42 protein-coding genes, 3 tRNA genes, 3 rRNA genes, 1 pseudogene and 1 other annotated feature (2 of these 50 cut by a window edge) are annotated in these 57671 nt (G+C 45.3%); of the genes and pseudogenes, 26 read left to right on the forward strand and 23 right to left on the reverse strand.

Features of this window, described 5'->3' with window-relative positions; translation table 11 throughout:
- Together murQ and FIV04_RS02565 are read right to left on the reverse strand one after the other, a co-directional pair.
- A protein-coding gene (murQ, locus tag FIV04_RS02560; RefSeq protein ID WP_150871016.1) for an N-acetylmuramic acid 6-phosphate etherase crosses the window boundary here: on the reverse strand, positions 1–838 show its 5' portion. It extends 89 nt beyond the left edge of the window; 838 of the gene's 927 nt are visible here — the first part of the coding sequence; the start codon lies at positions 836–838; the stop codon falls past the left edge of the window.
- 31 nt (positions 839–869) lie between these two features.
- On the reverse strand, positions 870–1985 hold the full coding sequence (locus tag FIV04_RS02565; protein WP_152468178.1) for an anhydro-N-acetylmuramic acid kinase: 1116 nt from the start codon (positions 1983–1985) through the stop codon (positions 870–872).
- Between the two features lie 99 nt (positions 1986–2084).
- On the opposite strand from FIV04_RS02565, the gene nagZ reads away from it, so the two are divergent.
- The 3 genes from nagZ to tyrA all read left to right on the forward strand — a co-directional run bounded on the left by nagZ (position 2085) and on the right by tyrA (position 5565).
- Positions 2085–3077 (forward strand): beta-N-acetylhexosaminidase, encoded by a 993-nt coding sequence (gene nagZ, locus FIV04_RS02570; protein ID WP_152468179.1) that lies wholly within the window; start codon positions 2085–2087, stop codon positions 3075–3077.
- A gap of 244 nt (positions 3078–3321) precedes the next feature.
- Positions 3322–4395 carry a 3-deoxy-7-phosphoheptulonate synthase gene (locus tag FIV04_RS02575; protein ID WP_150895798.1) on the forward strand — a complete coding sequence of 358 codons (1074 nt, stop codon included), beginning with the start codon at positions 3322–3324 and terminating at the stop codon, positions 4393–4395.
- 42 nt (positions 4396–4437) lie between these two features.
- On the forward strand, positions 4438–5565 hold the full coding sequence (tyrA, locus tag FIV04_RS02580; protein ID WP_150871027.1) for a bifunctional chorismate mutase/prephenate dehydrogenase: 1128 nt from the start codon (positions 4438–4440) through the stop codon (positions 5563–5565).
- A 157-nt stretch (positions 5566–5722) separates the two neighbouring features.
- Here tyrA and FIV04_RS02585 read toward each other — a convergent pair whose 3' ends face one another.
- The 3 genes from FIV04_RS02585 to ettA all read right to left on the reverse strand — a co-directional run bounded on the left by FIV04_RS02585 (position 5723) and on the right by ettA (position 8929).
- Positions 5723–6760, reverse strand: coding sequence for a M23 family metallopeptidase (locus tag FIV04_RS02585; protein ID WP_152468180.1), 1038 nt, complete (start codon positions 6758–6760; stop codon positions 5723–5725).
- Between the two features lie 38 nt (positions 6761–6798).
- Complete coding sequence (locus FIV04_RS02590) at positions 6799–7176, reverse strand: PilZ domain-containing protein (protein WP_032553196.1); 378 nt, start codon at positions 7174–7176, stop codon at positions 6799–6801.
- Between the two features lie 85 nt (positions 7177–7261).
- The gene (ettA, locus tag FIV04_RS02595) at positions 7262–8929 is read right to left on the reverse strand and encodes an energy-dependent translational throttle protein EttA (RefSeq protein ID WP_032553197.1); all 1668 of its coding nucleotides are present in this window, start codon (positions 8927–8929) and stop codon (positions 7262–7264) included.
- 264 nt (positions 8930–9193) lie between these two features.
- Between ettA and sltY the strand changes: the two genes are divergently transcribed.
- Both sltY and trpR read left to right on the forward strand, forming a co-directional pair.
- On the forward strand, positions 9194–11143 hold the full coding sequence (gene sltY / locus FIV04_RS02600; RefSeq protein WP_152468181.1) for a murein transglycosylase: 1950 nt from the start codon (positions 9194–9196) through the stop codon (positions 11141–11143).
- A gap of 141 nt (positions 11144–11284) precedes the next feature.
- Entirely contained in the window at positions 11285–11578 is a 294-nt protein-coding gene (gene trpR, locus FIV04_RS02605; RefSeq protein WP_216651666.1) for a trp operon repressor, read from the forward strand.
- 104 nt (positions 11579–11682) lie between these two features.
- On the opposite strand, the gene yjjX is transcribed toward trpR, so the two are convergent.
- From yjjX to FIV04_RS02640, 7 genes and pseudogenes are all read right to left on the reverse strand, one after another.
- Positions 11683–12207, reverse strand: coding sequence for an inosine/xanthosine triphosphatase (yjjX, locus tag FIV04_RS02610; protein WP_152468183.1), 525 nt, complete (start codon positions 12205–12207; stop codon positions 11683–11685).
- Positions 12170–14573: pseudogene (locus FIV04_RS02615) on the reverse strand (EAL domain-containing protein). The gene yjjX and the pseudogene FIV04_RS02615 overlap by 38 nt, the downstream one beginning before the upstream one ends.
- A 188-nt stretch (positions 14574–14761) precedes the next feature.
- On the reverse strand, positions 14762–15838 hold the full coding sequence (locus FIV04_RS02620) for a PotD/PotF family extracellular solute-binding protein (RefSeq protein ID WP_152468185.1): 1077 nt from the start codon (positions 15836–15838) through the stop codon (positions 14762–14764).
- Positions 15839–15963: 125 nt separating this feature from the next.
- Positions 15964–17139, reverse strand: coding sequence for a prephenate dehydratase (pheA, locus tag FIV04_RS02625; protein WP_032553201.1), 1176 nt, complete (start codon positions 17137–17139; stop codon positions 15964–15966).
- Between the two features lie 12 nt (positions 17140–17151).
- Positions 17152–17273 (reverse strand) — a sequence feature (Phe leader region).
- Between the two features lie 111 nt (positions 17274–17384).
- Positions 17385–17720 (reverse strand): ribosome-associated translation inhibitor RaiA, encoded by a 336-nt coding sequence (gene raiA, locus FIV04_RS02630; RefSeq protein ID WP_032553202.1) that lies wholly within the window; start codon positions 17718–17720, stop codon positions 17385–17387.
- 424 nt (positions 17721–18144) lie between these two features.
- On the reverse strand, positions 18145–19566 hold the full coding sequence (locus FIV04_RS02635; RefSeq protein ID WP_253895366.1) for a lytic transglycosylase F: 1422 nt from the start codon (positions 19564–19566) through the stop codon (positions 18145–18147).
- Positions 19567–19707: 141 nt separating this feature from the next.
- Entirely contained in the window at positions 19708–20436 is a 729-nt protein-coding gene (locus FIV04_RS02640; RefSeq protein ID WP_032553203.1) for an outer membrane protein assembly factor BamD, read from the reverse strand.
- 138 nt (positions 20437–20574) lie between these two features.
- Here FIV04_RS02640 and rluD point away from each other — a divergent pair, with 138 nt between their 5' ends.
- From rluD to FIV04_RS02700, 11 genes are all read left to right on the forward strand, one after another.
- Entirely contained in the window at positions 20575–21549 is a 975-nt protein-coding gene (rluD, locus tag FIV04_RS02645; protein WP_152468186.1) for a 23S rRNA pseudouridine(1911/1915/1917) synthase RluD, read from the forward strand.
- Positions 21550–21551: 2 nt separating this feature from the next.
- Complete coding sequence (pgeF, locus tag FIV04_RS02650; protein WP_172974218.1) at positions 21552–22292, forward strand: peptidoglycan editing factor PgeF; 741 nt, start codon at positions 21552–21554, stop codon at positions 22290–22292.
- Between the two features lie 116 nt (positions 22293–22408).
- Positions 22409–24982 (forward strand): ATP-dependent chaperone ClpB, encoded by a 2574-nt coding sequence (gene clpB / locus FIV04_RS02655; RefSeq protein ID WP_032553208.1) that lies wholly within the window; start codon positions 22409–22411, stop codon positions 24980–24982.
- Positions 24983–25580: 598 nt separating this feature from the next.
- Positions 25581–27131: ribosomal RNA gene (locus tag FIV04_RS02665) — 16S ribosomal RNA — on the forward strand.
- A 78-nt stretch (positions 27132–27209) separates the two neighbouring features.
- A tRNA-Ala gene (locus FIV04_RS02670) sits at positions 27210–27285 on the forward strand.
- Positions 27286–27587: 302 nt separating this feature from the next.
- A 23S ribosomal RNA gene (locus tag FIV04_RS02675) occupies positions 27588–30479 on the forward strand.
- A 94-nt stretch (positions 30480–30573) separates the two neighbouring features.
- Positions 30574–30689, forward strand: a 5S ribosomal RNA gene (rrf, locus tag FIV04_RS02680).
- Together the 16S, 23S and 5S rRNA genes with 3 tRNA genes alongside form the textbook arrangement of a ribosomal RNA operon.
- Before the next feature lie 45 nt (positions 30690–30734).
- A tRNA-Asp gene (locus FIV04_RS02685) sits at positions 30735–30811 on the forward strand.
- 36 nt (positions 30812–30847) lie between these two features.
- A tRNA-Trp gene (locus FIV04_RS02690) sits at positions 30848–30924 on the forward strand.
- 711 nt (positions 30925–31635) lie between these two features.
- Positions 31636–32436: a penicillin-insensitive murein endopeptidase gene (gene mepA / locus FIV04_RS02695; protein WP_253895394.1), complete on the forward strand. Its 801-nt coding sequence runs from the start codon at positions 31636–31638 to the stop codon at positions 32434–32436.
- A 260-nt stretch (positions 32437–32696) separates the two neighbouring features.
- Positions 32697–33005, forward strand: a complete 309-nt coding sequence (locus tag FIV04_RS02700; RefSeq protein ID WP_152468188.1) for a hypothetical protein — start codon at positions 32697–32699, stop codon at positions 33003–33005.
- Between the two features lie 40 nt (positions 33006–33045).
- Here FIV04_RS02700 and FIV04_RS02705 read toward each other — a convergent pair whose 3' ends face one another.
- From FIV04_RS02705 to rdgC, 3 genes are all read right to left on the reverse strand, one after another.
- Positions 33046–33300, reverse strand: a complete 255-nt coding sequence (locus tag FIV04_RS02705) for a YfhL family 4Fe-4S dicluster ferredoxin (protein ID WP_032551266.1) — start codon at positions 33298–33300, stop codon at positions 33046–33048.
- A gap of 28 nt (positions 33301–33328) precedes the next feature.
- On the reverse strand, positions 33329–34732 hold the full coding sequence (gene yegQ / locus FIV04_RS02710) for a tRNA 5-hydroxyuridine modification protein YegQ (protein WP_152468189.1): 1404 nt from the start codon (positions 34730–34732) through the stop codon (positions 33329–33331).
- 441 nt (positions 34733–35173) lie between these two features.
- Positions 35174–36088 (reverse strand): recombination-associated protein RdgC, encoded by a 915-nt coding sequence (rdgC, locus tag FIV04_RS02715; protein WP_152468190.1) that lies wholly within the window; start codon positions 36086–36088, stop codon positions 35174–35176.
- A 195-nt stretch (positions 36089–36283) separates the two neighbouring features.
- Between rdgC and phoB the strand changes: the two genes are divergently transcribed.
- The 3 genes from phoB to FIV04_RS02730 are packed head-to-tail and all read left to right on the forward strand — an operon-like array spanning position 36284 to position 39281.
- Positions 36284–36973, forward strand: a complete 690-nt coding sequence (gene phoB, locus FIV04_RS02720) for a phosphate regulon transcriptional regulator PhoB (protein WP_032551271.1) — start codon at positions 36284–36286, stop codon at positions 36971–36973.
- 35 nt (positions 36974–37008) lie between these two features.
- Positions 37009–38304 carry a phosphate regulon sensor histidine kinase PhoR gene (gene phoR, locus FIV04_RS02725; RefSeq protein WP_152468191.1) on the forward strand — a complete coding sequence of 432 codons (1296 nt, stop codon included), beginning with the start codon at positions 37009–37011 and terminating at the stop codon, positions 38302–38304.
- A gap of 56 nt (positions 38305–38360) precedes the next feature.
- On the forward strand, positions 38361–39281 hold the full coding sequence (locus tag FIV04_RS02730) for a PstS family phosphate ABC transporter substrate-binding protein (protein ID WP_253895395.1): 921 nt from the start codon (positions 38361–38363) through the stop codon (positions 39279–39281).
- Positions 39282–39325: 44 nt separating this feature from the next.
- Here FIV04_RS02730 and ppx read toward each other — a convergent pair whose 3' ends face one another.
- Both ppx and ppk1 read right to left on the reverse strand, forming a co-directional pair.
- The gene (gene ppx / locus FIV04_RS02735) at positions 39326–40804 is read right to left on the reverse strand and encodes an exopolyphosphatase (protein ID WP_253895396.1); all 1479 of its coding nucleotides are present in this window, start codon (positions 40802–40804) and stop codon (positions 39326–39328) included.
- A gap of 115 nt (positions 40805–40919) precedes the next feature.
- The gene (gene ppk1, locus FIV04_RS02740) at positions 40920–43019 is read right to left on the reverse strand and encodes a polyphosphate kinase 1 (RefSeq protein WP_032551275.1); all 2100 of its coding nucleotides are present in this window, start codon (positions 43017–43019) and stop codon (positions 40920–40922) included.
- 205 nt (positions 43020–43224) lie between these two features.
- Between ppk1 and FIV04_RS02745 the strand changes: the two genes are divergently transcribed.
- Genes FIV04_RS02745 through phoU form a run of 4 tightly spaced genes read left to right on the forward strand, consistent with a single transcriptional unit; the run spans position 43225 to position 48728 of the window.
- Positions 43225–45441: an ABC transporter permease subunit gene (locus FIV04_RS02745; RefSeq protein ID WP_152468194.1), complete on the forward strand. Its 2217-nt coding sequence runs from the start codon at positions 43225–43227 to the stop codon at positions 45439–45441.
- A 24-nt stretch (positions 45442–45465) separates the two neighbouring features.
- Positions 45466–47166: a phosphate ABC transporter permease PstA gene (pstA, locus tag FIV04_RS02750; RefSeq protein ID WP_152468195.1), complete on the forward strand. Its 1701-nt coding sequence runs from the start codon at positions 45466–45468 to the stop codon at positions 47164–47166.
- The gene (pstB, locus tag FIV04_RS02755; protein WP_032551279.1) at positions 47167–47985 is read left to right on the forward strand and encodes a phosphate ABC transporter ATP-binding protein PstB; all 819 of its coding nucleotides are present in this window, start codon (positions 47167–47169) and stop codon (positions 47983–47985) included. It begins immediately after the preceding gene.
- A gap of 44 nt (positions 47986–48029) precedes the next feature.
- A complete protein-coding gene (gene phoU / locus FIV04_RS02760; RefSeq protein WP_032551280.1) occupies positions 48030–48728 on the forward strand; it encodes a phosphate signaling complex protein PhoU in 699 nt (232 codons plus the stop codon).
- Positions 48729–48750: 22 nt separating this feature from the next.
- Here the strand turns inward: phoU and FIV04_RS02765 are convergent, their stop codons facing one another.
- The 5 genes from FIV04_RS02765 to FIV04_RS02785 all read right to left on the reverse strand — a co-directional run bounded on the left by FIV04_RS02765 (position 48751) and on the right by FIV04_RS02785 (position 52957).
- Positions 48751–49245, reverse strand: a complete 495-nt coding sequence (locus FIV04_RS02765; RefSeq protein ID WP_152468196.1) for a hypothetical protein — start codon at positions 49243–49245, stop codon at positions 48751–48753.
- Between the two features lie 82 nt (positions 49246–49327).
- On the reverse strand, positions 49328–50128 hold the full coding sequence (locus FIV04_RS02770; protein WP_152468197.1) for a YadA C-terminal domain-containing protein: 801 nt from the start codon (positions 50126–50128) through the stop codon (positions 49328–49330).
- A 135-nt stretch (positions 50129–50263) separates the two neighbouring features.
- Entirely contained in the window at positions 50264–51193 is a 930-nt protein-coding gene (locus tag FIV04_RS02775; RefSeq protein WP_152468198.1) for a LysR family transcriptional regulator, read from the reverse strand.
- Positions 51194–51283: 90 nt separating this feature from the next.
- The gene (locus FIV04_RS02780; RefSeq protein WP_152468199.1) at positions 51284–52033 is read right to left on the reverse strand and encodes a copper homeostasis protein CutC; all 750 of its coding nucleotides are present in this window, start codon (positions 52031–52033) and stop codon (positions 51284–51286) included.
- Between the two features lie 315 nt (positions 52034–52348).
- Positions 52349–52957 carry a peroxiredoxin C gene (locus FIV04_RS02785; RefSeq protein ID WP_017053745.1) on the reverse strand — a complete coding sequence of 203 codons (609 nt, stop codon included), beginning with the start codon at positions 52955–52957 and terminating at the stop codon, positions 52349–52351.
- Between the two features lie 221 nt (positions 52958–53178).
- Here FIV04_RS02785 and FIV04_RS02790 point away from each other — a divergent pair, with 221 nt between their 5' ends.
- On the forward strand, positions 53179–54084 hold the full coding sequence (locus tag FIV04_RS02790) for a hydrogen peroxide-inducible genes activator (RefSeq protein ID WP_032551286.1): 906 nt from the start codon (positions 53179–53181) through the stop codon (positions 54082–54084).
- Positions 54085–55154: 1070 nt separating this feature from the next.
- Here the strand turns inward: FIV04_RS02790 and FIV04_RS02795 are convergent.
- Positions 55155–55598, reverse strand: coding sequence for a CBS domain-containing protein (locus tag FIV04_RS02795; RefSeq protein WP_150871089.1), 444 nt, complete (start codon positions 55596–55598; stop codon positions 55155–55157).
- 278 nt (positions 55599–55876) lie between these two features.
- Between FIV04_RS02795 and queA the strand changes: the two genes are divergently transcribed.
- Positions 55877–56929 carry a tRNA preQ1(34) S-adenosylmethionine ribosyltransferase-isomerase QueA gene (queA, locus tag FIV04_RS02800; RefSeq protein ID WP_152468200.1) on the forward strand — a complete coding sequence of 351 codons (1053 nt, stop codon included), beginning with the start codon at positions 55877–55879 and terminating at the stop codon, positions 56927–56929.
- Positions 56930–57108: 179 nt separating this feature from the next.
- A protein-coding gene (tgt, locus tag FIV04_RS02805) for a tRNA guanosine(34) transglycosylase Tgt (RefSeq protein ID WP_032551290.1) crosses the window boundary here: on the forward strand, positions 57109–57671 show its beginning. It continues 574 nt past the right edge of the window; the window shows 563 of its 1137 coding nt (coding positions 1–563); its start codon is at positions 57109–57111; its stop codon lies beyond the right edge, outside the window.

Consider the following 57671-nt stretch of genomic DNA (forward strand, 5'->3'; position numbering starts at 1 on the left):
TGAGTATCATTAAAATTGCCAGTTTCACGTCGTAGCTGGTCTTCTCAAGCGTTTCTCTTGCTACCTCTTTGTCGCAATCCGTGGCTTGCATAACAATACGGGCAGCGCGCGCCACTAGTTTCTCATTGGTGGCTTTAACATCCACCATTAGGTTTTGATAGCTTTTGCCAATGCGGATCATACTGGCAGTGGTCAGCATGTTGAGCACCAGTTTTTGAGCAGTGCCTGATTTGAGACGGGTCGAGCCAGTGAGCGCTTCAGGGCCCACCACTGGGCTGATAGGAATTTTAGCCAACTGAGCGATAGGTGAATCAGGGTTACAAGAGAGTGACACCGTGGTCGCGCCAATCTCATTGGCGTATTTGAGCGCACCAATCACATACGGAGTGCGACCGCTCGCTGCAATGCCAACGACGACATCTTTGGCATTAAAGTGAATGGCTTTAAGATCCTCAACACCGAGAGTGAGTGAGTCTTCAGCTCCCTCTTTCGCTTTTAATATCGCTTCTGGGCCTCCTGCAATTAGTCCGATAACGAGCTGGTCGGAAACACCAAATGTCGGCGGGCACTCTGAAGCGTCGAGTACGCCGAGTCGGCCACTGGTGCCAGCGCCCATATAGATAAGGCGACCGCCATTACGAAAGGCGTCGGCGATATGGTCAACTGCGTTGGCTATCTGTGGTAGCTCACTTTCGATGGCGAGTGGTACCTGTTTGTCTTGTTGGTTGATTTTCTCTACTACTTCCAGAGAGGAGAGCAGATCAATGTCCATGGTTTCAGGGTTTCTACCCTCAGAGACTAAGTGTGATAGTGCTGAAATAAGAGCGTCGTTACTCATAAATATCCTTAAATCTAATCTCTATTGATGGTCAGTTTGCGCGGTACAGCACGCCAAGAGAAGCGCTTTGTGAAGCTCCTGTCACCTCGGGAAGGTTGCTTGGTAGCTTATGTACGTAACGTTGAGCCAGCCATGCAAATGCCATGGCTTCCATGTAATCGGCATCGACTCCTTTAGCGGAAGTCGAACTCACTTGCCAGTCAGGAAGCAGCTTCGCAAGGCGCTCCATCAAAAGTGGGTTTCTGACACCTCCACCACATACATATAAAGCAGGGGATGAGCCAGATTGATGTTTCACGACTTCATTAGCTATGGTGGTGGCGCTGTACTCACAAAGCGTGCGCTGTACATCGGGTTCCGATATTTCTGGTAATGCCTTTAATTTATTTTCCATCCACGGCAGATTGAACAGCTCTCGCCCTGTGCTTTTTGGTGGTAGCTCGGCAAGGTAGGCTTCTTCAAGCAGTAAATTCAGTAGCGCCGAATTTACTTGGCCACTGCGAGCAAACTCGCCATCTTGGTCGTACTTTTTACCGCAGTGTTTGTTTATCCAAGCATCCATCAACATGTTGCCCGGGCCTGTGTCATAACCCAGCGTTGGTTTGTCTGGTTGAAGTACTGAAATATTCGATATGCCACCAATGTTCAGTACCACTACGCTGCTCTCTTTGGCCTCAAATATGGTTCGATGAAATGCAGGTACCAAAGGGGCTCCTTGCCCACCCAACGCCATGTCTTTGCGACGAAAATCAGCTACAACATCAATATTGGTTTTAGTCGCAATGATATTGGCATCACCTAACTGCATAGTAAATGGGTGATTCCCACTAGGCTGGTGAAATACGGTTTGGCCATGGTTGCCAATTGCGGTGATTTGAGAGGCGCAGATATCATGCTTTGATAGCAGCTGTAGAACCGCATCTGCAAATAAATGACCAAGCTGGTGGTCAAGCTCGCCTATCGCGATCAGGTTGGTCTGCTGGCCGATACAGACATCGAGTAGTTGTTTTTTTGTCTCTTCGGGCATAGGGAATTCGTCGTGGGCAATCAACCTAATTTGCTGGTCGTCGATACTGACCAAAGCGGTGTCGATACCGTCCATACTGGTCCCAGACATAACCCCGATGTATAGCTCTTTATGATCCATTCCTAAACTCTTCTGACCGTGAATTAAAAACATTGTAATGCAAATTCAAACGGAATAACCTCGTGAAGATTATCAATTTTGGCTTAGTAAGGGATAAATATGGGACCGTTGTGGGTAGATGTTGAAGGCTACGAGCTCACTGCTGAAGATAGAGAAATTCTTGAGCACCCAACCGTGGGTGGGTTGATCTTTTTTGCTCGTAACTATCATGACAGCAAGCAGCTAGCGGCACTAACCAGAGAGATCCGCAAAGCGGCTAAACGACCTATTCTCATAGGTGTCGATCAAGAAGGCGGCCGAGTACAACGCTTTCGTGATGGTTTCTCAATTATTCCTGCGGCGCAAGAGTTCGCCAAACACAACAACGGTGAACAATTGGCTGAGCAAGCTGGTTGGTTGATGGCAGCAGAATTAGTGGCTCATGATATCGATTTGAGCTTCGCGCCAGTATTGGACAAAGGTCATCAATGCAAAGCAATTGGCAATCGTGCCTTCGGTGAGGACATCGATACTATTGTTCGTCACAGTAGCGCCTTTATCCGTGGGATGAAAAGCGTCGGAATGGCTACGACGGGCAAACACTTCCCAGGCCATGGCGGTGTGATTGCAGACTCTCACCTAGAGACGCCTTATGATCCAAGAGAAGATATCTTTGAAACTGACATGGCGATCTTTAAGGCTCAAATTGAGGCGGGCATTTTGGATGCGATGATGCCTGCACATGTGGTTTTTTCTCACTATGATGATAAACCAGCCAGCGGTTCACACTATTGGCTACAAGAGGTGTTGAGAAAACAACTTGGATTTCAAGGGTTAGTTTTCTCTGATGATTTGACGATGGAAGGTGCGGCGATCATGGGTGGTCCGGCACAAAGAGCGCAAGCTGCCTTGGATGCTGGATGTAACATGGTGTTGATGTGTAATAAGCGAGATGCACAAATAGAGGCTTTAGATAACCTAGAGATACAAAGTGTTCCCCTTGCACACTCTTTATTGAAAAAACACACCTTCGACCTTTCAACGCTACAGTCAGATGTTCGATGGAAAGAGGCTTCTGAGCAGATGAAGCGTGTTTTAGATAACGGGCAATAAATAGACACTTTTTAAGTTTTGCTAAGGCGATATGAGAAATATCGCCTTTTTTGTATCTATAAAGACTGATTTCTAACCCTTTTCTTGTTTTCTTTCCATAAATCCCGGGTGTAAATTTATTTTTACATTAAATGTTTTTTATTATTTACACTTGCAATCGTTTCTATAGCTGTTATTTTAGTTTTCAAAGATTGTTAGCCCATATTGGTTGCTTGGGTGTAAAGAAAAGAATACAGGTTGAGTTATGCAGAAAAGTGAATTAAGCAATGTCAATATCATCGACGAACAGGTACTGATTACTCCGGACGAGTTAAAAGCAAAATTACCTCTGAGTGATAATGCTCGTCGTTTTATTCAAGAGTCTCGTCAAACTATCGCCAACATCATCCACAAGAAAGATCACCGTATGCTAGTGGTGTGTGGTCCTTGTTCGATTCATGATGTTGAAGCTGCTAAAGAGTACGCAAAACGCCTGAAAGCACTTTCTGAAGAGCTAAGTGATCAACTGTACATCGTAATGCGCGTGTACTTCGAAAAACCGCGTACAACCGTTGGTTGGAAAGGTCTAATCAATGACCCGCATCTAGACGGCACATTTGATATCGAGCATGGTCTTCACGTTGGTCGTGAACTGCTGGTTGAATTGGCAGAGATGGAAATCCCACTAGCGACTGAAGCTCTTGACCCAATCAGCCCACAATACCTAGCAGACACATTTAGCTGGGCGGCGATCGGTGCTCGTACGACTGAGTCTCAAACTCACCGTGAGATGGCAAGTGGTCTATCTATGCCAATCGGCTTCAAAAACGGTACTGATGGCAACCTAGGTACTGCGATTAACGCGATGCAAGCGGCTTCTTCAAGCCACCGTTTCATGGGTATCAGCCGTGAAGGTCAAGTTGCGCTACTTACAACTCAAGGTAACCCAAATGGCCATGTGATCCTTCGTGGTGGTAAGCAGACTAACTACGATTCTGTTTCGGTGCATGAGTGTGAAGAAGAGCTATCAAAAGCAGGTCTAGGTGCTGCACTTATGGTTGATTGTAGCCACGCTAACTCTCGCAAAGACTTCCGTCGTCAACCGCTGGTTGCTGAAGACGTAATCCACCAGATTCGTGAAGGTAACAAATCAATTATTGGTTTGATGATTGAAAGTCACCTTAACGAGGGCAACCAATCTTCTGACATTCCTCTCGATCAGATGAAATACGGCGTTTCAATTACCGACGCGTGTATCAATTGGGATTCAACTGAGGCACTATTGAAGCGTGCACACACGGAACTAGTCCCATTCTTGGAAAATCGTCTAAAAGGCTAGTGCCAGCATAAATCGAGGCTTAAGGATTAGAAAGGAAGAAGAATGGCCGTTGAACTGAACGAATTACGCGACCAAATTGACGTTGTCGATAAACAGATGTTAGAGCTTCTTGCCCAGCGCTTGGCGCTGGTTGAGAAAGTAGGTGAGGTGAAAAGCGAGCACGGTTTACCGATTTATGTGCCTGAGCGTGAGGCAGCGATGCTTGCATCTCGCCGTGCAGAGGCTGAAAAATTAGGTGTGCCACCACAGCTTATTGAAGACATTCTGCGTCGTACTATGCGTGAGTCGTACGCAAGTGAAAAGGATTCGGGCTTTAAGTGTCTGAACCCTGAACTGCGTTCAGTTGTTGTTATCGGTGGTAACGGCCAGCTGGGTGGTCTATTTGGGCGTATGTTCAAGCTATCTGGCTACGATGTAAAAGTTCTAGGTAGTAAAGACTGGGACAAGGCTGATGAGTTGCTGAAAGATGCTGGTCTTGTTGTGGTTACTGTTCCAATCCATCTGACAGAAGGCGTGATTGATAAGCTGGGCAACTTGCCAAGTGACTGTATTCTGTGTGACTTAACATCGATCAAGTCTAAGCCATTGCAACGCATGTTAGCGGTTCACCAAGGCCCTGTCGTTGGTCTACACCCAATGTTCGGCCCGGATGTGCCAAGCCTTGCGAAGCAGGTGATTGTTTACAGTGATGGCCGCGGTCAAGAAAGCTACCAATGGTTGTTAGAGCAATTCGCTATCTGGGGTGCAAGCCTATGCAGCATGGATGCTCAAGAACACGATCACGGTATGACGTTAATCCAAGCGCTGCGCCACTTTACTTCATTTGCTTACGGCCTACACCTAAGTAAAGAGAACCCGAATATTGATCGCCTGCTTCAATTGAGTTCACCAATCTACCGTCTTGAAATTGCGATGGTTGGTCGTCTGTTTGCCCAAGACCCGAACCTGTACGGGGATATTATTCTCTCTTCAGACGAGAACATCGCAATGATTCGCCGCTTCCACCACTGCTTTGGTGAAGCCCTGAAGATTCTGGAAGGCAAAGATAAAGCTCAATTCGTGGAAAGCTTTAACGAAGTGAGCGAGTGGTTTGGTGATTACTCTCAGCAGTTCTTGCAAGAGAGCCAAAGTCTTCTTAAGCAAGCACATGACTCGATTCATCGTGGCTAGCCTGCGCTGGAGTTAGCTCAAATAATATTGAGTCAAGAATAGATAGAAAAAGAGCCACCTAATTTAGGCGGCTCTTTTTTATTTAACTATCATTGATTTAAAAGTAATTGGCCTATTGTAGGTAAAAAGATCATCATAGGCTAAAAGCTGTTAAGCCTTAGTTGGTTGCGAGTGTTGCCTTTGCCTTGGTCTCATCACTCGATACGGTTTCAATCGACGAGTTGGTGTAAGGCACGTTAGTCAGGTTGATTTGCAGACGTACAACATTATCGATCAGCTGAACCAGTGGCCCCCACTTCACCTTCTTCTCTTTCTCAAACACGTAGTTAAAGTTCTCTGGCGTCCAGTCCATCAAGTATTGTGGATTCAAAGAGCGCCCCAAGAATCGTACTTCGTAATGCAGGTGTGGGCCTGTTGAATTTCCTGAGTTACCACAGCTCGCAATCACATCCCCCTTACTCACAAACTGACCGCTGCGAACCTTAAACTTCTGCAGGTGAGCGTAAGAGCTCATGAAGCCAAAAGAGTGGCGCATGGTCAGGAAGTTACCAAAGCCTTTCTTACTCGGGCGCACGGTTTCAATGACACCGTCAGCAGGTGCAAGAATATCTTCACCGCGCTTACAGGTGAGATCGATACCGGTGTGAGTATGACGCTTGCCTGTGATAGGGTTGATACGACTCCCGTATGATGATGAGATGCGCTGATAAGCCATTGGACTATCGTTAGGGATTAAGCGGAACATGGTTGCACGTACCGCCGAGTCAATGGCCGCAGCGTCGATTCGCTCTTCAAGAGAGGTCTCATCGTTAACCAGTTCTTCATCGGCAAGGCCAAGTACCGACTCAACATCGAATACACGCTTGCCGAGCAGTTGAATAGTGCCTTCTTTTTCCGTTAGAGCTTGTGCTAATGAGTGATTGGTTTCAATCTGCTCATCGTACATAAACTCCATATTGTCTTTCTCAACAATCAAAGTCTCGATCAGCTTCTGTGCATCATGTGCCTGTTCAGAGGCGTGCTGCTCAGATGCAGATAGCTTTTGCTGGCCATCGTAATGTAGATAGATTGCACCGCTAATTAAAAGGGGAACGGAAAAGATTGCAGAGGTGCAAATGAGCACGGCTTTACGGCCGAAGTAAAATGTCTGCTCCCCTTGGCTAGAAGGAACAGTAATCGAAATTTTCTGAGACATGATGACGTATTAAATAAAAATGATTCGAAGAGCGTGCTCTATTCGGCAGACTCTTCGCCTAAATCTGTTAGATGTTCTATTTCTCGATAAAGTAACTCATCATCGCCAACGTTCAGCTCCACAAGGCGCTTAAGGTGGCTGATACTATCAATATCTAAATGCTCTATGCGTAAGCGCACTGAGGTATTGATGGTAGAGACAATAGAGGCTTCTAGTTGAATGTCGATATCACTGTCTGTCAATTGAAAACTAAGTTGAACAGGCAAGTGATGGTCTAATTGATGATGGTTTTCACAATCTATCAGTAAGCCTTGTAGTGACAAGTCTTGTATCGTGCCATCAACCACTAAGGTATCTTGGGTTAATTTGGTAGCGACTTGATAAACAATCCTTGAAAATCGACGCCTTTCTATCATAGATACTTCCTCATCTATAGGTTTGGAATGTCGTATCATATAAGGCCGCTAATTTAGCGGCCTTAGAATAAATTACAAGCGAAACTTACTTAGTTACACGCTTGTATTTGATACGGTGTGGTTCAGCTGCTTCAGGACCAAGAGTCTTCTTCAACCATTCCATATATTCATTGTAGTTACCTTCGTAGAAGTTAACTTGACCTTCATCACGATAGTCAATGATATGCGTAGCGATACGGTCTAGGAACCAACGGTCGTGCGAGATAACCATTGCACAGCCAGGGAACTCTAGTAGTGCTTCTTCTAGCGCACGTAGTGTTTCAACATCAAGGTCGTTGGTTGGCTCATCGAGTAGCAGTACGTTACCACCAGTCTTAAGTAGCTTAGCCAAGTGAACACGGTTACGTTCACCACCAGAAAGCTCGCCGATGATCTTCTGTTGGTCTGAACCTTTGAAGTTAAAGCGAGAACAGTATGCACGAGCTGGGATTTCGAAGTTGTTGATCTTGATGATATCAGCGCCTTCAGAGATCTCTTGGAATACAGTCTTCGTGTCATCCATGCTGTCACGGAATTGGTCAACCGAAGCCAGTTTCACTGTTTCACCTAGCTCAACAGTACCTGAATCAGGCTGTTCTGTGCCGCTTAGCATCTTGAATAGCGTTGATTTACCCGCGCCGTTAGCACCGATGATACCAACGATAGCACCCTTAGGCATGCTGAACGATAGGTCATCGATAAGAACACGTCCGTCGAATGACTTAGTCAGGTTCTTCACGTCGATAACTTTGTCACCTAGACGCTCACCTGGCGGGATGAATAGCTCGTTAGTTTCGTTACGCTTCTGACGATCGCCGCTTTGTAGTTCTTCAAAACGAGCCATACGCGCCTTAGATTTAGACTGACGACCTTTCGGGTTTTGACGAACCCACTCAAGTTCTTTCTCGATGGTCTTCTGGCGAGCTTTCTCTTGAGACGCTTCTTGTTGTAGACGCGCATCTTTTTGCTCTAGCCAAGAAGTGTAGTTACCTTCCCATGGAATACCTTCACCACGGTCAAGTTCTAGGATCCAGCCTGCTGCGTTATCTAGGAAGTAACGGTCGTGGGTGATTGCCACAACAGTGCCGTTGTAATCCACTAGGAAGCGCTCAAGCCACGCTACCGATTCTGCATCCAGGTGGTTGGTTGGTTCGTCTAGTAGAAGCATGTCTGGCTTCTCTAGAAGTAGGCGACAGATAGCAACACGACGACGCTCACCACCGGATAGGTGTTCGATCTTAGCATCCCACTCAGGAAGACGAAGTGCATCTGCTGCACGCTCTAGAGCGTTCTCTAGGTTGTGACCATCTTTTGCTTGGATAAGAGATTCAAGTTCACCTTGCTCTTTTGCTAGCGCATCGAAGTCAGCGTCTGGTTCTGCGTAAGCTGCGTATACTTCGTCTAGGCGCTTCATTGCGCCAGCAACGTCTGAAACAGCTTCTTCAACGATTTCACGAACTGTTTTAGATTCATCAAGAACAGGCTCTTGGGGTAGGTAACCTACGTTTAGACCTGGCTGTGGACGAGCTTCACCATCGATGTCTGTATCAATACCGGCCATGATACGTAGCAGTGTTGATTTACCTGCACCATTCAGACCTAAAACACCAATTTTGGCACCAGGGAAAAAGCTTAGAGAGATGTCTTTCAGAATTTGACGCTTTGGTGGCACAATTTTGCTCACTCGCGACATGGTATATACGTATTCAGCCATTGCCGATCGTTCCTACTTATTGTTCAAAATAAACGATTATTTTATACCAATCTGTCCAAAGATGTTACTCCCCGAGATGAAAAGGCTTTTCAGGGATAAATCTTGGCTATTTATTGTCAAAAATCTCACTAAAAGCAGATTTCAAACGCTTTTGAGGTGAAGTGTTAAACTTTAATAATATTTACACTCAAACTCTTTACATTTGATGTGATGTAGGGCGTAAATAGCCGTCACGTATTCAAACACGCACTAAGGAAAGAGCGAATGTTTTTCCGACTTCTCAATAGAAAAATTGCTGTTGCTGCATCAGTAGTTTTGCCTTCTATTCTATTGGCTCCAGAGGCTTTGGCGAGCCGTGCTTCTGAGCTAGAAATGCAGCGTGATACATACGACCAAGCACAAGACGTATTGGATAAGCGTGACCTTAAGGCATATGCCAAGTTGCGTTCTAAAATTCAAACATACCCTTTGACGCCATATACGGATTACCGAGCCTTCTTGATTGACCTGGGTAAGCGAACTCCGCAAGAGGTTGAAACATTTATCGAGAGTAACCGAGGTCTTCCATTCTCTAATCGTATTCGAGCACCATATTTGGCGTCGTTAGAGTCTCAGAAAAAGTGGTCGACGATACTGGAGTTTCAAACTCAAGAACCGACTGGTGAAAAGTATCAGTGTATCTATTACCGAGCACACTATGAGCAAGGAAACCATGAACTAGCTTACAAGGGCGCGAAGCAGCTATGGCTGAGTGGTAATGGTATCGATGATAGCTGTGATCCCCTGTTTTCGGCCTGGGATAAAGCGGGGCTGCGCAGTGATGAGTTGATTCTTGATAGGCTGTTGCTCGCTTTCGAACAGCGTAACGGCAAGCTGATGAATTATCTACTTAAGCAGTTTGATAGCGACAAGGCAGCCAAACAAGGCAAAGAGATGAAAGCCCTGTTTAGTAAGCCAGAGAGCGTGGCGAGTTTTGCTAAAAAGCACAAGGTGAACGAATTCTATCAAAAACAGACTGAGCTCGGTTTCCAGAAGCTAGCGCGCAAAGACGCCAAAGCGGCACAGAAGGTATTTGATAAAGTGATCGAAGGCCAGAAGTTTTCTAAAGAGAAGACTCAGCAACTGGCGGATTACCTCGCGTTTCGTCTGATCAATACCGACTCTGAGGAGATGATGGCTTGGCGAGATCAAGCAATAGAGACATCTTCTAAACAAGTATTAATAGAGCGTCGTGCTCGCCTTGCGATTCAACATGCAGATTGGGCAGGTTTGCAGCACTGGATTAGCAAGCTAGATGATAAACACCAAAGCTCGATTCGTTGGCAGTACTGGCGTGGACGAGCTGAGCTAGCATCGGGGCAAGAAACTGAGGGAACTAAACGACTCACTGATATTCTTGGTCAACGTAATTTCTACAGTGTTGCTGCGGCAAAACAGCTTGATAAACCAGTGCGCTATGAAACGTCGTCATTGACGTATAATTCGCAAGTTGTAAAGCCATTTGATACTGCGTTGGTGCGTATTGATGAGCTTATTACACGCGATAAAATTGCTGCGGCTAAGAGTGAGTGGCGTTGGTTACTGGCAAACTCAAGTAAAGAGCAGAAATCCATGCTGGCTGCGTACGCCTCTCGTCAAGGTTGGAATCACCTAACGGTTACGGCGAGCATTTCTGCCAAAATGTGGGACAACCTGGAATTACGCTTCCCTGTCGCGCATAAGTGGTGGTTCAACTTCTACGCTGAGAAGCATGACATCGACCCTGTGACCTTGATGTCGTTAGCGCGTCAAGAGAGTGCACTGGACAGCGAGGCTCAATCTCCGGTTGGTGCACGCGGGATCATGCAAATTATGCCTGCGACTGCCAAATACACGGCTAAAAAGTATAAGCTGAAGTATCAAGGACGTGAGGACCTGTATAACGTAGGCAAGAATATTGAGATTGGCAGTCATTACCTTGATGGTTTGCTGAATCAATACGACAACAACCGTATCTTCGCTTTAGCGGCTTACAATGCGGGTCCACATCGAGTAAAACAGTGGCGCTCTCGTAGTGAGGGCAAGTTGGATGCGTTTGCTTTTATCGAGATGATTCCGTTTAAAGAGACGCGTGGTTACGTACAAAATATCTTGATGTTCGAAACTTACTATCGAGATATTTTGGGTGAGCAGGGGCAGTTCTTAGCAGCCCATGAGCGTGATGCAAAATATTAACCGTCAAACCTAAACCAGTGATTACTGATGGAATTCTTTTTTAAATTGGATTCACTATAGGGTTTCGGTATACATTAAAAGGCAGTCGCAGCGCGTCTGCCTTTGTTTAATAGAATGACAACAAGAGATAAGTGTAAGGATATGGCATCACAACCAGAGTACAGTAATTGGCAAGAGTTGATGGATTTAGTAAAGAGTGCCGCTGAAAATGATCAGCATGAGCTACTACTGACCATGATGATGACCCCTGATGAGCGTGAAGCTTTAGTCGCTCGCGTAAATATTCTGTGTGAACTGATGAAGGGCGATCTGTCTCAGCGACAAATCAGTCAAATGCTGGGAGTTGGTGTTGCAACCATAACTCGCGGTTCGAATGAGCTAAAAGCCAAATCGGAACAAGAAAAGCAAGAGATTGCCCAGCTATTGCTAAAGTAAGTGCGTCTACTTGCCAGTACAATCTAAAAAAACGCTAGCTTCGGCTAGCGTTTTTGCTTTCTATCATATAGTTATCAGTGTCGCCAGTTTCGCTTTATTACAGGTTAATGGCTTGGGAAGTGTTCCGGGTTTACAAATGGGATCAGAGCCAAGATCAGCGCTTGATGGTAAACCGAACTTCGTGTGAGTTGGTTATGGGTAAGCAATCCAATCGCGCCTCCCTTCTGTTTGATATTGTCGGTACCAAACACCTCGTCCATAACATCACCAAGCTCGTTAGCGTGTGCAAGTTTCTCAATAACTTGCGGCGGTAGCATCAGGCTAGCAGAACGAGATTCGCCACGTTGACCGTTAGATTCAATCACCATCCAAGCAAAGGTTACATTGCCTTCAATCCCTGCTTCTAAGCCGACGTAAAAATCGCCCTCTGCGATAGCTTGAGTTGCATTGCAAACACGGTTGACGGCACCTTGGTAGGTCTCTTCGTTGCTCATCGGCTGATCTGCAACACCACTCGCAACGCTGACGCCTTTGAAGTCAAATTCTTGCTGAGGGAAAGCCGCTTCAAAAGCACTTTTCACTGCATTGATTTTAGCCGGGTTGAGTGACGCGATAATGACTGTTTTCATGATTCTCTTTCTTATCGTTATTTTGTTAGCGCTGTTGCCGTTGATTCACCCCATCGGGTTTTATGGCTTTTATACCACACACCGAGCTCTTCTAGTGGCATTGGTTTGCCAAAATAGTAGCCTTGTAAAAGGTCGCATTCTGCTTCAACTAACCACTGGTGCATGGCTTGTGTCTCAATACCCTCGGCCGTTACTTGTTTGCCTTGTGCGTGGCATAGCTCAATGACGGGTTTTACTATGTTCTGGTTGTCTGTTGCAATCAAGGTCTCTAGGAAACCTTTGTCCAGTTTTATTTTTTGAGTTGGGTACTGAACCAGTTGCGTTATAGACGTGAAACCAGAGCCAAAATCATCGATCGCTAACATGTAGCCCATTCGAGACAGTTCATTAAGCAACGGGAAGCCTTGCGAGCCTGATTCAAACGTCTCAGTGATTTCAAAATCAATTAAGTACGGAGGGATATTGTTCGCATCTGCGTGGTGGTCAATAAACTCGGCTAAGTGAGTTGATTCAATACCGGCAGAAGAGAGGTTAATTGATAGCTGAACGGGGCGCTCAAACTGAGATTGTAGTTGGTCGAAATCGCTAAAGGCGTGCTCAATTACCCATTTGTCGACTTGTTCGAATAGCCCAGTTTGCTCAGCAATCGGGATAAACTCGTCGGGAGCGACAAATCCCAACTGTTTTGAGTGCCAACGAAGCAGTACTTCGAAACCGACAACAGTGTCCCCATGCGCGTTCATATAGGGCATGTACACGAGACTGAATTCTTCATCATAGTTTTGATCGCGCAGTGCTCGCTCGATGTTAGCTTGACGCTGAATGACTTTGTCTAAGTCACGTGAATAGTAGGCTGACTGGTTTTTTCCTGCACGCTTTGCCTGATACATCGCGGTATCGGCACTCGACAGTAGCTTCTCAATTTCGACGCCATCATCTGGGTAAGTCGCAACGCCAATGCTAACCGTGATAGGAAAATTGCCAGCACGAGTTACAAAGCCCTGTTGCAGTGGTTCCAGTAGTTGCTCTGAGAAGGCGCGATCAATGTCACCTGATACCGCAGGCGCGTTGATGAAAACCACAAACTCATCGCCGGACAGACGAGCAGGCATACAGTGAGCAAAGTGATTAGTTTGATACTCGCTACATAATGCCGTGATTCGCTCTGAAAATGCGATCAGGATAGAGTCACCGACTTGGTGTCCATACTTATCATTAACGAACTTAAAGTTGTCGAGATCCAAGTAGAGGATCCAAGTATTGCTGGTGGGATTACTCTCTGGTAAAGCTCGTTGGACGAACGATTGAAATTGGTGACGATTGGCAATCTTGGTCAGAGGATCGTTCTCTGCCAATATCTTAGTTTGCTGGTATGTATCATCAAGCTCTTGATACATATCGTAAAATCGTTCAGAAAGACGACCGATTTCATCGTTGCTACTCTGACGCTCAATGTTTGCTCTTTGGCGTTTTTCCACTTGTCTAAGTTGGCGATCTAACCTTGCAATTGGGTTAATCACGCTGCGAGAAAGTAGCATCAACAACAAAATAACCGTTACCAATGCGGATAGCCCGAAAGAGAAGCTAATCTCATTCCAGATTGAGCGTAGTTTGTTGTCGAGTAAGAATTTGGCTGGATCCACCGTGACGTAGAGACTCGGCGCTAATTTCACTGATTGTGTTAATTCAGTTTCTGGTGCCACGGGAGCCGAAGAGAAAAACAGGCTAGTTTGGTATTCAAACTCTATCTGTTTGCGCAGAGCGTTGAATCTATCGAGAGAAACAGAAACCACCACGAAGAAAACGTCGTCCAGTTGATAACTCAGTGGTGTCGAGATGGTACGTTTATCGAGAAGCTCATAGCGAACTAAGATACCTTCCCCTTGTGAGTTTTGCGTGTAGCTGATGTCTGAGGTAGCTGACGTCTCTAAGTACTTGTCATTGATGTATTTAAGAATCTTTGGATCCATTTCCGCAAATGGATCGCTGCTGTTCTCTGCGTAATAACTCAGGTTTCGATTGCCGTCCAACAATGCCAGGCCAGTAAAACTCTCGTTGCCATCTTGAAGCAGTTGAATGGTTTGCTGCAAGTTATCGATGAGTTCTAATTCTCTATAAGGATTGTCACCACCTAAGAAATAGCGTTTAACGATGTCGCTTTTAGTGAGGGTATAAGAATAACTGTTGAGAAACGAGCGAGATTGACGAAAGTGCCCGGCCAGCTTTTCCATACTCAGCTGGAGGGCGTTGTCTTCGCGTTTGATAAAGCTGCTTTTCTGAGTTGTGTAGATGATGTAACTAGAAGCGGCAGCGCTACAAAGAATCACGGGAGCTATGAGAAGTAATATTTTAGTGCTTAGCTTCATGACTTTTCACAACATTATTAATGATTTTAGTTCTAAAGTTTATGTTATTAATGGTGAGTCTTCTATCAATTGCAATTTTGTTAATAGTTTACTGTGAAGTGAACAGTGTGTTGTCTTGGATATAGAGCCCTAGAAATAATGCCAATGCACAAACAGAAACCAAAACGAAAACAGTTTGGGGAAACGACCTAATCATCATCGTTGAGTTGTCGATGTTGAAGAATAACAGCATGGCTAATTCTGGTTCGAAGGGTCATCGATGTGTTGATCAACGTAGAGTAGAACTGCGCCTTATCGAGCAAGTTTTGGTCTGGGTAGAGGGCTAAATTCTGTTTCTCGTAGGGGGGTACGTGTTGATGCGCTTGACTATTAGTCGTGGTCATCGCCAAATCGAGAGCATTGAGTGCTGCGATATCTGGGCGATGGAGAAAGTTCAAGAAGCGCGCGGCCAAATCTGGGTTAGGTGCACTTTTTAATATTGCAAGGCAGTCAACCCACAAGATAGTACCTTCGTCAGGGATATGAAAGCCCCATTCATAGTCTGGCGTAAAAGTCTGTAACGTTGTTTCATCCCCGCTGTAGCCCATCGCAAGATGGATGTCTTTCGCTCGTGATGGTTCTTGTTCTACATAGGTCAACAAGTATTCATAGGTTTTTACATACGGGATCTGCGCCACGAGCTCTTGATATACCTCTTTCAACACCTCTTTGTTGGTGGTGTGAGCCGATACGCCACGCACGAACAGGGAGGGAAGTAGCAAATCACTGTAATCGCTCTGCATCACTAAATGCCCTTGATGCTCGGGCTTTGGTGTGAGGATATCGTTCCAGCTAGTGGGCGGTGTAGGGAAGATATCCTTACGGTAGATAAGACCGATAGTGCCCCAAAAATAAGGAACAGCATGAGCACCACATTGGTTACGCCAAAGTTCAGGAATATGGGACTGATTAGTAATCAGCGGGCTATCACTGAGCTTATTGAGCCTGTTTTGACGAGAGAAGTTGCGAGCCGAAACCTCATCGAGAATCGCGATATCAATATCATTGCGGGTTAATTGATTAATGGTATTGTCGCGCTTGGTGTCACTATCGAAGTACACCTGTTTGATGGTAACGCCCGTCTCTTTTTGCCATAGAGCGATGACGTGATCAGAAAGGTAGTGTTGCCAGTTGAAGATTGTGAGGATCGGGTCGTTCTTTGCCTGTGCAAGATATGGCATAGACAGAATAAGTAAGCCACTCACGAATGAATATAAAAAACGCATACATCACCTCTTAACAGGGTGATTGTACGGTTTCTATACTAATAAGTCAGCAGTTACTTATTCTATTTTTTAACTAAGTGAGCATTTTGTTAACAAGTTTCTGTCAGAAAGCTTTAGTTCACAAGCTATGGAAGCTTAACTTGTGTCGCTTTAATGTTCTCGCTTGGGTAGCAGCCTAAGACTTTCAGATGACGTGTAATTGTCGTTAGTTCGGTAATTGCTTGCTGCATGTTGTCAGAATCTAGGTGCGCTTCTAGGTCAACATAGAACATCTCTTCCCAAGGATTACCCATAATTGGACGCGATTCTAGCTTAGTCATGTTGATACCGTAGCGTTGAAGAATCAGTAGTGTTTCCACTAGAGAGCCCGCTTCTTGCGAAGTTGACATGATTAAAGTCGTTTTCGCTGGGATTTGGGTTGATACTTCAACGGGCTTACGCGCAACTACGATAAAGCGAGTGTGGTTTTCGGTTTGGTTGGCAATGTTGCCTTGAATTGGCTGAAGGCCGTACAGCTTACCGCTTGAAGAGTTACCGATCGCAGCAACAGTGTCGTCATCAAGGTCTTTGACCTTCTTCATTGCGTCAGCGGTGCTCGCACAAGACTCTAGAGTTACTCCTTTTAAACGACTCAAGAACTCACTGCACTGTTGGTGTGGCTGTGGGTGAGAGTAGAGGGTCGTAATGTCTTCTAGGCGAATATCTTTTTTCGCAACTAAGCAGTGCTCAATCGGTTGTGATAGTTCACCCACAATGTAAAGCGTTGTGTGTTGAAGTAGGTCGTATACCTCATTGATTGAACCTGAACTGGTGTTCTCAATCGGAAGCACACCGTAGTCAGCATGACCAGACTCGACCGTGGATGTGACTTCTTTGAAGTGATTGCAGTTTAGCTCGATTAGCTCGGTGTTGCGGCGACTGAAGTATTCACGGCTTGCAAGGTGTGAGTATGACCCTTTTGAACCCAGAAATGCGACACGAGCTAAAGGCTTACGACTTTGTGGGTTAGCAAGATTCTGCAAGTAAGACTGTTGAAGAAGTACGGAATCTTCAATGATGGTGTGAAACAGTTTAGTGATGTACTGAGCATCAAGGTCGTACTTCTCTTTTCCATTACCGATCAGCTTCACTAGTAGCTGTTGTTCACGAACGGCATCTCGAACTGGCTTTGATGTTTCTACTTTGCTTTTAGCTACCTCAATACTGAGTTTGCGGCGTTCAGAGAGTAAGCTTAGAAGTTGATCATCAAGATCATTTAAGCGAAGGCGAATTTCATCAAGCGAAATGGGTTGGTCAGTCATAAATGGGTCCTTATAAAAAAGCCTCCCTTGAGTGGGAGGCTTTCTGTTCGTTTTTGACTTGTTTTTCTAAAACGACTTAGCCTCCGATTTACGGAAGGAAAAAGAAGTCAAAAATAAACAGAGTTTGAGTGTGCATAAAAATGGTTTGTTTTTTGAATGTTTAAACACAATAAGCAAGCGAGCTACAAGCGTCAAGCAAAAAAATAGCGCCGTATTGGCGCTATCTTCGAATCCTTTTATTTCTATTATTCTACTTCAGCTTCTAGCTCTTCAATTTGAGGCTTTTCAGCGCGGCGAGCTTCAGGTTTGTGTCTTAGCTTATTCAGTTGTCGTTCTAACTTTTGTTCAACCTCATTAACGGCAACGTATAGGTCATCGTGGATTGATGAAGCAACAAGCTTGCCTTTTGGTACGGTAATTACCGCTTCAAATTTCTTCTTCTTGTTAGGCTCTTCACTAAAGCTTGCTTGGCAGCCGATGATGTCTACTTGCCATTTTTCTAGCTTCTTAAATTTACTTTCTATGTGCTCACGGATTGCAGAGGTGATGTCGATATTCTTACCAGTGATGTTCATTTTCATAGAAGTTTTCCTCTGTTGTATCCCTCATGGGTTAACTCCAGATTACGTTTTTGGATGGGAAAGAATGTGATCTAGATCTTGTTTTGGTGGTGGTTTTTTAGGATTGAAATCAAATGTGATCTCACGCAAAAATTGTCACGCTTTTCGAGAAAAATGCTTGTTATCAATAATAAAAAGGATAAATTGAAACCAAGGGTTCGCTAAAAATTACTGCAGTTTTTAGGGAAATCGTACAGCCTTTAAAAGGTGTGCGGTGAATAATTGAACAGTGTTGTTTTGTGACTTATATCACGCCAAGATGTTCCCCGAAAACCTGTCAAATTTAAAAAGCCGCTTGAGTACTATCTCAAGCGGCTTTTTGGTATTTATGGACAAATTAATGGAGCCGTGAACTTGTCCTCAGTTTTACTAACATCGCCATTGTCTACTTAGGTTTATTGGCGGCGGTAGGGCCAATACCACGTATTGCGCCAATTGCCTCTAGCTGTTTGTAGATTACAAAGTAACGATTGATGTTGGTGACATAGGTTACTGGTTCGCGACTCACGTATTTTCTCGTCATAATCTCAACATTCTTAAACCAGACATTAGGGTCGTAGCCATGCTTTTTTGCAAGGTAGCGCATTTTACGAATTTTAGCGGGGCCAGCGTTATAGGCAGCGAGAGTAAAATAGAGCTGATTATCTGGTGATATTTCTGGATCACTGAAGTAGCGGTCCTTGATAAAGCGCATGTATTTCACGCCAGCATGGATATTGTTGTCGACCTTATGAATATTCCTAATGTTGACGTTTTTGTCTTTCGCAGTACTTGGTAGTACCTGCATGACTCCAATAGCGCCCTTGTGAGAAACACGACTTTGATCCAGCCCTGATTCTTGAAACCCTTGTGCAGACATCATCAATGGGTCGAATTCATAACGAGTCGAGTATTTTTCAAAGACGCCAGAGAGCTTAGCAACACGGTCAACCTTGTTTGGGTTAAGTGCTCGGCTCAGCCAACGTGTATCATCGATGTACTTTTGATAAATGACGTTCCCCAGCAAAGTTCCACTGCGAGCTTGGCGAACGTATTTGTTGAGCTCTTGTTTAAGTTGAGGGCTTTCCTTGCGCAGTGCCCAAGCTATCTGGCTGTTTTCACGCAACGGCAGTTCATGGTGAACTTGTATATTGTCCATCACGTTGGTCCATAACTTGGCTTTGTGGCTATCGAGTATCGTTGCTTGAATGTAGCCTTGATTGACCAGTTCGATAAGCTCGTAGTCTTGCAGTGTCTCTTCAATGAAGTGGACATATAGAGGTGGGAGGTTCATCTCGTCCAACTCTTTATTCACACGTTGAACGCTTTCAAAGTAACTTGAACTAGCCCTTATCCACACTTCTTTACCACTTAATTGAGATAGATCTTCGAGAGGTGCTTCGTCTTTACCGGTAATGATTAGCTCTTTAGCGTCTTTGATCATTGGCGCAGAGAAGTCGACTACCTGAAGTCGTTTTTCAGTGATAGTGAGGTTAGCGACCGCAACATCACCGTGACCAGATTGCAGTGAGGGAAGGAGATCATCACGCTGTACAGGAATGATCTGCACATTGATATACGGGTGCTTCTTTCTCAGGCTCTTCTCAAAGTGATAAAGCATCTCTGCGATGATGCCCTTTGGCTTACCATCTTCTATGAAGTAGAAACCTAAATCGGCGGAAACCAGCACTCGAACCATCCCTTTCTTACTGAGTGTATTAAGGTCGCCTTTATATGGCTCATTACTCAAGGGGGATAGCTCTAAGGCATTTGAGATGGGGACATAAACCACCATCAAGATCAGTAATAACAACCTGCTCACATCCACGCTCCATGTTGATGTTTTGTTAATGGTTACTCATTAAAGATACCTTTTGATTGTTAATTCATCAATATTTACCACACGCAGTCCAAAAAAAAGCACACCATGTGAGGTGTGCTTTTCTATCAATTAGATATAGAACGTTGGTTACGGAAGAGGGTTTAGCTCAATCAACTGTTCTGTTCTTGCTACAGCATCTTCAAGGCCTAGTTGCTTGTAAGCCTCTAACTGGATCGCTAGAGATTTTCGTGCAGCTATGGTATCTGGATAAGTTTTCTGCAGCTCTTGTGTGCGGTTGATTGCAGCAATCCACGCCTCACGACGAAGATAGAAATCAGCCGTTGCTAAGTCATATTCAGCTAAACGGTTTTTCAGCGCGAACATACGTTTTTGTGCATCTTCCGCGTAAGGGCTTGCAGGGAAACGTTCCAGTAGCTTCTTAAAGTCCGCAAAAGCAAGTTTCACAGGCTCTGGATCACGGTCACTACGATCGATGTTGAACAGGTCGTGCATGAAGTTACGGTCTTGCGCCATGTGCGTTAAGCCGCGCATGTATAGAACCCAGTCTTGTTTTTCGTGCGTTGGGTTTAAACGTAAGAATCGTGAAATAGTCGCCAATCCCAGCGCTAGGTCATCGTTCTTGTAGTAAGCGTAGATAAGGTCTAGCTGTACTTGTTCTGAGTACGCACCGAATGGGTAACGAGAGTCTAGCGCTTCTAATTTTTCAATCGCAGATAACCAGCTACCACTTTGTAGAGATTCTTGTGCATCAGAATATAGAACCGATGGCGGTACATCTGGGACGATCTCTTCACTGCTACTACAACCAACTAACAGTGATACAGCTAATAGACCCGATAAAGTGAGGTGTTTCATGTCAGGCGTCGATTCCTTGAATTTAAATATTTTGTTCGCTTCCGTTACTTTCTAACCAGTAACAGATACAATGATGCAATTAATCTATTTTATCCATACTAATGGGTATTAGTCTCACGGTTTTTAAAAAAGTTCGATATGGCTCAGCAGATCACATTAACAGACACAGTAAAAAGCAGCCAGTTAGGTCAACGTTTAGACCAAGCTGTTGCTGAACTCTTTACCGATTTCTCTCGCTCTCGCATTAAAGAGTGGCTTCTTGACGGCAAAATCCAAGTGGATGGCGAAGTTGTTACTAAACCTCGTATCAAGGTTATGGGCGGTGAAGAGATCATCTTACAAGCTGAACTTGAAGATGAAGAGCGCTGGGAAGCACAAGATATTCCTTTGGATATCGTTTACGAAGATGACGATTTATTGGTGATCAACAAACCTCGCGATTTTGTTGTACACCCAGGTGCAGGTACGCCGGATGGAACCGTGCTAAACGCGCTCCTACACCACTACCCACAAATCGCAGAAGTACCGCGTGCAGGTATTGTTCACCGTCTTGATAAAGACACCACTGGCCTAATGGTGGTTGCGAAAACAGTACCAACACAAACGCGTTTAGTTCGAGCGCTATCAAAACGCCGTATTACTCGTGAATATGAAGCGATTGCGATTGGTAAAATGACAGCGGGTGGCATGGTTGAAAAACCGATTGGTCGCCACTCTACAAAACGTACGCTAATGGCAGTGAATGAGTTGGGTAAACCAGCGATTACTCACTACCGTGTTGCTGAACACTTCCGTGAGCATACGCGTATTCGTCTTCGCCTTGAAACGGGTCGTACTCACCAAATCCGTGTACACATGTCTTACCTACAGCATCCGCTTTTAGGTGACTTGGCATACGGTGGTCGTGCGCGAATTCCTAAAGGTGCTTCTGAGGAACTAACGCAAATGATCCGTTCATTTGATCGTCAGGCGCTTCACGCGGTAATGCTTCGTTTTGAACACCCAATCTCTGGTGAAGAGATGGAATTCCACGCTCCTGTTCCACAAGATATGATTGTGATGGCAGAAGCGTTGCGCGTTGACGCACGAGACAATAAAGAAGACGACATCTAACCATGACGATGATTATCCCGAACTGGAACGCTCCAAGTAATGTAAAAGCCTTTGCTTCAACTCGAGTCGATGGTTTTTCGCAGGCTCAGTATCAAGGTCTGAATTTGGGTAGTCACGTTGGGGATGACATTAATCTGGTGCAAAAGAATCGAGACTGGTTACAGCAACAATCTCAGATGCCGAGTGCACCTGTTTGGCTTAACCAGACTCATTCAACAGATGTTGTTTCAGTGTTTGAGCCAACTTCCAAGATTCTGGATGCAGATGGCAGTTTTACTACTCAACAAGGCGTTGTGTTATCTGCGATGACTGCAGACTGTCTGCCAGTGCTATTAACGGACAGTAAGGGCACACAAGTTGCCGCGGTTCATGCTGGTTGGCGTGGCTTAGCGGGTGGGATTGTCGAATACGCCGTGGCCAAGTTCTCTAATATTGATGACAGTAATCCTTTATTGGCTTGGTTAGGGCCTGCTATTGGTCAAGAGGCTTTCGAAGTGGGCCAAGATGTCTTGGATGCTTTTGTTGGTTTTGATGTAAAGGCCGAACAGGCATTTCGAGTGAAACCAGATACTCAGAAGTGGCTAGCTAATATGTCTCAATTAGCAACTCAACGTCTTGCTAATATTGGGGTGACCCAAGTGTATGATTGCAATCTGTGTACCTACGCAGACCCTGATAATTTTTACTCTTATCGCCGCGATGGAATAACAGGTCGTCAAGCCACCTTTATCTGGCTAGATTAATCGCAAAAACAGTGAACTTTCTGTGTGATAGTTCACTCCCTTCCCCTTGAAAATGACTGATACCGTATCCATCTTCTATTCATAAGATAAACATATCTATAAGTAGGAAGGTTGGAATGCGTCTCGATCGATTCACCAGTAAATTTCAAATTGCGATATCTGATGCTCAGTCTCTCGCATTAGGTCGTGATCACCAATATATCGAACCTGTACACCTAATGGTGTCACTGTTAAATCAAGATGGTAGTGCGATTCGTCCGTTGCTGACAATGTTGAATATTGATGTTGTTCAGCTGCGCTCTAAATTGAGCGAGATCCTTGATCGCGTACCAAAAGTGAGTGGCATCGGTGGTGATGTACAGTTATCAAGTGCGATGGGCACCTTGTTTAACATGTGTGACAAGGTGGCTCAAAAGCGTCAAGACACCTATATCTCTTCAGAAATCTTCCTACTTGCAGCAATTGAAGACCGTGGTCCGTTAGGTAATTTGCTTAAAGAGCTTGGCTTAACTGAGCAAAAGCTATCTCAAGCTATAGAGCAGATTCGCGGTGGTCAGAAAGTGGATGATCCAAACGCCGAAGACAAACGCCAAGCTTTGGAGAAGTTTACGGTAGACCTTACCGAGCGTGCAGAGCAAGGCAAGCTCGATCCTGTAATTGGCCGTGATGACGAAATCCGTCGCACCATTCAAGTATTGCAACGCCGCACCAAAAACAACCCTGTGATTATCGGTGAGCCTGGCGTAGGTAAAACGGCCATTGTGGAAGGGCTCGCTCAGCGCATCATTAATAATGAAGTACCAGAAGGTCTGCGTGGTCGTCGAGTGTTGTCACTTGATATGGGCTCATTGGTCGCTGGCGCTAAGTATCGTGGTGAGTTTGAAGAGCGCTTGAAAGCAGTTCTCAATGAACTATCGAAAGAAGAGGGTAACGTCATCCTCTTTATAGATGAGATTCATACCATGGTTGGTGCCGGTAAAGGTGAAGGCTCTATGGATGCGGGCAACATGCTGAAACCGGCTTTGGCTCGAGGCGAACTTCACTGTGTTGGTGCTACTACGTTGGATGAATACCGCCAATATATAGAGAAAGACCCGGCATTAGAGCGTCGCTTCCAAAAAGTGCTGGTGGATGAACCAACGGTTGAAGACACCGTGGCAATCCTGCGTGGTCTAAAAGAGCGTTACGAACTGCACCATCATGTTGAGATTACTGACCCTGCGATTGTTGCGGCGGCGAGTCTTTCGCATCGTTACGTCTCAGATCGTCAACTACCAGATAAAGCCATCGACCTCATTGATGAAGCAGCATCAAGTATCCGTATGCAGATCGATTCCAAGCCGGAATCTTTGGATAAGCTCGAGCGTAAAATCATTCAACTTAAAATTGAGCAGCAAGCGCTGACCAATGAGAATGATGATGCCAGTGAAAAGCGTCTTAAAACTTTAGAAAACGAGCTGCTTGAGAAAGAGCGTGAATTTGCTGAGTTAGAAGAAGTGTGGAATGCAGAAAAAGCGGCACTATCTGGCACCCAACATATTAAGTCAGAGCTAGAACAGGCTCGTATGGATATGGACTTTGCCCGTCGTGCGGGTGATCTAAACCGTATGTCTGAACTTCAGTACGGGCGTATTCCTGAATTGGAAAAACAGTTAGACCTAGCTACGCAAGCAGAAATGCAAGAGATGACACTTCTTAGAAACAAGGTTACGGATACTGAAATTGCCGAAGTGTTGTCAAAGCAAACCGGTATTCCCGTTTCTAAGATGCTTGAGGCTGAAAAAGAGAAGTTGTTGCAAATGGAGTCGGTACTTCATAAGCGCGTTATAGGTCAGGCTGAAGCAGTAGAAGTAGTTGCCAATGCAATTCGCCGAAGCAGGGCAGGCCTGTCTGATCCAAACAAACCAATTGGTTCATTCCTATTTCTAGGTCCGACAGGTGTTGGTAAAACAGAGCTATGTAAAACCCTAGCGAACTTTATGTTCGACAGTGATGACGCCATGGTTCGGATTGATATGTCGGAGTTCATGGAGAAACACTCTGTTGCTCGTTTAGTTGGTGCTCCTCCTGGTTATGTTGGTTATGAAGAAGGTGGCTATTTAACTGAAGCGGTAAGACGTAAGCCTTATTCGGTGATCCTATTAGATGAAGTGGAAAAGGCACACCCTGATGTTTTCAATATTCTACTTCAAGTGCTTGATGACGGTCGCCTGACTGATGGACAAGGTCGAACTGTCGATTTTAGAAATACAGTTGTCATTATGACGTCGAACCTTGGCTCCTCGCGAATTCAAGAAAACTTCTCGGCTTTGGATTACCAAGGAATCAAGAATGAAGTAATGGAAGTGGTGAGTAAGCACTTCAGGCCGGAATTCTTGAACCGTGTTGATGAAAGCGTTGTGTTCCATCCATTGGGACAAGAACACATTAAGTCGATTGCTTCTATACAGCTAAAACATTTAAGCAAGCGAATGGAAGATAATGGCTATGAGTTGGAAGTGTCCGAGAAGGCCCTTGACCTGATTGCTCAAGTTGGCTTTGATCCAGTGTATGGTGCAAGACCATTAAAACGAGCGATTCAACAGAGTGTTGAGAACCCGCTAGCGAAAGCGATATTGGCAGGCAAGGTTAATCCGGACAAAAAAGTTCAGCTGTTAGTCCATAACGATCGAATCGTTGCTCATCAATAAAAACTAGGTCGATTACAAGAGCGAACTGAGCAAAATGGCTTAGTTCGCTTTTATTTTGCACGTTTTGTCTGCTTTGTGTTCGAACGGTTCGTAAAAGCGATTTTATTTCGAATTTACTCTTGTGCAGAACGGATTTGTCTCTATAATGCGCCTCCGTTGTCAGGGATAACCAAGCGGTTTGAACGAAGCAATTAAGACGGTATTAAGCATTTAAGATGCTTTGAAAAATTAGCGATAAAAAGTGTTTGACACTGAAAGCTAATTCGCTAGAATGGCCGTCCACTTCGAGAGGCTCCAAGCGGAACTTTAGAAGTAAGCTCTTTAACAATTTAAACCTATCAATCTGTGTGGGCACTCGTTGATGAATATCACTAAGTTTGTTTTCGCTTTTAAAAGCAAAGGCAAACAGATTCTTCGGAATCAATTGATTTCAATGAACTGAGTGACCAATTCGAATTGGTACAGCCTTGAGCTGTTTGATTTCACTTTTTAAAGTGAAAGCTAATTTAGAGCACAGTCAATTCACAGTCACTATTCGTAAGCTTTTTGTTAAAACGAATGGGGAATGTAATCAGTATTCATTGAGTCACAAAATCTTAAATTGAAGAGTTTGATCATGGCTCAGATTGAACGCTGGCGGCAGGCCTAACACATGCAAGTCGAGCGGAAACGAGTTATCTGAACCTTCGGGGAACGATAACGGCGTCGAGCGGCGGACGGGTGAGTAATGCCTAGGAAATTGCCTTGATGTGGGGGATAACCATTGGAAACGATGGCTAATACCGCATAATGCCTACGGGCCAAAGAGGGGGACCTTCGGGCCTCTCGCGTCAAGATATGCCTAGGTGGGATTAGCTAGTTGGTGAGGTAATGGCTCACCAAGGCGACGATCCCTAGCTGGTCTGAGAGGATGATCAGCCACACTGGAACTGAGACACGGTCCAGACTCCTACGGGAGGCAGCAGTGGGGAATATTGCACAATGGGCGCAAGCCTGATGCAGCCATGCCGCGTGTATGAAGAAGGCCTTCGGGTTGTAAAGTACTTTCAGCAGTGAGGAAGGGGTGTCGTTAATAGCGGCATCTCTTGACGTTAGCTGCAGAAGAAGCACCGGCTAACTCCGTGCCAGCAGCCGCGGTAATACGGAGGGTGCGAGCGTTAATCGGAATTACTGGGCGTAAAGCGCATGCAGGTGGTTTGTTAAGTCAGATGTGAAAGCCCGGGGCTCAACCTCGGAACTGCATTTGAAACTGGCAAACTAGAGTACTGTAGAGGGGTAGAATTTCAGGTGTAGCGGTGAAATGCGTAGAGATCTGAAGGAATACCAGTGGCGAAGGCGGCCCCTGGACAGATACTGACACTCAGATGCGAAAGCGTGGGGAGCAAACAGGATTAGATACCCTGGTAGTCCACGCCGTAAACGATGTCTACTTGGAGGTTGTGGCCTTGAGCCGTGGCTTTCGGAGCTAACGCGTTAAGTAGACCGCCTGGGGAGTACGGTCGCAAGATTAAAACTCAAATGAATTGACGGGGGCCCGCACAAGCGGTGGAGCATGTGGTTTAATTCGATGCAACGCGAAGAACCTTACCTACTCTTGACATCCAGAGAACTTTCCAGAGATGGATTGGTGCCTTCGGGAACTCTGAGACAGGTGCTGCATGGCTGTCGTCAGCTCGTGTTGTGAAATGTTGGGTTAAGTCCCGCAACGAGCGCAACCCTTATCCTTGTTTGCCAGCGAGTAATGTCGGGAACTCCAGGGAGACTGCCGGTGATAAACCGGAGGAAGGTGGGGACGACGTCAAGTCATCATGGCCCTTACGAGTAGGGCTACACACGTGCTACAATGGCGCATACAGAGGGCGGCCAACTCGCGAGAGTGAGCGAATCCCAAAAAGTGCGTCGTAGTCCGGATTGGAGTCTGCAACTCGACTCCATGAAGTCGGAATCGCTAGTAATCGTAGATCAGAATGCTACGGTGAATACGTTCCCGGGCCTTGTACACACCGCCCGTCACACCATGGGAGTGGGCTGCAAAAGAAGTGGGTAGTTTAACCTTTCGGGGAGGACGCTCACCACTTTGTGGTTCATGACTGGGGTGAAGTCGTAACAAGGTAGCCCTAGGGGAACCTGGGGCTGGATCACCTCCTTATACGAAGATGTTCACGATAAGTGTCCACACAGATTGATACGGTTTAGAAAGTTAGAGTAAGGAAATACTTTTCCAGATGGGGCTATAGCTCAGCTGGGAGAGCGCTTCGCTGGCAGCGAAGAGGTCATCGGTTCGATCCCGATTAGCTCCACCATCTTTAAGTGTTCTTCCTTAAGAATCTTTAAAAATGGTTACTTCATTAAGAAGTGATTAGCTCTTTAACAATTTGGAAAGCTGACTGATTTAAATAACAAGTTATTTAAATCAAATTAAAAGTTCTCAATGTTTATCTTTTGGATAAACACAACACAAACACATTCAAGTGTCTTGTATTCGATTCAAATCTAATTTGAATCACCATTGAGTCCGGCAAACACGTAATAAGAACTAACCCTTCTTATTACAACCAAAAACCTTGGTGATTTATCATCAACTCGAAACTTCTTCGGGTTGTATGGTTAAGTGACTAAGCGTACACGGTGGATGCCTTGGCAGTCAGAGGCGATGAAGGACGTATTAACTTGCGATAAGCCCAGATTAGGTAGTAAAAACCTTTTGAGTCTGGGATTTCCGAATGGGGAAACCCACTTACATAAGTAAGTATCTTGTTGTGAATACATAGCAACAAGAGGCAAACCGGGGGAACTGAAACATCTAAGTACCCCGAGGAAGAGAAATCAACCGAGATTCCGAAAGTAGCGGCGAGCGAAATTGGATTAGCCCTTAAGCTTTTAATGATGCAGGTGAAGAGTCTGGAAAGTCTCGCAATAAAGGGTGATAGCCCCGTAACCGACACATCATAATCAGTGAAATCGAGTAGGGCGGGACACGTGATATCCTGTCTGAATATGGGGGGACCATCCTCCAAGGCTAAATACTACTGACTGACCGATAGTGAACCAGTACCGTGAGGGAAAGGCGAAAAGAACCCCTGTGAGGGGAGTGAAATAGAACCTGAAACCGTGTACGTACAAGCAGTAGGAGCACCTTCGTGGTGTGACTGCGTACCTTTTGTATAATGGGTCAGCGACTTATATTCAGTGGCAAGGTTAACCGTTTAGGGGAGCCGTAGGGAAACCGAGTCTTAACTGGGCGTTCAGTCTCTGGATATAGACCCGAAACCAGGTGATCTAGCCATGGGCAGGTTGAAGGTTGAGTAACATCAACTGGAGGACCGAACCGACTAATGTTGAAAAATTAGCGGATGACTTGTGGCTAGGGGTGAAAGGCCAATCAAACCTGGAGATAGCTGGTTCTCCCCGAAAGCTATTTAGGTAGCGCCTCGGACGAATACTACTGGGGGTAGAGCACTGTTAAGGCTAGGGGGTCATCCCGACTTACCAACCCTTTGCAAACTCCGAATACCAGTAAGTACTATCCGGGAGACACACGGCGGGTGCTAACGTCCGTCGTGGAGAGGGAAACAACCCAGACCGCCAGCTAAGGTCCCAAAGTATAGCTAAGTGGGAAACGATGTGGGAAGGCTCAGACAGCCAGGATGTTGGCTTAGAAGCAGCCATCATTTAAAGAAAGCGTAATAGCTCACTGGTCGAGTCGGCCTGCGCGGAAGATGTAACGGGGCTAAGCTATACACCGAAGCTGCGGCTGCACACTTTAGTGTGCGGGGTAGGGGAGCGTTCTGTAAGCCGTTGAAGGTGGTCTGTAAGGGCTGCTGGAGGTATCAGAAGTGCGAATGCTGACATGAGTAACGATAAAGGGAGTGAAAAACTCCCTCGCCGGAAGACCAAGGGTTCCTGTCCAACGTTAATCGGGGCAGGGTAAGTCGACCCCTAAGGCGAGGCCGAAAGGCGTAGTCGATGGGAAACGGGTTAATATTCCCGTACTTCTTACAATTGCGATGGGGGGACGGAGAAGGCTAGGTGGGCCTGGCGACGGTTGTCCAGGTTCAAGTACGTAGGCGGAAGAGTTAGGTAAATCCGGCTCTTCATTAACGCTGAGATACGATGTCGAGCCACTACGGTGGTGAAGTCATTGATGCCATGCTTCCAGGAAAAGCCTCTAAGCTTCAGATTGTAAGGAATCGTACCCCAAACCGACACAGGTGGTCGGGTAGAGAATACCAAGGCGCTTGAGAGAACTCGGGTGAAGGAACTAGGCAAAATGGTACCGTAACTTCGGGAGAAGGTACGCTCTTATCGGTGAAGTCCCTCGCGGATGGAGCTGACGAGAGTCGCAGATACCAGGTGGCTGCAACTGTTTATTAAAAACACAGCACTGTGCAAAATCGTAAGATGACGTATACGGTGTGACGCCTGCCCGGTGCCGGAAGGTTAATTGATGGGGTTAGACTTCGGTCGAAGCTCTTGATCGAAGCCCCGGTAAACGGCGGCCGTAACTATAACGGTCCTAAGGTAGCGAAATTCCTTGTCGGGTAAGTTCCGACCTGCACGAATGGCGTAATGATGGCCACGCTGTCTCCACCCGAGACTCAGTGAAATTGAAATCGCTGTGAAGATGCAGTGTACCCGCGGCTAGACGGAAAGACCCCGTGAACCTTTACTACAGCTTGGCACTGAACATTGACCCTACATGTGTAGGATAGGTGGGAGACTTTGAAACCGCGTCGCTAGATGTGGTGGAGTCGTCCTTGAAATACCACCCTTGTAGTGTTGATGTTCTAACGTTGGTCCCTGAATCGGGATTACGGACAGTGCCTGGTGGGTAGTTTGACTGGGGCGGTCTCCTCCCAAAGAGTAACGGAGGAGCACGAAGGTGGGCTAATCACGGTTGGACATCGTGAGGTTAGTGCAATGGCATAAGCCCGCTTGACTGCGAGAATGACAATTCGAGCAGGTGCGAAAGCAGGTCATAGTGATCCGGTGGTTCTGAATGGAAGGGCCATCGCTCAACGGATAAAAGGTACTCCGGGGATAACAGGCTGATACCGCCCAAGAGTTCATATCGACGGCGGTGTTTGGCACCTCGATGTCGGCTCATCACATCCTGGGGCTGAAGTCGGTCCCAAGGGTATGGCTGTTCGCCATTTAAAGTGGTACGCGAGCTGGGTTTAGAACGTCGTGAGACAGTTCGGTCCCTATCTGCCGTGGGCGTTGGAAGATTGAAGGGGGCTGCTCCTAGTACGAGAGGACCGGAGTGGACGAACCTCTGGTGTTCGGGTTGTCATGCCAATGGCATTGCCCGGTAGCTAAGTTCGGAATCGATAACCGCTGAAAGCATCTAAGCGGGAAGCGAGCCCTGAGATGAGTCTTCCCTGGCGCTTTAAGCGTCCTAAAGGGTTGTTCAAGACTAGAACGTTGATAGGCAGGGTGTGTAAGCGCTGTGAGGCGTTGAGCTAACCTGTACTAATTGCCCGTGAGGCTTAACCATACAACACCCAAGGGGTTTTGATGGACTCATAAGATACAAACGCTTGAATGAGTTTGAGAGAACAAGAAACAGCTTTCCGAATTTTAAGAATTTGCTTGGCGACCATAGCGTTGTGGACCCACCTGATTCCATGCCGAACTCAGAAGTGAAACGCAATAGCGCCGATGGTAGTGTGGGGCTTCCCCATGTGAGAGTAGGACATCGCCAGGCTTTAAATTATGAACGACTTGTCAGCGACGACAAGTAGTCCACTGCGGAGTGGTAGTTCAGTTGGTTAGAATACCGGCCTGTCACGCCGGGGGTCGCGGGTTCGAGTCCCGTCCACTCCGCCACTTATTCAGACAAAGTTAAGTCTTTAAAACAACTACAGGGGTGTAGCTCCAATTGGCAGAGCAGCGGATTCCAAATCCGCGTGTTGGGAGTTCGAATCTCTCCACCCCTGCCACTTTCAAGGCTCTAGTCGAAAGACTAGAGCCTTTTTCGTACTTGTATTGTTGAACCGTTGCGCGAGACTCAAAGCAGCGTATTCCCGTTATATTCAAGATAGCGCGTGTTGGGAGCTGGAGTGCCAGCCCAGTCGAATCTCTCCACCCCTGCCACTTTCAAGGCTCTAGTCGAAAGACTAGAGCCTTTTTCGTATTTGTAATGTTGAACCGTTACGCGAGACTCAAAGCAGTGTATTCTCGTTATATTCAAGATAGCGCGTGTGGGAACTGGAGTGCCAGCCCAGTCAAATCTCTCCATCCCTGCCATCTTCGAAAGCCTCAGCAGAAATGCTGAGGCTTTTTTCGTATTCTATTGCCATCTTCAAAACTCTAGCTGAATGACTAGCGCCTTTTTACTTTTTGGTGCTAGGGTATATCGTTACTTCCAAGTGATAGAAGTGCTCCTGCTGTTACAATTAAACCTCTCCCTCCCTCTATAGATTTAAATCGGCTCTTACCATTACGAACTGAATACCCCACCTCTATTACCTTCTTATCAACTAAGAAAGATCTCAGAGCCCAATTTTGCTCGTATAAGTTTGTTGTTAGATTTTGTTTTTATGATATTCAGCTATGCTCATAATCATGGGCTGACTTTATAGTAAGAGTGGTGAGAGGAGTTAGGAATGCAAATGAAATGGGGGAGTGTTTTTTTATCACTCTTACTCTGTATGCCATCACAAGCGATCCCAACTCAATGGGAAGGTGTAGATAGCCCTACACGCAATCAAACCAGCTCAATAGGCTCTTACGCCAACGGGTGTTTGGATGGGGCACAGGCATTACCTCTGGAAGGTGTGGGTTATCAGGTTATACGTCCTCAAAGAAAGCGATACTACGGTCATACAGATGCGATTAGATTTGTAGAAGCACTTGGAAAAACCGTTAACGATAATCTTAACCAAGTACTCATGATTGGTGATATTTCACTTCCACGTGGTGGCCGCTTCTCTTCAGGACACTCAAGCCATCAAACAGGATTAGACATCGATATCTGGTTAAGACTGAATGATAACAACCTCTCACTGAATCAACTCGCGGTACCTACACCAGTCAGTGTAGTTGACTTAGCTAACTACAAGTTACGCACCTCAAACTGGCAAAATAATCACTTTGAGGTACTTAGATACGCGGCAAAAGATCCTAATGTAGCCCGTATATTTGTTCATCCTGTGATAAAACAAACACTGTGCAATCAAGAATCAGCGCAAGATGATGAGCGCAATTGGCTTGGAAAGATAAGGCCCTGGTGGGGCCACCATTCTCATTTTCATGTTCGTCTACATTGTCCGCAAGACGCGACTAGCTGTGTCGAGCAAATAGCTCCACCGAAAGGTGATGGTTGTGGTTATGAGTTAGCGAGTTGGGCGCCTAAACAGATACCTGTACCTCCACCGACGAAAGTTGCTAAATCAAAACCAAAGAAAAAAAAGGTGATGCCGGAATATTGTTCAACTGTAATCGCTAATTAAACATTTCAAGCCAAATTACCGGTTTCTGAACAGGATCAGAAACTGGAGAAATGTCACACTTTTGTCTAGAGTGAGTAAAGAGTAAATAAGAATATCGTTTGATATTTAATCTTTCACAATCCGACAAAAACAAAAACAGAGTCGAAGTGGCATAGTTGGGTCATAACAAGAATGTTTTTGGGGTGACAAATAGGACTTACACGCCGTATATAAGAATTAGAGTCTTGATACCCGTCGATATGTAATTCGAGGACAAAACCATGACAATGATTTGTGCGAAGGAGTTTTCTGAGTGGTTAAGGCATAGATTTAGCAGTGAGGCTTCTGGTGTTTCTTTAACACGAGAAGATTTGAATAGCTTAACGGGGCGACAGCGCGTAGACCCTGGATTTATTAACGATGTGCATTATGAGTTGATGCAATATGGGATGGCCTTCGTAACCGACACAAGTCGAGAGAACTTTTATCTTGTACATGTTTCTCAAGCATCCAATTGGAGAGAGCGGTTGGAGTATCAATTTGAGAAGGACTTGTTCTGCAACATCTACCCGATAGAGAAATCAGGTTAAAAAAAAGGTTCAACTTAATGCTAAGTTGAACCTTTTAGTTTTAGGTGAGGCCTTGAATGATGACGAACTTCTCTAGAAGTTGATCATCGGTTTCGATGTGATTCGGGTCTGTAATGATACATTTTGTAATCGGACATACAGACTGACACGTCGGCTTTTCGTAGTGACCTTTACATTCAGTACAGAGATCAGGGTCGATCTCAAAGATCGTGTCACCCATAGTAATTGCGCCATTTGGGCACTCAGGGTCACACATATCACAGTTAATGCACTTGTCAGTTATTAGCAGAGCCATTGCTTACTTCTCAGTTTTTTAAGTACAGTTACTTACCTGATGCGTTGCGTGTGTCTTGGCCTTCGCTCAAGTTACGCATCAACAAGCCGTACTCTAAGTCTAGATCGGCTGGCACAGGAATAAATACAAAGTGACCGTTACCTTTTGCGTCTTCTACTGCTTCAGACTTACGGTTTTCCATCATCTCTAGTGTGAAAACAACGTTACCTTTCGGCGTCATCATTTCTAAGCTGTCGCCAACTAGGAACTTGTTCTTCACTTCTACTTCCGCTAGGTCGCCACGGCGTTTACCTGTGAATTCACCAACAAATTGTTGAGTGTCAGAGATAGAGTAACCGTACTCGTAGTTCTGGTAAGTATCGTGAGTGTGACGACGTAGGAAGCCTTCAGTGTAGCCACGGTGCGCTAGGCTCTCTAGTGTACCCATTAGGCTTTCATCAAATGGCTTGCCTGCTACAGCGTCATCGATAGCTTTACGGTAAACTTGAGCAGTACGTGCACAGTAGTAGAAAGACTTAGTACGACCTTCGATTTTCAGTGAGTGAACACCCATCTTCGTTAGACGTTCAACGTGCTGGATTGCACGAAGGTCTTTTGAGTTCATGATGTAAGTACCATGCTCATCTTCAAACGCAGCCATTTTTTCTTCTGGCTTGTGTGACTCTGAAAGTAGAACCACTTCGTCTGTTGGTTTACCTAGACCTATTGTGTTGTCTGGACGTTCGTCTTGAACTTCAACATCCTGAATCTCAACACCTGTAGGGTTTGCTTCAACGATTTGACCGTTTTCGTCTTCTTTTGCAGCTTCTGTTTTGTATTCCCAACGACAAGCGTTAGTACAAGTACCTTGGTTTGGATCGCGCTTGTTCATGTAACCAGAAAGTAGGCAGCGACCAGAGTAGGCCATGCAAAGTGCTCCGTGAACAAAGATCTCTAGTTCTGTTTCTGGGCAGTGTTCACGGATTTCTTCGATCTCTTCAAGTGATAGTTCACGAGATAGAATTACACGTTCCACGCCTTGTGTAGCCCAGAATTTTACAGTTGCCCAGTTAACAGCGTTAGCTTGAACTGAAAGGTGAATTGGCATTTCAGGGAATGCTTCACGAACCATCATAATAAGACCAGGATCAGACATGATTAGGGCATCAGGGCCCATATCTACAACTGGTTTAAGGTCGCGAATGAAAGTTTTTAGTTTAGAGTTGTGCGGCTGAATGTTACATACAACATATAACTTTTTGCCTTGAGCATGAGCTTCGTTGATACCAATTTGTAGGTTTTCGTGGTTAAACTCGTTGTTACGAACACGAAGACTGTAACGTGGCTGGCCCGCGTAAACTGCATCTGCGCCGTAGGCGAATGCGTAACGCATGTTTTTAAGGCTTCCTGCCGGTGATAATAGTTCAGGTACAAATGGTTTTTGTGTCGTCATTGCTTCTTTCTCTAATCTGATCTCAAGTCAGGTTGACATCACCAAGTGATATCAAAGGGGCGCAAATTTTACGCTAAAATGAGATCCAACACTAGTTATTTAGGGTAGAAGACAATAATAAAAGCAGGGGTATTAGGGTCTGTTGATCTTTCGAGCTGATTTTTGCAGCGCTTTGTGGGAGATTTCTACAAGGCAGAGGCTTTGATGTGTAGCTAGCCTACATGAAAAGCCGATAACGCAGTAGAGATGAACCACAAAGGCTGCCCGAAGGGTTCGGCTAGAATCGTTTTATGCTTTGTTAAGAAGTATTTACTTAGAGTGACTAGGCTACATACTCCTTGCCGCGCCTAAAACGATTCTAACTCGAACAAAACTTAACCGCGAAAGGTCAACAGACCCTATCAGGCTCTCAAGATAGTTGGCCTTGAGAGCCTAGTTTGATTACGCTTCAGGGTGAGGTAGGCCACCTAAAGAATCAAATAGATTCGGTAGGAAAGCGCTGAACTCACCACACAGTAGAGAAAAGTCTGCATCGAATCGTGCAGCTTGATCTTCACGTGGAATGTCGTCGTTTTCGTCTTTAAGATCATCGCTGAACTTCAGGCGCTTGATGCTGCCGTCTTCGCCAAGAATGAATTCAATACGATCTTGCCAGTTCACAGCAAGCTTAGTGACAACTTTATTGGCTTCGATATGGTTCTTGATCTCGTCAGCTTCTAGTTCCTGTTTCTTCACACGAACGATGCCGCCATCTTCTTGGATTGATTTAAGCTCCGCTTCATCTAGCATGTTGATGCCTTGTGGAGTATCACCTGTTTTAACCCATTCTGTTAGAGTTTCATCAATCGCGCGCTCTGGAATCGCAGGCACAACAGGTAAGCTACCCATTGTTTTACGTAGCAATGCTAATACGTCTTCGGCTTTCTTGTAGCTGCTTGCATCAACAACAATGAAGCCCTCTTTTGGCATGATCAAAGCGTAAGTGAAGTTGCTGCGGCTGAAAGCGCGCGGAAGAAGATCGATGATGATGTCTTCTTTGATGCTGTCTTTCTCTTTTTTCTTCACTGGTTGGCCTGATTCTACTTCAAGCGCTTCTACTTTAGCGTTCAGTGTCTCTTTGATCACTGAAGCGGGTAGCATCTTCTCTTCTTTCTTTGCACAAATCAGAATGCGGTTTTCAGAAACATGCGTCATCATGTCACCGTGCTTACCCATAGCGTGAACCCAACCAAACTTCTGTTTGTCTTGGCTGCCGCAAGGTGTGAAGCGAAATTCTTCTAGCTGCTTCTCTAGCTTGTCTGCATTGAACTCAATATCACGATTGAAGCGATACACTAGGCAATTTTTAAACCACATATACTTTTTCTCATACCTTTTTAGAAGTGGTCCATCATAGGGGATTTGATCGAATTTGTCGTTAATTCGGTATCAAAACTTCTAAAGTGAAGCGATTGAGACAGTTATATTAAAATTTGTTTTCAAAGGTCACAAAAGTGTCATAATTAACTCTGATAATGCAATGCGTTGATTAAATACAAAGGCTATTCAATTATGTCGAGAAGGATTCTGGTCGTTGAGGATGAAGCACCAATTCGTGAGATGTTGTGTTTTGTGCTTGAACAAAAAGGCTACCAAGCAGTAGAAGCTGAAGATTACGATACAGCGGTGAACAAGCTATGTGAACCTTTCCCAGATCTAGTATTACTAGATTGGATGCTACCGGGTGGTAGCGGTATTAATTTCATCAAGCATATGAAGCGTGAAGAGCTAACACGCAACATCCCTGTGGTAATGCTGACAGCGCGTGGTGAAGAAGAAGATAAGGTTCGTGGTTTAGAAGTGGGCGCTGATGATTACATCACCAAGCCATTCTCTCCAAAGGAACTGGTCGCTCGTCTGAAAGCAGTGATTCGTCGTGTGACGCCAACAGCCCTAGAAGATGTGATTGACGTACAAGGTCTAAAACTTGACCCTGTATCTCACCGTGTTACCGCGAGTGATGGCCCTGTTGATATGGGACCTACTGAGTTTAAGATGCTGCACTTCTTTATGACGCATCAAGAGCGTGTATACAGTCGTGAGCAGCTACTGAATAACGTTTGGGGTACCAACGTTTACGTAGAAGACCGTACTGTGGATGTACATATTCGTCGCCTTCGCAAAGCACTTGAAGCCGCAGGTCACGATAAACTGATTCAAACAGTTCGCGGTGCTGGCTATCGCTTCTCTACAAAAGCTTAATATATGGCTTCGATGCCCGATTTACGGAGTCCTGAATGGTTGAAAAGTTAACCTGGAAGAAGCTAGCTTGGGAGCTGGCTTTTTTTTACGCACCTTGGTTTATAGTTGGCTGGATATTTGGCTACCTGCCTTGGTTACTGTTGGCTGCTACAGTACTGCAGCTGGCATGGCATCTTCATAACCAAATGCGTCTTTCGGCATGGTTGTGGGATGAAAAGCGCTTAACACCACCTTCAGGTTCTGGAAATTGGGAGTCTTTGTTTAACGGTATCTACCGTATGCAGCAGAGACAGCGTCGTAAGCGCAAAGAGTTAACCAATCTAATTCGCCGCTTCCGAAATGGTGCGGAATCTCTACCTGATGCTGTTGTTGTATTTCGTAGTGAAGGCAACATCGTCTGGTGCAACAAGCTTGCCCAATACTTACTCGGCTTTCGTTGGCCAGATGACTCTGGTCAGCCTATCTCGAACCTGATTCGTACTCCTGATTTCATTAAGTACCTCAATAAACAAGATTTCTCTGAACCGTTGGAGATGCCGTCGCCATTGAATGTGGAGCGTATGCTGGAATTGCGTATCGTGCCATACACTGAAGGTGAGCATCTAATGGTAGTACGTGATGTGACTCAGCTTAAACAGCTTGAGGGCATGCGTCGTAACTTCTTTGCTAATGTTTCTCATGAGCTGCGCACGCCAATGACAGTACTTCAAGGCTACCTTGAGATGACTGAAGAACCGGATATGGTTGTCGGCCCAATGTGGAGCAAAGCACATGGTGTGATGACAGAGCAGTTGAATCGCATGAATAGCCTAGTGAACCAATTGCTGACGTTATCTAAGATCGAAGCTGCGCCAATGCATGAGTTGGATGAGGTGGTGAATGTCCCTGCAATGCTGGAGGTGCTTGAAAAAGAGGCTACCAGTTTGAGTGGTGATAAAGAGCATAAGCTTGAGTTTGATATCGATAAGAGCTTGCGCGTTCTCGCCGATGAAGATCAACTGCGTAGTGCTATCTCTAATCTTGTTTACAACGCAGTGAAATACACTCCTGCTGGTGCCACGGTGAAGGTGCGTTGGTACCAAACCAGTCAAGGTGCCTGCTTGGATGTCTCTGATACTGGTGATGGTATTGAACCTCAACATCTACACAGATTGACCGAGCGCTTCTATCGTGTCGATAAAGCTCGCTCTAGGGATACCGGTGGTAGTGGTCTCGGACTCGCTATTGTAAAACACGCACTCAGCCATCACGACTCACATCTCGAAATACAGAGTGAAGTTGGCGTTGGTAGTCGTTTCTCCTTTACGCTACCAAGTCGTCTAACTGTTTAATGAGTCAATCGATGAGAAAATTGTCTGTCTCTAGCCTTTTAATTGCCACCCTAACCATGAGTGGCATTGTTCGTTCAGAGCAAACCACGGAATCATTGCCTGACTATGAGAAAGTACATGGCATTTCGGGAAGTTTGTTATCCGTCGGCTCTGACACCTTAGCCGGGATGACGACGCTCTGGATGGAAGAGTTTAAGACGTACTATCCAAACGTTAATGCGCAGGTACAAGCGTCTGGTTCCTCGACCGCTCCTCCGGCATTGACTGAAGGCACTGCACACTTAGGCCCAATGAGCCGACCAATGCGCCTGCGCGAGATTGAAGCCTTTGAGCGAGAGCATGGCTATAAGCCAACCGCACTTAAAGTGGCTATCGATGCGATTGGTATCTTTGTTCATAGAGACAACCCTATTGAAGGGCTGAACTTTCGCCAGATTGACGGGATCTTTTCTCAAACACTGCGTTGTGGTGCTAATCAATCCTACGAAACCTGGCAAGACCTAGGCATTACCCAAGCTTGGGCCAAACACCCATTCCAGTTGTTTGGACGAAACTCGGTCTCAGGTACTTATGGTTACTTTAAGATGAATGCGCTATGCGGTGGTGATTTTAAAAATCGTGTTAATGAGCAGCCGGGTTCCGCATCTGTGGTGCAGTCGGTCTCATCATCAATCAGTGGTATCGGCTATTCAGGCATTGGCTATCGAGTTGCAGGGGTTAAATTGATCCCCGTGGCAACGCAAGGTGATGATTATGTTGATGCTACGCGTGAAAACATCATCAATGGCGATTACCCATTGTCTCGATTCCTCTATGTGTACGTCAATAAACACCCAGAAAAGCCTTTGTCACCAGTTGAGCAAGAGTTCTTAACCTTCGTCTTCTCTAAGCAAGGGCAGGAGTTGGTTGAAAAGGATGGCTATGTTGCGATTCCAAGAGAATTTGCCCAACAAGAGCTCGCTAAAGTTGGGCTGTAATCGCGCCATTTTATGAACGCTTGGCTTCGATATTATCATCGACGCTATTTATCATCGAAACTATCGTTGTCGAAGCCATTGTTATTGAAGCTTAGCTGCCAGTCGGCTTGCTCCCATAGCTCTTGCTCTTGCGCTAAATCCGCTGCGAGGAGCTTGTTTTCAGTTAGCCATTCAGGGTTGTCACAACTAAGTTTCCAGTGATCTTTATCTACCAGAACGATCTTTATATCTAACAGCGGTGCATCATTCCGCTGCCCATTCAATAAGATAGCTAGCCTTAAAATTCGTATTAAACCTATGACCTGTTTCTTTTTGAACAGGTTGAACTCGGGCATCTCTTGGAGTTTTAAAGACTTACGTTGGAATCGAGCCAAAGTAGCCATCACAGACTGCTGCTCGCTGTTGAAGCCTGGCATATTGGTATGCTTTAAGATGTAGGCTGAATGGCGATGAAACCCTTGAAAGCTGATGCTTAGGCCAACTTCATGGAGTAGGGCACTCCAGCTTAGTAGATCAAACAGCTGACTTTTTTTCTTGACGCCGAGTGAGTCTTGCAGTTGATGGATGAATTCTAATGCTTGTCCCTTAACCCGTGCTGCATGTTCTGAGTCAACCTGATGCTTTAGCGCTAAGTTTTCAGTGGTACGCATCCGAATATCAGAGCGTTGAAAGCGCTCTTCCATTTCATACAGCAGACCCTCTCGGAGGGCACCGTCTGAAAAGTGCATTTCCTTGATCGATAGAGCTTTGAAGATCCCTGTTAGAATTGCGACACCCGCTGCGAACACTGGTTGTCGTTCAACAGTTAAACCTTTGATATCGATATCTTCAATCGTTTTGTGCTCACACAGAGTTTCGATGAGGTGCTCTAATCTTTTCTCGGTGATGATTGAATCTTCATAGCCTAGACCTATTAAGACTTCTTTGATGGCCTTGATCGTGCCAGAAGAGCCTAGAGCGGCTTCCCAACCTTGCTTCTTGTATTGTCCCGCCAGCGATTCGAGACGCTGTTGCGCAGCAATGATGGCTTTAGCAAAGTTTTTTGAGGAGAGTTTGTTGTTGGCGAAGTAGCGATGAGTAAAGCTCACACAACCCATTTGCTTACTGTTGACAAGCTTGGCTTCAAAGCCTTCACCAATGATCAGCTCAGTACTGCCGCCGCCAATATCAACTACCAGTTTAGAGTCTGACTCAGGTTGGGTGTGCGCGACGCCAAGATATATGAGACGAGCTTCCTCTTGGCCAGGGATCACTTCGATCGGAAAGGGAAGGATCTCTCTCGCTCTCTGAATAAAGATATGAGCATTGTTTGCTTGTCGAAGGGTGTGAGTCGCGGCAATACGAACGTTATCTAACTCAAAACCTTGTAAGCGCTCTGCAAACATCGCTAAGCATTCAAGACCTCGCTCCATAGCACTGTTGCTAAGGTTGGACTGACTGTCTAGGCCTGAACCTAAGCGCACGCGTTGTTTATGGCGGCTCACAAGTTGCAGTTCTTGGCCAATGACCTTAGCAACCACCATGTGGAAACTATTGGAACCTAAGTCTATGGCGGCGACATTTCGGATTGGCACAGATGCCGCCTCTAGTGAGATGGCATCTAGGGAAGTATTTGATTCTTGTTTAGAGGAAGCATCGTTAGTTTTGCTCATCGTCTGGCTTTGTTTCCCTGGCTTTTCTGGTGTGCTTTTCGACCTGCTTTAGGTAATCGTAGATGGCGACTTGTGAGCGAACTTTTTTACGGTTACCGCGTGGAACGTAGCTGTTGCTCATTTCTTTATCAATCCACCTTGCTTTAACTGTATCGGTAAAATGGATATTTACAATATCAATAATACGCTGTTTCAAACGTTCATCACGGATTGGCGCAGCGACTTCGATACGGTGATCGATATTTCGAGTCATCCAGTCGGCAGAAGAGATGTAAACCAGAGGATCACCATCATTGTGAGTGATAATGACGCGAGGGTGCTCAAGGAAGCGATCAATAATGCTAATGATTTCAATATTCTCACTAATGCCTTCGACCCCAGGTACTAAAGAGCACATACCGCGAATAATCATGCGGATTTTCACCCCAGCACTGCTCGCACCATAGAGTTTATTGATCAGACCTTTGTCCACTAGGTTGTTCACTTTTAAGGTGATCTGCGCTTTCTTGCCTTCTTTGGCATTTGCAATTTCACCATCGATCAATCGGTAGAGCTTTTTACGAGAGTTTCGCGGAGAAACAATTAAGTGGTCGAAGCGAACAGGTCTGTATGGGTTTTCGATGTAACCAAAAACGTTTCGCACCTCGTTGGCCAAGTCTTGGTCGGCTGTGAGTAATGAGAAGTCTGTGTAGATGCGTGCATTTTTTTCATGGAAGTTGCCGGTACCGATATGCGCGTAGCGAGTGATTTCTTCCCCCTCGCGACGGCTAATCAATATTAGCTTTGAGTGTATCTTCAAACCGGGAGCGCCAAAGATAACGTGCACGCCTGCTTCTGTAAGTACTTTCGCCCACTCAATGTTGGCTTCTTCATCGAATCGAGCTTGCAGCTCAACCACTACCGTAACGCTTTTCCCATTGTGTACCGCATCAATGATCGAGTTTAATAACTTCGAATTCTTGGCTACTCGATAGACGTTTATCTTAATGCTGATCACTTTAGGATCGAACGACGCTTGGCGAACTAACTCAGTGATATGATCAAAGGTGTGATAAGGGTAATAGAGCAGGATATCTTTCTCTTTGATCGCATTAAAGGTGTTGTGGTGGTGATCGAAGTCGGCGCACTTCATTGGCGGCAGAGGCTTATTCTCTAAATACTCTCGCCCCATATTTGGAAAGGCAATAAAGTCCTTGAAGTTATGATAGCGCCCACCCGGAATTAAGCTGTCGTAGTTGGACATCCCAAGCTTTTCACACAAGAAGCTGAGCATGTTCTCTGGCATTGTGTGTTCGTAAACGAATCGTACCGGCATGGCACTCAATCTTTGCGCAACCCCTTCAGACATCTGCTCTAGCAAGCTATGTTCGACCTCAAAACTCAGATCATATTCAGCGTCACGGGTCATTTTCATGGCGTAACAATTAAGGCTATCGTATTCAAAGAACCCTTTAAAAAGGTCGTCAATACAGTAACGAATGATATTGTCGAGCAGAATGATGGTCTTACGGCGCTTGCCTTTTGGCTCTGGCACTTTGACGAAACGTGGAAGGTGATCGGTCGGTATTTCGATCAGGGCATAACTCGATTGCTGATCTTTTTCTAACTCAACGGTGAGATACGCATATTCATCTTTCAGAAACTGTAATACGTCGATCTCATCGGTCATCAACAGTGGAGTAATGTGAGGGAGGATCTCTTTACGAAAGTACTTTCGGATCCACTTTATCTGAGATTCGTTGAGTTGTGTTTCATTGACGAGAAAGATGCGTCGTCTTGCCATCTCTAAAATCAATTCATTGTAGAGTTCATCAAACCTTTGATTGAGTTTTAGTGCTTTGGTTTGCATTTTAGCCAAGAGGTGCTTTGAATTATCATTAATACCGCGTTCTTGGTTAATCAAGATTCGACGTTTGACATCAGCAAAGCGAACTTTGTAAAACTCATCTAAATTGTTGGAAAAAATACCCAAAAATCGGACACGCTCTATCAATGGAACATGTTTGTCTGCGGACTCTTGCAATACCCTCTCATTAAAAGAGAGCCAGCTAAGTTCTTTTTCTATGTAGAGTTTTTCCGCATTCATTAAGACTCTCCTCGATTGACTGACGTGTTTTTTGGGGCTTAAATTATAAAAAATAAGCAGCGTATGCTCATTTTGTTACGGTATTATTGCAATTGAAAGTTTATGCAAAAGTTGCTACTAGTTTCAGTTATTTAATGTGACCTGTAATATAATTGTCATCTAATCGAAATATTATGATATTAGCTCAAAAAAGGTAGACAGAAAGATGACCCCTAGCCAATTTTCACTGAAAGAAAAAGACAAGAAACGATGGTTGAAAGACCGTCTTGTCCGCTTTTCTGTGACGTGCGGCGGGGTAAGTGTTCTGGCAGCTTTAGTCCTTATCTTTATCTACCTTGCTATGGTTATATTGCCGGTATTTTCTGATGCTGATATTCAGGTGAGCGACACTCGCAAGTCTCTCTCTGTGAATAATGCTGTTGCGCTCTCGGTTGATGAGTACGGGCAACACGCTTTTACTATTGAAAACTCAGGTAAAGTTCAGTTTTGGGACTTAGATACACAAAACTCAGACTCTTATTTTTCTGAGCAGGTCATCGATGCCCCTATTGCGTTCGCTCGAAACACACCTGCAGAAAACTGGTTCGCTTTTGCTACGAAAAGTGGTGACATTACCTTTTTCTCCCCTGAATTCAGTGCGCCGCTTTACAAACCAAACAGTGTTGCTGAACCTAAAGTTCAACGCCTAAAGACGATTGAACGTTTCTTACCGGCAACAGAAAGTAACGGAGCTGAGATTGAACATTTTGCTTTCTCACGTTATGGCTCACAGCTGACCATCACTGCTCAATTGACTGATCAGCGTTTGTTGGTGAAATGGTACCAAGCCGATCTTCAAGGCAATTATCGTCTGCAAGCGAGTCAATGGCTCTCTAGTAAGTTTAGTCAACAAGATCAGATCTTGATGACGCCTGATGGCAAAACGCTTTACTTAAGATCAGACTCCGAACTGGCGGTACTGACGCTCAATCAGCACCATTTTTCGGTCAGGGAGCTGGTGGATTTGAGTTTGAGTGATGAAAAGCATGCGGTGAAGAAGATTGATCTTCTGTCTGGTGCTTATTCGTTGCTTGTGACACATAACGATGGTCAGGTGTCACAATGGTTTGACGTGCTAAAGGATAAGCAGCGTAGCCTAACTCATATTCGAGATTTTCAGTTAGCTGAAGAAGTACAATTCATTCTGCCGGACACCTATCGCAAAGGCTTTTATAGTTTTTACGAAAACGGCACATTGCAAAGCCATTACACGACCAGTGAAAAACTGTCTCTGTTTGAGCGTGCTTTTGATAAGTCACCTGAGTTGGCGGCGATGTCTGCTAATGAGTTGCACCTGGTAGCTTTGATAGACGGTGAAATTCGAGTGGCAGCGGTCGACAATGAATATCCGCAGATTTCACTCTCATCGCTCTGGCAGAAGGTATGGTACGAAAGCTACCCAGAACCGGCTTACGTGTGGCAGTCGACATCAGCGAATGATGACTTTGAAGAGAAATTCAGTTTAATCCCGATCACTTTCGGTACCATAAAAGCCGCGCTGTTTGCGATGCTTTTTGCTACACCGATAGCGGTGTTGGGCGCGATTTATACCGCGTATTTTATGTCTCCAAGAATGCGCCGAGTGGTGAAGCCGTCGATTGAGTTGATGGAAGCTTTACCTACGGTGATTATCGGCTTCTTAGCTGGTTTATGGTTTGCACCTATTGTCGAAACCCACCTCACCGCGGTGTTCTCGTTAATGGTAGCGCTGCCGTTAAGTGCATTGTTGGCGGGGTTGGTTTGGTACGTATTACCTAAAGGTTTTACTCGTCGATTCTCTAACGGTTGGCACGCACTGATCTTAATTCCTGTGTTAATTGTTACCATCGTTGGCGTGTTTGTACTCGGGAATCAGATTGAGGCTGTTTTGTTCGGTGGGGATATTCGTACTTTCCTTGCTGGATACGGCATTGGCTTTGACCAAAGAAACGCGCTGGTGGTTGGTTTTGCTATGGGCTTTGCTGTTATTCCTACCATCTTTACTATCGCGGAAGATGCGATCTTCTCTGTGCCTAAGCATCTCTCAGACGGTTCATTGGCCTTAGGCGCTACTGCATGGCAAACACTGATTTATGTTGTGTTGCTGACTGCGAGTCCAGGCATTTTCTCTGCGATCATGATGGGGCTTGGGCGTGCTGTTGGTGAAACCATGATTGTTCTAATGGCAACAGGCAATACGCCTATTTTGGATTGGAATATTTTAGAGGGGATGAGAACTCTGTCTGCGACTATTGCGGTTGAACTGCCTGAATCTGAAGTCGGTGGTTCCCATTTCCGCCTATTGTTCTTAGCTGCGTTGCTGCTGTTTGTCTTCACCTTTGCCGTAAACTTCTTGGCGGAGTGGGTAAGACAACGACTGCGCGACAAGTATCGTGCGTTATAGTGTTAAAGGGGCAGCATAGTATTCATGGCCAATAAATTTAAATCTCTATTGAACTGGGTTAAGTCAGGCTCTCCTTGGATCTGGCTGACCGGTGGTGCGGTTAGTATCAGTATGCTTTCCGTACTTGGTTTGATGCTACTAATTGGTTGGAAAGGGCTTACGTACTTTTGGCCAGCACCACTCTACCAATGGCAACTTGACGATTCAGTGCAGTCACAAGTCGAATTGAATGGTTCTCCGGATCGCCTTATCGGTCAACTCTATGAGAACAAATACATTCCCATCGCCCAGATCCCTCAGTCTCAAGAACATCTATCTGAGCAGCAGCTTGCCACTGGGTTAGTGAAACGCCTAAGCATTAAAGTGGCGAATCGTGAGTTGTATCCTGCAGATTTCGTATCGATTTTAGACATCAATCTACAACAGCCAACAGAGCCGAAAGAGTGGGCGGTGATTGAGCGTAGCCGCGGTGGTTACTTCTTTGGTAAACCGGTTCGTTTTGAGAGTGCCGCTGGCTCGAGTGTGACTGATATTGACCAGTCCTTAGAAGATGGCCTTGCGTTTGCCGATGTACTTCGTGAAGAGACGTCGCGGATTGTAAATCAAGAGATCCGTGGGATCAGTTGGCAGCTAGAGAAGCTAAGGCTTGAAAAGCGCAAACTAGAGCTGAACGAGACGGTCAGTGATAGCTATTTGAAAAGTTATGAGGACACGCGACGAGCACTCAATGAACAACTTGATGATGCTGAACTGCGCTTGGAACAACTTAGAACACAGCTCAACGTAGAAAGTCTTATTGTTGAAGATATGACTGGGCAGCAGGTCGAGATTCCGTTAAGCCATATCTTAGATTACTGGTATCCAAACCAGATGAACTATGCTGAGAAAGTAACGCACTGGTTCAAACAGATCTGGAAGTTCTTGTCGGAAAATCCAAGAGAGTCGAATTCTGAAGGGGGAGTTTTCCCAGCGATATTCGGCACAGTGCTGTTGGTTATCTTGATGTCGATCGTGGTGATGCCTCTTGGTGTTATCGCTGCGATTTACCTCCATGAGTATGCAAAGACTAATGCACTCACGCGCTTGATTCGTATCGCGGTAATCAACTTAGCCGGTGTTCCTTCGATTGTTTATGGGGTATTTGGTTTAGGTTTCTTTGTTTACACCATAGGTGGCTCGATTGATACGCTGTTTTATGCCGAGCGTTTACCGGCTCCGACCTTTGGTACCCCGGGGCTTTTATGGTCTTCATTGACCTTGGCAGTTTTAACACTGCCTGTCGTTATTGTGACGACAGAGGAAGGTTTAACACGAATTCCTAGCGCCGTTCGTCACGGTTCGTTAGCGTTAGGGGCAACCCAGTTCGAAACCTTGTGGCGAATTGTATTGCCGATGGCGAGCCCAGCGATCATTACAGGGTTGATTCTCGCTATTGCGCGTGCTGCTGGCGAAGTTGCGCCGTTAATGCTGGTGGGTGTGGTGAAGCTGGCTTCAAGCCTTCCGGTTGATGGGCAGTTTCCATACGTTCATTTAGATCGTAAGTTCATGCATTTAGGTTTCCATATTTATGATGTTGGCTTTCAAACGTCCAACATAGAAGCGGCTAGACCTCTGGTGTACGCCACGTCGTTTCTTTTGGTTACCGTGATTGTAGGGTTAAACCTGACGGCGATTAATATTCGCAACAATTTGCGTGAGAAGTACCGAACCTTAGGACAAGATTAGATGTTTTCAATTAATGAAACCTTGGGTTATTACGCCCCACTTGATGTTCATAATCTGACGGATGAGCAGACAGCTATCTCAATTGAGGGGCTCAACCTTCATTATAAAGAGAGCCAAGCGCTCGACGACATCTCAATGAAGATCCCTAAAGGGCAGGTGACTGCGTTTATCGGGCCATCGGGTTGTGGCAAATCGACCTTGTTGCGCTGCATTAACCGAATGAATGATTTGGTGGAAGGATGTCGAGTCTCTGGCAAAGTGAAGCTTTATGGTCATAATGTTTATGACCCTCAAGTGGACGTTGCCACCTTGCGCCGACGCGTAGGTATGGTTTTTCAAAGACCGAATCCTTTCCCGAAATCGATCTATGAGAACGTGGTTTACGGCCTTCGTCTGCAAGGTATGAGTAACAGCCGAGATCTTGATGATGCGGTTGAACGCTCTTTGCGTGCAGCAGCCTTGTGGGATGAGGTGAAAGACAGGTTACATGAAAACGCATTTGGTCTGTCTGGCGGTCAACAGCAGCGACTGGTGATTGCGCGTGCAGTGGCAATTGAACCTGAAGTACTGTTACTGGATGAGCCAACGTCGGCACTGGATCCTATCTCTACTCTGACGATTGAAGAGCTGATTAACGATCTTAAAACGCAATACACGGTAGTGATTGTGACTCACAACATGCAACAAGCAGCGCGAGTCAGTGACCACACCGCGTTTATTCATATGGGTAAGTTGATCGAGTACTCAGATACCGACTCAATCTTTACTTCGCCATTGAAAAATCAAACAGAAGACTACATTACAGGAAGATACGGTTAAGTTTGCTATCTCTATCTATAGCAAATCATCATTTAGGAGCTGACATGCATTTCGGTCGTCATATATCTGGACAATTTAACGTGGAGCTTGAGTCTATACGTACTCATGTTCTAACTATGGGCGGCCTCGTGGAGCAGCAGCTCTCTTTTGCAATGCAGGCGCTGCATAAAGACGATATAGAATTGGCTAAGAAAGTGATCCGTGATGATCACAAGGTCAATGCGATGGAAGTGTCGATCGATGAAGCCTGTACACGAATCATTGCTAAGCGACAGCCAACAGCCAAAGATCTCCGCTTGATAATGGCGATTATCAAAACCATTACTGATCTTGAGCGTATTGGCGACGTGGCCTCTAAGATTGCGCAGGGTGCGATTGATATCCCTTCGACTAAGAATCAGAAGTTTCATGTTTCCCTAGAACCACTTTGCCGCCATGCAATCGCGATGTTGCATCAGGTGCTTGATGCTTTTGCGCGTATGGATGTCGATGCGGCAGCGGAAGTGCACAAGCTTGACGATAAGCTCGACGCAGAATATGAAGCGGTGATTCGCCAGTTGATGACCTACATGATGGAAGACCCGAAGAATATTCCCAACATTCTACAAGTGATGTGGTCGGCTCGCGCTATTGAGCGTGTCGGTGATCGATGCCAAAACATTTGTGAGTACATCATCTACTTTGTGAAAGGAAAAGATGTTCGCCATCTAGGAAATCAAAGCCTAGATGACGCACTGAAATAGTCTGAGAATCTGAATTGTTATCCTAGAAGGTAATGATGGCACCAAGGTTTAAGTTAATCGTGGTGTCATAAGGGATATAAGTTTTGTTATGGTCGAATATATTCATATCGGCTCCCGCTCTAAGTGCTAGCATTGACGTTGCTTGGTAAACGTAAGCCCCTCCAATACTTAAACCAGTTGCTGATTTGTTCTCGATAACGCCCGAGCGTGTTTTATCGCCATCATAAGTGGCAAAGCCGATTTCAGCTTGAAAACCGTGAAGACCTTTTGAGCCATAGCTCTGTTGGATACCTAGTCGGTATGAGTCAACAGATTCATCGTAGCGATCGCTTTCATACCATAAATGAGAATAACTGAGATAAACCGCATCGAAGCTAGCTACATCAGTAATACCTGCCTGCATACCAAACCCATGGTAAGCGCCAATTTTGAGTTCAGGTGAAAGGTGAAGGCTGCTTGCGTGAACCATTGGTGCACTTAAAAAAGAGAGGGCGAGAACGATATTTCTGAGTTTCATAAATTACCTACTAATCAAAGCCCACCTTGGCTAAATGATCCTTGAAAGGGTTCCCCCACCATCCTTAGTAGGGGAGAGAGTGTTACTTAAAGTTGTATTGAACACCCACACCACCAGATACATCTGATGATGAATACTTGCCTGAGGTTTCGTAGTTGAATGTACCTGATACGCTCAGTTGCTCGCTGATACCATAAGCACCACCTAGAGCGATCGCTTCTTTAGAGCCTGCAAAACCAACACCAGCACCAATTGCAAACTCGCCGTTAGTCACAAATGGACGTGCGTTAGTGACGGCGTGTAAGCTTGCGCGGATACCATCCATCTGTTCTTGGTGCTCATTAAATTTCTGATTGTACTCTTCTGCCATAGCTTGGAATTGAAGTTCTAGCGCAGAAGTACGTTCAGCTTCAGTTGGACCTGAGATGTCAGGCGTATCACCATAATCTGGAGTAGGACGTTCTGGTGAGTTATCTACAGGTGGTTGAGATGGTACACCTTCGATTGGGTTCGTTGGGCGCTCTGGTTGTGGGCGCGGCGGAGTGTTATCGATAGGTGGTTGTTCTGGCGCCGCTTCAATTGGTGGTTGAACGTGAACCGGTGGCTGAGGGCGATCGGGAACACCTGGTACGCCATTGTCGATTTCAGGAAGAACCGGCTGTTCAGGTGCTGCTTCAATTGGTGGCTGAACGTGTACAGGTGGCTGAGGACGGTCTGGAACACCTGGAACACTATTGTCGATCTCAGGGAGTACAGGTTGTTCAGGTACAGCTTCGATTGGGTTAGTTGGTTGATTCCAAATTGGATTTTGGATTTCCGCTTGTGCAAAAGCGTTGAAAGAAAATGCGCTAGCTAGAGATACCGCAATAATTGATTTTTTCATTGAATACACTCTCAATAAGATAAATATTGAGCATCCCTACTATGGCTTAATTGTTTGACTCCGTGTCGATGGAGTAAATATTAAACAGTGTATTATTTTTAGGCTAAATAGCACTTTTAATAAGTAAAATAAGCATTACTTATTAAGCTGCTCCTTCAGAGCATCTAGAACAACGTTATTTAACCAAGTTAGAAGTGGGTTGTTACGGTTTTTGATATGGATATGGCTATAGACGCCAACCATTTTTATCTCGTCTTCGACATCCACATCTATGGCTCTGAGGTTTGGGTAGTTATGAATGGGGAACAGGTTTGAATGTGGCATGTACATATCAGAATTCATCAGTACATCTATGATTGCTAATACCATCTCAGAACGGAAAGCGACACGATGGGGTATTGATTGAGCTTCTAGTATTTTGGAGGCTTGGCTAAAACTATCATTCCAGCCTGGCGTAACTAGAGATGCGATTTCGTAGCCAGCAAGGTCTTGCGGAGTTACTTTCGCTTGTTTTAGTGGGTGATCCTGACGAACAAATAGCCTTCCTTCTATATCAACCAGCTTTTGAGCATAAACCTCTTTGGAAATGTACGGCAGCTGATAAGCGATACCGAGCAGAACATCGCCTTTTTGAATTTCTTCTGCCGATGAGGTCGTCCAACTCGCAAGTTCTAATTTACAGTTGGGGGCTTGTTGGGTGATGTTTTTATACAGAGCACCAGACAGACAGGCTAGTACCACAGGCGATAGCGCAACTTTGATTGGATAATCAATCTCTTTAGGATCAAAGCCATAAGAGGAGTTCACTGCGTTACTGATCCCATCCATATGAGGCCAAAGTTCATTCGCAAGTTGTTCACTAAAGTGAGTTGGTTGTAGACCGCCATGAACTTTCACAAACAGGTCATCACCAAAATGATGCCTAAGCTTTTGCAATGCTTGGCTCACAGCGGGTTGAGTCACAAACAGTCGCTCGGCGGCCTTGCGAGTATTCTTCTCTTGGTGAACAATTAAAAACGTTCTGAGCAAGTTAAGATCGAGCGTACTAAATAAATCCTTTGCCATATCTGTCCGTGAGCATCATTGACTGGTTTATACAATATACGCGACTCTAATAGATAAACCAGTCTTACTCGGTAAAGCTTTATTAAACAATTAATTGTGATTGAGGATAACGGTTTTTACGGCGCGAATTTTTTCTGAGCTAGTAACAGGAATCAGGTAATCATCGATACCCTGATTTCCCATTTTTGCCTCTGACGTTCTATTCATTAAGCTATTACGAGTGGTTTTCCCTGATAGGTGCAGTGCATTGACCTTCGATGATTGTAAAAGAAGTGACGCATTTTCAGCATTAACACCAGCCCCGGCCATTATATCGATGCGACCATTAGCAAGCTTAACCATATCGCCTAAAACTTCTATTCCGCTCTCGGCCGTTGGCGCGAGCCCTGAAGTCAGTACTCGTTCAAAGCCAAGTTGAATCGCTTGTTCTAGAGCAAGCTTATAGTCTGGAGAGACATCAATTGCTCGGTGGAGAGTCATGCCGAGATTCAGGCTTTTCGCTTTTTGGGTCAATTTCTCTAAAGTATTCATATCCAAAGAGCCATCGGACTTAGTGACTCCCAGAACAACACCTGTTAGCCCAGCGATAGAGGCTGCTTCAATATCTTCTAGCATGCATTCAATGTCTTCTGCATCGAAGATGAAGTCGCCTTGCCTTGGTCGAATCATTGCGTAAACAGGAATTGAAGATAGCTGTGCCGCTTTTTTCATAAAGCCGAAGCTTGGGGTGAGTCCGCCTAAGGCGAGAGATGAACACAGTTCTATGCGATCAGCACCACCTTTTATAGCAAGGTAAAGGGATTCGAGGTTGTCGATACATACTTCTAATTCAGGTTTCATTCTTTCATTCCGAAGAGAGGATGACTGGATGATAGCAATAGTAGGTAATGAAAGGGTAGAGGGGAAAGGGACGAAATTGGGGTAAATCTTTTAGATAACCGTTGCCTCAATTTAGAGGCTCGAGATAAGTGGATTAGAAGATTTGCCACCAACATAAGAAAAGCCCGAAGCGTGAACTTCGGGCTTTTTATAAAGACTTTACTTCTTAACTGATTGGCGTTGCACTTTGTGCTATTGCTTTACGCTTCTTGTGCCTTGGGCTACTAAGAGAGCATCCAACCATTCACCCGTGTTGAGTCGGGCTTAAGAATGTAATTACTTGCTTAGGTCGTCTGCGTGCTCAGATAGGAATGCTGCAACACCTTTTGGAGATGCGTCCATACCTGATTTACCTTCTTCCCATTGTGCAGGACAAACCTCACCGTTCTTCTCGTGGAAGTTTAGTGCGTCTACCATGCGTAGCATTTCGTCGATGTTACGGCCTAGTGGTAGGTCGTTAACTACTTGGTGACGTACAAGACCGTCAGCGTCGATTAGGAAAGAGCCACGGAAAGCAACGCCTGCTTCTGGGTGCTCAACGTCGTATGCTTTACAGATTTCGTGCTTAACGTCAGCTACTAGTGGGTACTTAACTTGACCGATACCGCCATCTTCGATAGCAGTGTTACGCCATGCGTTGTGAGAGAACTGAGAATCGATAGAAACACCGATTACTTCAACGCCTTTAGCTTGGAAATCTTCTAGACGGTTGTCGAAAGCGATAAGCTCAGAAGGACAAACGAATGTGAAGTCTAGTGGGTAGAAGAAAACAACCGCTTTCTTACCTTTTGTGAATTCTGCGAAGTTGAAGTTATCAACGATTTCGCCGTTACCTAGAACAGCTGCTGCAGTAAAGTCAGGGGCTTGACGACCTACTAGTACCATTTTGGAATCTCCTAAAAAATTAGTTGGCCCAACACTTCTTTGATTGGGCTCCGTTTCTACGCGACAAACTATAGTACAATCGGTACTATAGAAAAAAGCGAATTAAATAGATTGAGTTCATCGAAAAAAACGATAAACCTTCTCTTTGTCCTTTCCAAGTCTATCGACCGTTCAGGAAGCGTAGACTCAAATTTATCTTACTCATATTACAAAGTAATTTCATGAATAAATGGCCAAGTCTTAAGCAACTTCACTATCTAGTGACACTCCATGAAACACGTCACTTTGGTGATGCCGCTGAGCGTTGTTTCGTGAGTCAATCGACTCTAAGTAAAGGTATACAAAATCTTGAAGAGTTGATTGGGTGTCCTCTATACGAAAAGAAAGATAAGAAGAGCCCACTGGTGTTTACTCATGCTGGTGAGCAGGTGGTGGAGCATGGGCGCGAGCTATTAGCTAAAGGGCAAGATTTAGTTGAGCTAGGGCGACTATGCCAAGGCGGCGACATGCAAGGTCAGCTTAAAGTGGGCTGTATTCCGACGATTGCCCCTTTTCTTCTATGTAATCTCGTTCAAGAGGTCAATGTTCGCTTCCCAGAATTGAACATGTTGCTGCGTGAAGATACCACTACGAATTTGTTGGCTGCTTTACGTCAAGGTGAACTAGATGTCTTGATATTGGCATTGCCTGTCGATATTGATGGAATGGAAAGTCAGATTGTCGGCAGTGACCCGTTTCGAATGATCATCAGTCGCAATCAAGCGGATGCGATTCGCACGCCAATCAAATATGCAGATCTTCCAGATGAATCAGTGTTCCTTTTAGAAAAAGAGCACTGTCTAACGGAACATGCGGTGTCGGCATGTCAATTGACTGCCAAAGAGAAGATCAACCCGTTCTCTGCAACCAGCCTTCACACGCTAGTGCAAATGGTAGCGAATGGTCTAGGCACTACATTCATTCCTCAGATGGCGATCGATCATGGCTTGATTGAGAACCAGAACTTAGTGGTTGTTGATGCGCCGGGGCAGCAAGCTCATCGCCATATTGGCTTGGTTTGGCGCCCTAGCTCTTCACGAGTTAGCACATTCAATCAGCTGGCAGAAGTTGTGTCGGAATTACTTTAATCTTTTTTGTATTCACGATAGCAATAAGTATTAAGTTAGATTTCCAGATAGCTCGAACAAAAGCACACTGCATTTGGTGTGCTTTTTAGTATTTTGTTCTGTTGAAATGATTATGTTCAACGGCAAATCATTGAGAGCTTGTTAAGTAGCTTTCATTCATTTGTGAAATTTCACACGCTTAATTTCACACATCCTTTTTGGCTCCCTGTTTAACTTCCTTGATGCATATGCTTGCCAGTGGTTGAAGGCTAACGACATTCTCACGTTTACTGTAAATTAAACGGTTGTTTTAAACTGGGCGTTGCTCAAATTTTCAACGTAATAAAATTACGTAAATCCTCGAAGAGTAAGCTGTGAAAAAGCCACTTAGATCACAACGATATAAAGCTTTGAATTTAACTTTTTATTAACTTTAGACCTTTTGCTCTACTTTGGTTTGGGGTAGATTAACTGCATGAAGATTAAGACTTATGTCTAGCTGTCGCTTACTTGTAATCGATTGCAAATTTGGAGATGGTAATAAGCGAAAGCAGCATGGAGCAGACATATATCGACGAGCAATCCCCCATAATATTAATCAGCTTGTCGACGCAAAATGTAGTTTTTGAGTTACAAACGTTCTTAGCGTTATAGCTCGTATTTAGATTGATAGAGATAGTGTCGAAACAGGGAAGTATGTTTGCTACATAAAAACCAAAGCAGACATACCTTACGCCACAGGCAAGCTTGAGGGATTAGGTACCCTTTCACCTAGCCCTTAAGTTATTTTCCCGAAATGAAGCCCAAACCTTTTTACCTGCGCAAAGGCGCACGATGTGAAATCAAGGAGTGCAGTGATAAATGAAGCAATAAGTAGGAAGGCCGCCTACCTATATAAGAATGAAAACCAGATCGAGCAATAACAAGATTCCTTACTGTTTACAGGAACGCATGAAACCCTGACCTTCGAGCGGCCCAATCCAGCCGCTCATTTTTTTGTCTGTCATCTATCAAAATTCAGCGAGCGAGATGAACGGAATCAAGCTTGTTGAATTCAACTTAGACAATAAGCCCGCTTTAAAGAGAGTGTACTACACCTCAATCTCTTCAGGTTCACTCTCTTCTTGTAGCTCCAGTAGATTGATCGCAATGGTCACGAAGTCACTGTCTGTGATGATACCAACCAATTCACCATGCTCTACAACGGGTAGACAGCCCACTTTGTGCTTTTGCATATAAATAGCCGACTCTTTCAATCCCGCTCTCGGTTCAACCGACATGACGTTCTTGTGCATGATTTCATTGAGAGGTGTGGCGAGAGTATAAGATTGAGCTTGAGGGATGTTTTGTAGGCTGGATTCTTGAGCGGCAAGGACGTCGCGTTGGGTAACGACACCGAGCAGTTTCCTGTCCGCATCTACAACTGGAATGTGCCGAATATCCAAAGCTTCCATGGTGTGTTTAGCATCGGCGAGTGAGTGTGAGCGTAATAGGGTATGAGGGTTGCGAGTCATCATGTCTTCAACCTTGATCATACGGACCTCCTTATTATTCTATTTTACTGCTTCTACTATAGATTTATCTCTCAAAAATATCTGAGAGCTAACTCATTATTGGGTGACTTTTATGCAACAAATGTCGTTAAAGTCATGTACGATTTCGAGTCGATTTTTTACGCCTATTTACAATAATCAGGTACTCAAAACCTTGCTATTGCGTCACGTGCGCCTATACTAGCCCACTGCGAAAAATTTAGTCGCGGCTTTGTGTCGTCTACTAAATTGACCTCATCCAACTAAACAAGACTAGAAGAATGCAAGTTTCAGATTTTCACTTTGACCTACCCGATGAACTCATTGCTCGCTACCCACAAGAGGAGCGCACAGCAAGCCGCCTATTAAAGCTAGATGGCAATACGGGTAACCTAAATGATGGCTCATTTAAAGACGTTCTAGACTTGGTTGAACCAGGTGACTTAGTGGTCTTCAATAACACTCGAGTTATCCCTGCACGTGTTTTCGGTCGCAAGGCTTCGGGCGGTAAGCTAGAAGTGCTTGTAGAGCGCATGTTGGATGAGAAAAGCATTCTTGCACACGTTCGTTGTTCAAAATCACCAAAGCCAGGCACACAGTTGTTCTTGGGTGAGAACGATGAATATGAAGCAGAGATGGTCGCACGTCATGATGCACTGTTTGAGATTCGTTTTACTTCTGAAGAGAGCGTTCTAGATATCTTGAACAGCGTTGGTCATATGCCGCTGCCACCTTACATCGATCGTCCAGATGAAGATGCTGATAAAGAGCGTTACCAGACTGTCTATAATGAGAAACCGGGTGCGGTAGCTGCACCAACGGCAGGTCTTCACTTTGATGACAAGCTAATGGCTGACATGAAAGCTAAAGGTGTTGAGTTTGCTTATGTGACCCTTCACGTTGGTGCGGGTACATTCCAACCAGTAAAAGTGGACAACATCAACGATCACCACATGCACGCTGAGTATGTTGAAGTACCACAAGAAGTGGTTGATGCAATCGCGGCAACAAAAGCTCGTGGTGGCCGTATCATCGCTGTTGGTACTACATCAGTTCGCTCTCTTGAGAGTGCTGCGCAAGATGCTCTGAAGAAAGGTACTGAGCTTGTACCATTCTTTGGTGATACAGAGATCTTTATCTTCCCTGGTTATGAGTATCAGCTGGTGGATTGTCTGATCACTAACTTCCACCTGCCAGAATCAACGCTGATCATGCTGGTGAGTGCTTTTGCTGGTTACGATAATGTGATGGGTGCTTACGATCATGCAGTGAAGAGCGAGTACCGCTTCTTCAGCTATGGTGACGCGATGTTCATCAACAAAAAAACAAGCTAATTTTAGCCAGTAATAAGCGATATAAATAGAATTTACGGGTGCTAGCAGTAGGCTAGGAGAGAGGTTGAGCATCAGCCTCTTTCTCGCAAGGAATCCGCGACCGCTCCTCATAGAGTCTTAAGACGAACTTAAGCTCTGAATTAACAGTCAGATTGTTTCTCTGGCATATTGGAGGCTTCGTGAAATTAAAATACGAACTTAAGAAAACAAACGCTGGTGCACGTCGTGGTCAACTTCAGTTTGAACGCGGTACCGTTGAAACACCAGCATTCATGCCTGTAGGTACTTACGGTACTGTAAAAGGTATGACTCCTGAAGAAGTAAAAGACACAGGTGCTGAAATCCTACTGGGTAACACATTCCACCTATGGCTACGTCCTGGTCAAGAAATCATGAAAATGCACGGTGACTTGCACGATTTCATGAACTGGCAAGGTCCTATCCTTACCGATTCAGGCGGCTTCCAAGTATTCAGCTTAGGTGCGATGCGTAAAATCACTGAAGAGGGTGTGCATTTCCGTAACCCTGTAAACGGTGACAAGATCTTCATGGACGCAGAAAAGTCTATGGAAATCCAAAAAGATCTAGGTTCAGACATCGTGATGATCTTCGATGAGTGTACGCCTTACCCTGCGACACACAAAGAAGCGAAAGACTCAATGGAGATGTCTCTACGTTGGGCTGAGCGTTCACGTAACCACTTCGACAAACTTGAAAACCCGAACTCACTATTCGGTATCGT

The organism is Vibrio sp. THAF190c (assembly GCF_009363355.1).
Lineage (GTDB): Bacteria > Pseudomonadota > Gammaproteobacteria > Enterobacterales > Vibrionaceae > Vibrio > Vibrio fortis_A.

Bases quoted from the DNA above. Each gene is read 5' to 3' on its own strand.
- FIV04_RS02795 (WP_150871089.1), bottom strand. From the start codon at position 55,598: ATGATCAAGGTTGAAGACATGATGACTCGCAACCCTCATACCCTATTA.
- FIV04_RS02700 (WP_152468188.1), top strand. From the start codon at position 32,697: ATGACAATGATTTGTGCGAAGGAGTTTTCTGAGTGGTTAAGGCATAGA.
- FIV04_RS02705 (WP_032551266.1), bottom strand. From the start codon at position 33,300: ATGGCTCTGCTAATAACTGACAAGTGCATTAACTGTGATATGTGTGAC.
- rdgC (WP_152468190.1), bottom strand. From the start codon at position 36,088: ATGTGGTTTAAAAATTGCCTAGTGTATCGCTTCAATCGTGATATTGAG.
- FIV04_RS02790 (WP_032551286.1), top strand. From the start codon at position 53,179: ATGAATAAATGGCCAAGTCTTAAGCAACTTCACTATCTAGTGACACTC.
- tyrA (WP_150871027.1), top strand. From the start codon at position 4,438: ATGGCCGTTGAACTGAACGAATTACGCGACCAAATTGACGTTGTCGAT.
- FIV04_RS02785 (WP_017053745.1), bottom strand. From the start codon at position 52,957: ATGGTACTAGTAGGTCGTCAAGCCCCTGACTTTACTGCAGCAGCTGTT.
- FIV04_RS02585 (WP_152468180.1), bottom strand. From the start codon at position 6,760: ATGTCTCAGAAAATTTCGATTACTGTTCCTTCTAGCCAAGGGGAGCAG.
- phoR (WP_152468191.1), top strand. From the start codon at position 37,009: ATGGTTGAAAAGTTAACCTGGAAGAAGCTAGCTTGGGAGCTGGCTTTT.
- mepA (WP_253895394.1), top strand. From the start codon at position 31,636: ATGCCATCACAAGCGATCCCAACTCAATGGGAAGGTGTAGATAGCCCT.
- FIV04_RS02770 (WP_152468197.1), bottom strand. From the start codon at position 50,128: ATGAAAAAATCAATTATTGCGGTATCTCTAGCTAGCGCATTTTCTTTC.
- pstA (WP_152468195.1), top strand. From the start codon at position 45,466: ATGGCCAATAAATTTAAATCTCTATTGAACTGGGTTAAGTCAGGCTCT.
- FIV04_RS02780 (WP_152468199.1), bottom strand. From the start codon at position 52,033: ATGAAACCTGAATTAGAAGTATGTATCGACAACCTCGAATCCCTTTAC.
- FIV04_RS02575 (WP_150895798.1), top strand. From the start codon at position 3,322: ATGCAGAAAAGTGAATTAAGCAATGTCAATATCATCGACGAACAGGTA.
- phoU (WP_032551280.1), top strand. From the start codon at position 48,030: ATGCATTTCGGTCGTCATATATCTGGACAATTTAACGTGGAGCTTGAG.
- FIV04_RS02620 (WP_152468185.1), bottom strand. From the start codon at position 15,838: ATGCGTTTTTTATATTCATTCGTGAGTGGCTTACTTATTCTGTCTATG.
- FIV04_RS02765 (WP_152468196.1), bottom strand. From the start codon at position 49,245: ATGAAACTCAGAAATATCGTTCTCGCCCTCTCTTTTTTAAGTGCACCA.
- yjjX (WP_152468183.1), bottom strand. From the start codon at position 12,207: ATGAAAACAGTCATTATCGCGTCACTCAACCCGGCTAAAATCAATGCA.
- FIV04_RS02565 (WP_152468178.1), bottom strand. From the start codon at position 1,985: ATGGATCATAAAGAGCTATACATCGGGGTTATGTCTGGGACCAGTATG.
- ettA (WP_032553197.1), bottom strand. From the start codon at position 8,929: ATGGCTGAATACGTATATACCATGTCGCGAGTGAGCAAAATTGTGCCA.
- ppk1 (WP_032551275.1), bottom strand. From the start codon at position 43,019: ATGAATGCGGAAAAACTCTACATAGAAAAAGAACTTAGCTGGCTCTCT.
- phoB (WP_032551271.1), top strand. From the start codon at position 36,284: ATGTCGAGAAGGATTCTGGTCGTTGAGGATGAAGCACCAATTCGTGAG.
- FIV04_RS02730 (WP_253895395.1), top strand. From the start codon at position 38,361: ATGAGTGGCATTGTTCGTTCAGAGCAAACCACGGAATCATTGCCTGAC.
- FIV04_RS02775 (WP_152468198.1), bottom strand. From the start codon at position 51,193: ATGGCAAAGGATTTATTTAGTACGCTCGATCTTAACTTGCTCAGAACG.
- queA (WP_152468200.1), top strand. From the start codon at position 55,877: ATGCAAGTTTCAGATTTTCACTTTGACCTACCCGATGAACTCATTGCT.
- ppx (WP_253895396.1), bottom strand. From the start codon at position 40,804: ATGGTGGTTGCTAAGGTCATTGGCCAAGAACTGCAACTTGTGAGCCGC.
- FIV04_RS02640 (WP_032553203.1), bottom strand. From the start codon at position 20,436: ATGAAACACCTCACTTTATCGGGTCTATTAGCTGTATCACTGTTAGTT.
- pheA (WP_032553201.1), bottom strand. From the start codon at position 17,139: ATGACTGACCAACCCATTTCGCTTGATGAAATTCGCCTTCGCTTAAAT.
- sltY (WP_152468181.1), top strand. From the start codon at position 9,194: ATGTTTTTCCGACTTCTCAATAGAAAAATTGCTGTTGCTGCATCAGTA.
- rluD (WP_152468186.1), top strand. From the start codon at position 20,575: ATGGCTCAGCAGATCACATTAACAGACACAGTAAAAAGCAGCCAGTTA.
- pgeF (WP_172974218.1), top strand. From the start codon at position 21,552: ATGACGATGATTATCCCGAACTGGAACGCTCCAAGTAATGTAAAAGCC.
- FIV04_RS02590 (WP_032553196.1), bottom strand. From the start codon at position 7,176: ATGATAGAAAGGCGTCGATTTTCAAGGATTGTTTATCAAGTCGCTACC.
- raiA (WP_032553202.1), bottom strand. From the start codon at position 17,720: ATGAAAATGAACATCACTGGTAAGAATATCGACATCACCTCTGCAATC.
- pstB (WP_032551279.1), top strand. From the start codon at position 47,167: ATGTTTTCAATTAATGAAACCTTGGGTTATTACGCCCCACTTGATGTT.
- clpB (WP_032553208.1), top strand. From the start codon at position 22,409: ATGCGTCTCGATCGATTCACCAGTAAATTTCAAATTGCGATATCTGAT.
- yegQ (WP_152468189.1), bottom strand. From the start codon at position 34,732: ATGACGACACAAAAACCATTTGTACCTGAACTATTATCACCGGCAGGA.
- trpR (WP_216651666.1), top strand. From the start codon at position 11,285: ATGGCATCACAACCAGAGTACAGTAATTGGCAAGAGTTGATGGATTTA.
- nagZ (WP_152468179.1), top strand. From the start codon at position 2,085: ATGGGACCGTTGTGGGTAGATGTTGAAGGCTACGAGCTCACTGCTGAA.
- FIV04_RS02745 (WP_152468194.1), top strand. From the start codon at position 43,225: ATGACCCCTAGCCAATTTTCACTGAAAGAAAAAGACAAGAAACGATGG.